Source organism: Shewanella phaeophyticola, from assembly GCF_025398315.1.
GTDB lineage: Bacteria > Pseudomonadota > Gammaproteobacteria > Enterobacterales > Shewanellaceae > Shewanella > Shewanella phaeophyticola.
Map to the genome: position 1 here is coordinate 1,499,457 of NZ_JAODOQ010000001.1, position 57,671 is coordinate 1,557,127.

Below are 57,671 nucleotides of genomic sequence, written 5' to 3' on the forward strand. Positions count from 1 at the left end.
GGTTAATATCTCTGCCCGTGGAATGCAAAGCAGTTTAGATCAGATCATTGGGTCTATTATGGCGTTTAACGGATCTATTACTGATTGTATGCCTAATAGTAATGGTTGGTTTATGTTAGAAATCGGCCGCAGAGTTGAACGCAGTATTCAAATTAACTCACTCACTGCGACGCTATTGTCTGAAGAAACCCTTGAGACAGAAGAACTTGCCATATTAGAAGCGGTATTGAGTTGTCAGGTGAGTTTGGTCACTCACAAACGCCGTTATCGCATGTACCAAAGTATTGGAACCGGTATCGAATTATTGATGTTAGATGCTGAATATCCGCGTTCATTATTATATCAATTAGAACAAATTGATTTACTTTGCCAAAATCTGCCGATTAAACGGCGCCCCGGGGTCATATCGGCACATGAAAAAGCCATTTTACTCTCTAAAACGACGTGTTATTTAACCGAGAAAGATTATTTACAACACAGTGTCGAGGGGCAGCGTAAGCAGTTAATGGAGTTTAGCCATAATATTCGAACCAATTTGAATACGTTTTGTGATGTATTGCTAGTGCAGTATTTCTCTCATACCCAAACGGCCAGTAAATTAAACTGGTCTAATATTGAGCAAATTCAGTCGTGAAATATAAAATTAAACACTCAACTACATATCAATATGCTGACTTTGTTAGTTTGTGTCAGAATCATGCTCGATTAACGCCAAAAACTATTCGTGGCCAAATTTGCCATAGCAGTCGGATTGAAATTACCCCTCCAGCGAGTTACATACAGCAATTTACCGATTACTTTGATAATACCGTCACAGTGTTTGAAATCACTCAGCAACATAATATGCTCACTGTAACCATGGTGAGTGAAGTCGAATTATTAGTCAGTAGCAATGACAATTTAAATAAAGTGGATATGCCTTGGACTAAGGCGCGCGATTTATTAAATAAACCGACAACACATGAATTGTTAAAAGCCTCCGAATTTGTCATGCCATCACAACATACGCCAATCGATGAGATGGTTAAAGCTTATGCATTGGTGTCATTTAAACCAGACGTCAGTTTACTTTCTGCTTGCAAAGATTTAATGGCACGAATTTTTCATGAGTTTTTATATGATCCTGGTTTTACAACCATAAGCACACCTTTAAGTGTTGTATTTGCACAAAAAAAGGGCGTTTGTCAGGATTTTGCCCACTTTGCGTTAGCGTGTTTACGTAGCATGGGGTTAGCAGGAAGGTATGTGAGTGGCTATATCGAAACATTGCCACCAGAAGGTGAAGAGAAGTTAGAAGGCGCTGATGCAACCCATGCCTGGTTTGCGGTGTTTGTCCCTAATTTTGGTTGGGTCGATTTTGATCCAACAAATAATGTATTACCTAAAGAACAACATATTACTTTAGCGTTCGGTCGTGATTTTTCTGATGTCACCCCTCTTAAAGGAGTGGTATTTGGTGGTGGTAATCAGCTACTTGGTGTAGCAGTGGATATGATTAGATTAGATTAGATTAATTTGCATCAATTCTATCACTTCATATTCGGTATGACTTAATGGTTTATAGGCGGAAGTGTATGAAAATTGATTGGAAAGCGTACAACACCAAAGGGTTTTTTGATGAATTAATTGACGGCCAAGGAAACGTCAGATTACACGGACAAAAATTAGCTCAATTTTTTGCTAATCTTTCAGCAGATGAATTAAAAAAAGCCAGATCCGTGGCAGATTTAGCCATTAAAGAAATGGGCATTACTTTCACTGTTTACAATGAAGGTAGCATGATAGATAGAGCGTGGCCTTTTGATATTATCCCTCGTACGATTGGCAAAAGTGAATGGCAAAAAGTCGAACTGGGTTTAAAGCAACGTGTTGAAGCGTTAAATCTGTTTATTGATGATTTGTATCATGATCAAAAGATCATTAAAGACGGTGTATTTCCAAGAGGCTTACTCGAAAAGTCGGTTAATTTTCGGCAACAGTGTGTCGGGATTAATCCGCCAAATAACATTTGGGCACACATATGTGGTTCTGATTTAGTCCGCGACGGTAAGGGCACTGTGTATGTATTAGAAGATAACTTACGCGTTCCTTCAGGTGTCTCTTATATGCTCGAAAACCGTTCAGTTATGAAGCGGGTTTTTCCCGAGTTATTTGAGCAAATGTCTATTTTGCCTATCGATGATTACCCCTCGCAATTGTTTGACATGTTAGCTGCCATGTCGCCTCGTCCACAGGACAAACCTGAAGTGGTTGTATTAACCCCTGGGGTATTTAATTCTGCTTATTTTGAACATTGTTATCTTGCTCAAGAAATGGGCTGTGAATTAGTAGAAGGTCGGGATCTTGTTGTTGAAAAAGATGATTGCGTCTATATGAGAACCATTACCGGTTTGCAACGAGTGGATGTGATTTATCGTCGTATTGATGACTTGTTTTTAGACCCAGAAGTTTTTTTACCCGATTCTCAATTAGGCGTACCCGGATTAATGCGAGCATGGTCTAAAGGGAATGTCGCGTTAGTTAATGCGCCTGGAGCAGGGGTGGCAGATGACAAGGTGGTTTACGCCTATGTGCCAGAAATTATTAAATATTACCTTGATGAAGCCCCTAAAATCGAAAACGTGCCAACGTATAAGTGCCTTGATGAAAAAGAATGCGATTATGTGATTAAGAACATTGATAAGTTAGTCGTTAAGCCTGCAAATGAATCGGGGGGATATGGTTTATTAATTGGGCCTAAATCCACTAAAAAAGAACAACAAATTTGTATTGAACAAATTAAAGCAGACCCTCGTAATTGGGTTGCTCAACCGACGTTAAGTTTATCTACCGTCCCAACTTTCGACGGCCTTGAACCTGATGGGCGGCATGTTGATTTAAGACCCTTTATTTTATCATCGGGTAAGGATGTTCAAATCACAACTGGCGGATTAACTCGAGTTGCGATGAATAAAGGCTCCTTAGTGGTGAACTCATCTCAGGGTGGCGGCAGTAAAGACACATGGATTGTTGACGAAGAGGTGGAATAATATGCTATCAAGAGTGGGTGAAACCTTATATTGGGTGTCTCGTTATATTGAACGTGCTGAAAATGTTGCGCGGGTCATTAATGTAAACAATATGTTGTTGCTGGATTTGCCAAAAGGTGTGTGTACTGGTTGGGAATCTTTAATAGATATTATTGGTGCACGACAAGCTTATTTAGAAAACAATGCCGACTTCTCGGAGGTAAAAGCACTCAAATACTTATTAATCGGTAAAGATAATCCCTCTTCAATCTTAAACTCTATTATATCAGCGCGAGAAAGTGCTCGAACCATTAGAGATGTCATACCAAGAGATGTTTGGGAAGAGATTAACTCGTTATATTATTATGTTAAAAATAATCAAAGCGAAGGTTTGAGTAAGCGTGGCCGTTTTGCTTATTTAAAAAAGATTATTGAGTCTGCACACCTTATATTTGGTACGTTAAACGCGACGATTAATCATGACAACGGTTATATTTTTATTCAATTTGGCTCAATCATTGAACGAGCTGATATGTCATCGCGAATTTTAGATATTCGCTCAGAAACACTGATTACTAATGAAGAAGCAAAACCTTATGAAAATATACAGTGGATCAGTTTATTGCGCTCACTAAGTGCATATCAAATGTACCGTCAAGAAATGGGAGTGAGAGTGCAACGTGCTGATGTCATTGAGTTTGTGATGCACAGTGAAGTGTTTCCGCGTTCAATTTTATTTTGCTTAAATGAAATGAAATCGTTAGTTGAGCCACTGGTTAATTCGACAGCTATTATTGCTATCATTGATAATGCGAGAGATGATCTAAAAAATAAAAATGTTAGGGAGCTTAAAAATGGCTTTTTGCATACTTACGTTGATGAAATACAAATAAAGTTAGCGGCAATTCATAACGCATTGGCTGAGTCATATTTTTTAAAATTACCTTCTCAAACACAATCTCAATCACAAGGTTAGTTAAGTTTGTTTAGCGCCAGTAAAACAATACTGGCGCTTGTATTTTGTGTTTGTCATGTCGCCTACTCCGAAAATCCTGATATCAGCCCCCGAATGCTTTTTACCCAGCGATGCCATCATTAATTTAATGTGCCGATAGCTCTACGTTAACAACTACTAAATACTGTAACTGTGTTTTACAACAGAACAAGGTAGTTAATTCGATCGCTTTGTGCTTTTTGTTAGCGCCGGTATGGGTCACCACAGTGCCTAAGATGCGTCACAACATAACTCAATACAACAGACTAAACGTTTGCATCAATCTTGATGGTATCAGGTCGGATCCTTTAGATTAATGCCCTTTCAACCATGCTAATCATCACAAGAAGGTAAGTAAGAATGAGCGATGTTCAGAATTATATTCGTGGTGGTTATGCATACTATAGATATAAAGGGTTTTCTCATTCGAGTTCGGTTTCCATGATTTTACTTTCATCATTAGATTTATTTTTACAATGTTACCCATGTTGTGTTGATTTTTTGCAAGCTTTTATGGGTATATTGTTATTTGTTGCTTTGCAAAAAATGTAAAAAATACGAGTTTGATTTTGTAAGCTATATAGATTCAAAGTACGTTAGGTTACATTGTTATGTCACATACCTTTTGATTGCGACATTCATTATTGTTCGATTGTTTATTTAAAGGGATTTATGAATAAGTTTATTGTGTGTTTATTTATTTTATTCTTGTCTGCCTGTGCCACTATTCCTAAACAACAAGTAGAGAAGGGGTTTAAGGTTGAGTTTGGTTACATCACTGACGTTGATGGGGCTTATGTCATCAGTCCTAATTTAAAAATAATATCAAAGGATGGCGTTCCTCTTAATCGGTTTGGGGTTAGAGTTGAAAACATCGATAAAGTAAGTTACTCATTGGGCTACTATATTTTTAAGTTTAACTCTGTCACTGAGAACTATGAAAAATTCGCAGTAGAGGGGTACTGGATAATTAAGCCGCCGATGAATTTAGAATATGAAGCTTTTTTATTTGAAGATAAAAAGCCGTTCTTCCCTGGTGCATATCAGTTTGTTGTTATAGTCGAAGAACAAATTTTGCAAGCCATAGCGTTTGAAGTGGTAGATAGCGACCTTTAGGCACATCTATCCATGTCACTACCTGTGGTTTTCTGATGATGAGCGGAGCCCGTTAGTTACTCAAGATAAACTAATCCAAATCAATAGGGGAGTCGTACCCGCGATATGGTGTAGAATAGGCCTTCATAATCAGTCGCAAGTGATGCACTTGGATCAGGTGTACTAGGATCATTTGTGTCATGCCGCTTTAAATTATTTACTGTAAACGAGATATCAATGTCAAACGTAACTTCCCTTGAACTTAATGACTTTATTCATCAATGCGTTAGCGCGTTAACTGACAACACCTTGCAACGTTTAGTGTTTTCAAAATACCGTGGCGAAGATAAAGAGCTAGCACGCATTGCAGTGCGCACTATTGAGCTTAAAGGTCAGCGACTTGCGTCTTGTTTATACGAATACCGTACTAATCATATTACCAAAAATATTGAACTCGTTGATGCTGGAACCCTTTGCCAGCAGTGGTTAGGGAAAGATTTTCAAAGCGCACATTTGATTACCAATGAGTGGGAAGTACAGTTGAGTATCAGTAAAAAGGGTAAAGTGTTAATCAATAAATACCGCAATAAGAATGCGCCTAAAACCAACGACAAGCAGGTTAGCAGCGATGACACTCTGTCACACAATCGAGCCAAAAAACGCTTTGTTGAACAACATCGTCCTTACTTACGCGAGCTCGGTATTACGGATGCAAAAGGCGAGATTATTCCGTCGATGTCACGAAAGTGGAAGCAAATCAATAAGTTTATTGAAGTGCTATCTCGTGCCATTGACAACACTGGCTTGGCTGAAAAAAATGAAGTGCATATTGCTGATTTTGGCTCGGGCAAGGCGTATTTAACTTTTGCCGTGCATGATTATTTTACTGATAAGCTACGCGTAAACACGCAAGTTACTGGGGTTGAACTTCGTCAGGGATTGGTTGATTTGTGCAACCAAACCGCGTCAAAGTTAGCGTTAAACGGAATTAAGTTTGAGCAAGGCGATGTACAGCACTTTAAAGCTCAGGGCATTAACATCATGATTGCTTTGCATGCGTGTGATATCGCTACCGATTATGCACTGCATATGGGGATCCAAACAGGTGCGGAAATTATTATGTGTTCGCCTTGTTGCCACAAGCAAATTCGTCCACAAATGAAAAGCCCTGCTATGTTAGCACCTTTGTTACAACATGGTATTCACATGGGGCAAGAAGCTGAAATGGTCACCGATGGCTTACGTGCATTATTGTTAGAAGCCCATGGCTATGATACCCAAGTTTTTGAATTTATTTCACTCGAGCACACCAGTAAAAACAAAATGATTTTAGCGCAAAAACGTAAGCAACCACGCGATAATAGCGCTATTTTAAAGCAAGTTGCTGACATTAAAGCGTTTTATGGCATTAAAGAACAATGCTTAGAAACCTTGTTAAGCTAAGTGGTTAATGTCTTTGATTGAGGGGGAGGTTGTCGCTATTATTAGTTGGGCGACCTTTTCAACATATTGAGCCAGGATGGTGCAATATTTTATGGTATAACACATGGATAAAAAGTAGTTTTTATCCATTATTTATAATGGTTTAGTGTGACTTTAACCACAGTTAGCCATAGGTGGTATAGGTATGCTTATAAAATAAGCTATGATTATTAAGCCATTTAATGATAGGGAACTTCAAATAAATAATGACTGTCATATTTACCAACATTGAATTTTTAGATGACACCACTGAAGAAGATGTTGTTGCATTGATAGCACAAACTGTCAGCAAAGGTGCGCAATACATTTTAGTGGTCATTGGCAGTCAGTCATCTATATGCATTGAATCAATGCCCGCGATAGCCGCATCTACTCCAGTTCCCTTAAATGCCTGCGTTATCCCAGGCGTGGTGTTTGACCGACACTACAGCTATAGCGGCATACTGATATTGGGGTTTAAAGGCGCCATTACCAGTCTGCTTATTCCTGATATTGGTGCCAGTCACGAAGTATTGTGTCAACAGTTACAACAGTTTGTGGTGACCAATGGTACTTATGGTTCTGCGGGTATTTTTGTAGATGGTTTAAGTCATGCTGTTGAACCATTTATTGCCACAGTATATGAAAATTTAGGCTGTGACAGAATTTTAATTGGCGCGGGTGTTGGCGATCTTAATCGCCCTTCCAATGTGTGCATTGCTAATAAGCACGGCTGTTATCGCAACGCGGCAATTATTTTTTGTTATTCTAATTCCTATAAACTGCAAGTTGAAGGTAAACACGATTTGCCTCAAGTCGCTGTAGCCATACTTAGTCACCGAAGCTAATGCCAACCTCATTCATAGCTTAAATTATCAACCTGCGGCGGCAGTGTTTAGTGATGCGATTTCAACCGTCAGTGGTTTTAAGATTCCTCAAAATGAAATAGATCAACATATAAACAGTTATCCTTTTGGTTTAAAACAATTAAATGAAGAGCATTTAGTTAGAGATATTATTGCAGTTAAAGGCAATAGCCTTGTGTGCGTGGGTAACGTTGCTGAAAATAGTTTGGTGTATATTCTCAATGCTACCAAGGATATTTTAATTTCAGCGGCAAGTGATGCAGGAAAGCAATTTTCACAAAAACTATTGCCGGCAACAGAAGCACAAATGGGCTTTGTGGTGTTAATTGACTGCATTTCGCGCGCGCTATACTTAGGTGATGATTATCAATTAGAGTTAGATGCCATTTGTGAGCAATTGCCACAGGGTAAAATTCTTGCAGGGGCATTATCCATTGGTGAAATTAAAAATACTCGCCAGGGTACTATTCAGTTTTTAAATAAAACCATAGTGCTGGGAGGCTTGTAAAGTGCCCAATTCACCCGTCAATTTAGCCACATTAGAGTTGGTTTCAATCCAGTATGAAATTACTCGTAGCCTCAATGCAAGTGATGACTTAAGGTCGCTGTGTCGTCGTTATATGGAAACCTGCATCCGCCGTTTGTCGGTAAAAGCGGCATATTTGTATATGCCAACACAGGTGGCAGGCGATATATTTAGCGACACCGAAGTCATTCATAGTGATTGGGGCCGGGTGAGTATGCCTAACATTGCAGCATGTTATCCAGAGCAAATTAGTGCCATTAACACTATTTTTAATCAAGTATTCGCTCAACCAGAATCAGAGAAAGTAGAGACTCAATTAATTGAGCATAGTGGCACTTTTTATCAGCTTTTTAGTTTATCAAAACAGGCTATTTTTATCCTTGAACGTAATGAAAGTCCATTGCCGCCTCAGGTTATTAACGCGATAACACCCGCCGTTAAAGATTTATTTCATGCATGCCGTGCTTCTTTGCAGCACTCGCTAGTGGTGAACGAAGTTGAAAAACGTAAACAAGCCGAACAGCAACTAACCTATATTGCATTTCATGATGAATTGACCGGTTTACCAAACCGCACGCGGTTAATTAATGTGCTTAATCAACAAATCCAATTATGTGGCCAGCATAATAACTCTGGTGCATTACTTTATATTGATTTAGACAACTTTCGAGATATTAATGATTCGCTTGGGCATCAAGTGGGTGATGACATACTTTGCTTACTGACACAGCGATTAAAGGATATTTGTAATCAAGGTGAAGTTTTAGGGCGTTTTTCAGGTAATGCATTTGTTATTGTGTGCCCTAATCAACTGATGGAGCAGCCATATCTTGATGCGCTGCTGCTTAATGTTCATCAGTGTTTTGATCAACATTATTTGATTGGTAATCGCAGTATTGATGTTAATGCCAGTATTGGCGTGACCTACTATTCTGCGAGCAGTAGCGATGCATATACTGTGTATATGCAAGGCGACCTGGCTATGTCAAAGGCGAAAGTGTCGACAGGGACTAGCTCGGTGTTTTACCAACAAGATATGGAAAAACAAATTCGGCGCCGTTATTTACTGGATGCCGATATGCGTACAGCCTTAGCTCAAAATGACTTTTTTATGGTAGCGCAGCCACAAGTTAATCAACATGGCGAGATTATTGGCGCCGAGTTACTTATCCGTTGGCAACATGCTGAGTTAGGTTTTATCCCGCCAGATGAATTTATTGCGATTGCTGAGAAGTCAGGTTTTATTATTCCGCTAGGCGAATGGATTTTTGAACAAGCGTGTAAATGCATTACAACGTTGCAACACAAACCATTGAAGAAACAAATCAAAGTGGCTATTAATGTCAGTGCTAAACAGTTTTATCAACCAGAGTTTATTCAGCGGGTCAGTGCGTTAATCAGCAAACATAAAATTAAGGTTAGCGACATTGAACTTGAGTTAACCGAAAGCGCCATGTTAGAAGATATTCAATTGGCAGTAACCAAAATTACCGCGCTAAAACAAATAGGTTTTGAGCTTTCTATTGATGACTTTGGTACCGGTTATTCATCGTTAAGTTACCTTAAACATTTGCCCGTTGATAAAATTAAAATTGATAAGAGCTTTGTGTCACTCATTGATAAGCGTGAGGATAGTCGCGCCATTGTTGAGGCTACCATGCTGATTGCCAGAACCTTTAAATTAGGTTTAATCGCTGAAGGGGTAGAAACCGCAGCAGAAGTGAACACCTTAAGCGAAATGGGCTGCAATGAGTTTCAAGGTTATTATTTCCATAAACCTATGGCGTTAAGTGACTTTATTGCATTGCTGAAAACGTAATGACCAACAAATAGCTGATTGATAAAATGAAAAAGCCATTGTTCTTCAATGGCTTTTTTGTTACTTACTCAATGGAGGTTATGATTTTTCATGCGCATCTTCTGAATCTTGTTTCGGGTGCTCTTTAGATGGTTGTGATTTTGATTCGTGATCCGCTGTCACTGCTGCAACTTTTTCACCTTCAGTTTCATCCGTTTCATCAGTTTCTTCATTGTAAAAATCAGATAACACTTCAGCTAAATGCTCTCGAGAGACTTGTCCTTGTAAGTCACCCTCAGCGTCAACTACTGGGATAGGGAAGTCTGATGCCATTGTGGCTGGGATAATGCCTTCAAGTAACGCATCTGGTGAAATTGGCGGTAGATCTTCTAGCTCAAAGTCATCCATCGATGTTTCTTTATCAAGTTTTACCGCATCTTCTAATGCGTCTTGACACACTACGCCCTGAAAACCGTCATCATTAACGTAATAGGCATAATTATCTGGAATTCGTTTCATTTGCTTAAGCGCATCGCCTATGGTGTCAGCCGTTAAACGATAAGCAGGTGGTTTCATTACGGTTTCAACGGTCAGAGCACGTGGTCGGTTAACATCTTTTACAAACGCTTCAACATAGTCGTCTGCCGGGTTAAGCAAAATATCTACCGGTTTACCTACTTGCACTAGGTTACCGTCTTTCAGGATCGCGATACGGTCACCAATACGTAGTGCCTCATCTAAATCATGGGTAATAAAAATAATGGTTTTATGCAGGTCTTTTTGTAGCTCAATGAGTTGCTCTTGCATTTCACTGCGGATCAATGGGTCTAAAGCCGAAAACGCTTCATCCATTAACAGAATTTCGGCATCAGTACACAATGCTCTTGCTAATCCGACTCGCTGTTGTTGGCCGCCCGAAAGTTGTAATGGGTATTGCGCTTCATAACCCGCTAAGCCAACGGTTTCTAACCATTTGGTGGCTTTGGCATTTCGAGTAGGTTTGTCGACGCCTTGTACGCTTAAACCATAGGCAACATTTTCGAGTACATTTTTATGGGGCATTAAACCAAAACGTTGAAATACCATGGCCATTTTGTTGCGGCGAAACTGTTCTAATTCTTTGATGTTGAGTTTCATTACATCAATGCCTTCAACCAGGATTTGCCCTTCGGTAGGCTCAATCAAGCGGTTAAAGTGGCGGATTAATGTGGATTTACCTGACCCAGACAACCCCATAATCACAAAGATTTCACCTTTGTCGATGTCAAGGTCAATAGCTTTAAGGCCAACGGTATGTCCGGTTTTTGCCAAAATGTCATCTTTAGACAAGCCTTCTTTAACCATCGGCATGACACTGGCTGGTTTTTTACCAAAGACCTTATACAGATCTTTAATTTGAATAAATGGTTGCGCTGTTGATCCGTTAGTCATGACTTTCACCCTGTATATGTTTCATCGAACGTTTAGCGTATGACTGTGAGACACGGTCAAAAATAATGGCGAGCGCAACAATGGCTAAACCGTTGAAAAGTCCGAGCGTGAAATATTGGTTAGTAATCGATTTCAATACGGGTTGACCTAAACCATTTACGCCAATCATCGAAGCGATAACCACCATACCTAGTGCCATCATAATGGTTTGGTTAATACCGGCCATAATGGTGGGTGAGGCGAGAGGTAATTGCACTCCTAGCAAGCGTTGCATTGGGTTTGCACCATAAGCTGTTGCTGCTTCAAGTACTTCTTTATCAACAAGGCGGATGCCTAAATTGGTTAAACGAATGACCGGCGGGATTGCATAAATCACTACTGCGATAACCCCTGGCACTTTACCAATACCGAGCAACATGACCACAGGGATTAAGTACACAAATGCAGGCATGGTTTGCATAATGTCGAGCACGGGGGTAACGATTGACTGAGTACGATTACTGCGAGCCATTAAAATACCTATGGGGATCCCAAGTACAATGGCTAAAATAGTACACACAGTGATAATACTGAGGGTGCGCATGGTGTCTTCCCACATGCCTAGGTAGCCTATGAGTAAAAACGATACCACAACACTTAACGATAACTTCCATGAGCGACTAACCGCATAAACGAGGCCTGTGATACACAGCAATACTGCCCACCATGGGGATTGAACTAACAGTTTTTCAAACCAAATAAGAAAATCGAGTAGAGGATCAAAAAAAGCTTCAATGCTGTCGCCATACTCACGCGAAAAGTCCAGAAAGGCATTGTCCAAATACTTGCGAATTTCTAGCAAAGTTGAGCGATCCAACTTCGGAAATTTGCTGAACCAAGAAAAGTCAGCCATTACTACCTCTGTTATTATTTTCGGGGTAAATCAAGAAAGGGATAAAAAGCGAGGTTTAAATGATTTATAAACCTCGCATGGTCACTGATTATAAGTTATCTACTGCGGACTGAATTTTTGCCGCTACATCTGCAGGCACCCATTGGTTCCAAATGTCTTTATGGTTAATCATAAATTCTTCTGCTGCTATCTGACCGTCTGCTTGGTTTTCTTCCATCCAGGCTAACAGTTGGTTCATTTGAGCGTTGGTAAATGAACGTTTGCCAAAATAACTAAATGCAAGCGTAGATTTTTTAGCAAAGTCTGCCGTTGTGACGGTTTGTACTAAAGCCGCTGGATACATGGTCGCTTTGGGTTCTGCGCAGTTTTCTTTTGAAATACAGTTACGGAAATGTTCGATATCACTTTCGTCAGCAAATTCGACTTTTACCATGTCATATTTACCCAAAATAGCCGTAGGAGCCCAGTAATAACCAAACCAAGGCTGTTGACGTTGATAAGCATGGGCGATAGAACCGGATAATCCAGCACCAGAACCAGGGTTAATTAAATCGAACCCTGCAGCATCTAGTTTTAATGCGCGATATTGGTTGGTGGCGGTGATTTGGCAACCCCATCCAGCAGGGCAACCGTAAAAGGCACTGCGCTCTGGATCTTCTGGGTTAGTAAACAGTGATGCATTAGCAATAATGCCTTCAATCGTTTTGAGGCTTGGGTCTTTATCGACCATGTATTTAGGGACTCAAAAACCTTCTTCGCCACCATTAGCCAATGAATGACCGGCAACGGCTAAGCGTTTTTCGCTGATTCCACGCTCCATCAACTCTTTTACATTATTCCACCAGATTTCTGGCGCAATGTCGGGTTGACCCTTTTCGACCATTGAGGTACTGGTTGGCATGGTATCACCTGGTGTGAGTCTGGCTTCGCAACCATATCCATGCTCTAAGATAAAGCGGTCAACATTGGCAATTAACGAAGCAGAGCTCCAGTTCATGTCTGCAATAGTGACGGTACCGCATTGTTCTTCTGCTGCGGCTTGAAAGGCGGTGCTACTGAGCAGTAATCCACCCATTAATAATATGTTTTTCATATAGAGCTCCGTACTCGAAGTTAGAATTATTGTTAAATTGTGCGATGCAGATTGTTAGAGTTCAAACTAGTTGATTTGTGGCTTTTCAAATCGACTATTTGCTATGTCAAAATTCAGCTTAAAAAACACACTAAAAAAGCAATTAAGATGTTTTAATCTAACATAATTAAAGCTTGATTAACAAATTTAGCGTTTTTTGTTGCTCGGCATATCTATCTGCTCTATATGATATTAGTTAGTGCTAAAGCTAATTTTTGCGGTTGTGAAATGGTAGCGATTGGATAATCGTATTTTTCAGCACAATAGTGCGTATAAAATGGTTCTGATAAATAGTGAGCAATGTGTGAAATTTTCATATAACGACGTTTGCCAACAATGAGCTTGAAGGTAGACGAAAAATATCATCATGAATGTGTTAAACGTTAAACGTTAAACAAGGTTAACGTTTATATGGCTATATGATAAATTTATGGCATCTTGACTGTAATGGTCATCGTGATAATGAAGGTTTGTTCTAAGGAGTTAACATGAGTCACGCGATTAAATATGTGTTATTGGCTGCATTAGTTTGCTTGGCTTTAGTTTGTTATTCCGTCGGCAGTGCGACAGGTGCTGTGGCATTTATTGTCATGGGCGTATTGCTTGAAATCGCGTTTTGGCTTGGCATTATTAAGTCGACTCGTTCGCGTAGGCAATCATCACATTAGCAAAATGCGGTTGATTAAACCGCATTTATACACTTCCTATTAGGTTTTGCTGATTGTACTTTGCTATAGCTCAGACTAAACCTGTAGAGAACATTTAGAAACTATATTGCGCACGCAATGAAAATGCATTGTCATAGCCATCTGTCACGCCATCGTCTTGGTATTTTGCTCGTATGTAGTTGGCTTTAAACATTAAGTCTTCATTAACTAAATAGTTTACCCCTACGGCAAATGTTTGAGCCTTACGGTTTTCTTGTTCTAATTCAAACTGACTCATCCGCCATGTTAGCTCCCAATCATGCTCAGCTTTTATTGTGCCTAGTTTACCGTTTTTATAGTGACGGTTTTTCCCCGACAAAGGGTAACTCATCTGGTAATATCCGCCTTGATAATGGTAGGTGCCGCGAGCAGGGTCGTCGATATCAGTTTCGATCCATTCAGCCATAGAGACAACCCCCTGGTATTGCCACATTAACTCTATACCGGCCAAAGACATATCTTCAGCGTCGAGGCGGGTGCCTTCCAATAACGAGTCGCTAGAATACACTTCTAAGGTCTCGTTAATTCTAAATTCATCACCTTCGAGTCTTCGCTCACTTAACGCCGAACCAAGATGGAAAAAGTTATCGTCATCATCAATTACAGCCCAAGTTAGCCTGCCTGTTACCCCGTAACTGTTTTGTGAGTTTGCTTCTTGAAAATAACCTAAATCCCAGGTGAAATCTCCAGGAGAACCACTGAGTTTTACCCCAATATTGCGTCCAGGTGCGAGGGCTTCAGTAACCATGCTGCGTTCAATCATAAAGGTGTCTCTGGAGCTGGTGAGCTTTTCCAGTCCAAAAGGCTCTTTTTGCTGCCCAAGTGTGATGTTTGCCCAGTCAAATCCTTTATATTGCACATAGGCATCTTTGATATCGATTTCGCCATCAGCAATGTCTACTTGAAACTTACTGCGCCAATCATCACTTAATTTAGCCTTGGCGCTTAATCTTGCACGGCGAATGTCGGTTCCATTATTTGAGTGTTGTTCATCTTCTAGAAAAATATCTGAAAACTGATCATGGTCGAGCATAATATAACCACCAAAGCTCAGTTCAGGATACTCCTCTGCTGTTGCATTTGCGGCTAAGACTAATAACGCAGGCGCAATATACATAACTACTGTTTTCATGAGTTTACTTCCACTTGATTATTGCCGTTAGTGGCTAACTCTTGCTTAGGTGATTCGGGAATGTAGTAAACGATGAGTTCGGCAGTGTCTCTTAGAAAGTCAATGTGTTCTATTTCTGCGTTGGTGACTTGTAAGCCTGTACGGTCACGTAAATCGGCCAATAATAACGCTTTGTTTTGCGGTTTAATATTGTCGATTCTTTCGTATGAAATACGTTGGATTTTGTGTTGTCCTTGAAAAAAGCGTGTATCGACTAAAAAAGCAATGAAACATAAAAATGCATTGATTAAAAAGAGCTCAAATGTCGGTAGTTTACTCACAGCACAAAGTAAAGCAATGGCTGTTACCATAAACAAATACGTCATTTCTTTAATCGAAATGGTATCGGTGCGATACCGCAACATACCAAATACGGCAAATAGCCCAAATGCAAACTCCATCGACATATCAACACCGTGGAGCAGGTAGGTAATTAAAAATATCCCTATTCCAAATAATACAAACGAACCGGCTACATTGGCATTTTTATTACTGCGAAAATAACAGCCGTAACACAACATGACTATCGAGATAAAGTTGACTAAAAATAATACAATAAAGTCTGAGGTAATTTCGGTCATATTAATGATTCCATAATGCAGTATGTTGGTTAGATTTGTTTAATGATGAAAGTTTCATCAGTGTGGGTTTAAAGCGATTGTATTTAATCGTTTGTTGCTGTAGCAATACACAGCCAATGCAATATTTACTGAACGACGTTGGCGAAAAATAATGTTGTGGCATTAACTGGTAAAATGGTGAGTTTTTTGAGTGTTTTTGTTGCTTTAATTCAACGATAAAAAAGCCGTTTAGATCAATACGGTCTTCTCCAGTCGATGATTGATACCAAAGATTAAAGTCAATCGTTATACGCTCAGGAATCGATTCATTTGCAAGAGCAATGCGTTGATAACCACCTTGTTGTGAAATCAATAGTGCAGTGAAGTCATAACCCAAATGTTGTTGAATAAATGAATGATTATTGTCATCTGACTGCAGATTATCATTGCAGCGAATACGGCTTTTTATGGTGCGTTTGTGATTATTTTTAAATTTAACTTCTAAGTATTGTGTTTGGGTGTCGAGGTAAGTGCGTTTACGCACTTTAAAGCGGTTTAATTTACCATTGTGATGGTCTTTATAAAAATGCATATCAGGGGTGTCAAAGTACTGATTAAAATAATTTGACGTACGTTTACCGTTAATTTCCAACACACTGTAATGCTCACGAGCGGCTTGCAGTAATGTAGGTAAATATGCCAAAGGTAAAATGAACTTAGAGTCCACTCTGTCTTGTAAGTTAGCATGTGTTAAGTCGTCTAAATTATGACTGTCGAAGTTTGATAGCAATTGTTCAATATTTTGGTTAATTATATTCATTTGAACCACTTATCATTATTAGTATGGTGTTTACTCAAGTTGGTGTCGCGATAGTAAATAGGCATAACTTTGCCACTAAAACTGGCAGATTTCTTAACAAGCTAGTATGTGTTTAATTTCTGTGTTGACCTTTGAATGTTGATGAATATTACAGTTATGTTAAGTGTACAAAGGGATTGTGCAGAAAATATGATGTAAGTGTGGAGAAAAGCTGAAGATATCAATCTAATCTAATTCGTTTAATCAGATAAATATTAATCATGTTGATGATGAACTATTTAATTCAGTGTGCATGACGACCCAATAATAATTGGCACTATTAGTCATTAAATAAGTTGTGGGTACAGAGTAAAGTCGCTCATAAAATGAATACTTTGTATCTAAAAAAATAATATGAAAAATAATCATTATTTATACCAATTCCACTAATTATCTGGTCATTCAGCGGGAATTCTGTACCTTCTAAGCAAGTAATAGGATTGTAGGCATAGTTGCTCTCGGCAACTGCTCCTGCGTTGCTCTACCTCCTGCATCCATGCAGTCGTACGTCAAAATACTATTAAGCAGCATAGAAGGTACAGAAACCCGCCTTGCAGGAGACGCTCAGACAGTCCATTTCTTTGTTGCATTGCCTTAGAAGGGAATAACCATTATTTCAACAATGCGCCTCAAACTGAACAGTCTGAGCGACTCTGATTGGTCACATAATTAATGGAAATGGTATTATATTTGTGGCGCTAACAATTAACGTTTAATAAACGATGATCGGTTGGGGTAATACATGGCTAAATCGATGAAATATCTGTTATTAGCCGCAGTGGTTTGCTTGGTTTTAGTGTATTTGTTTATCGGGTGTGTGCTGGGCGCTGTGGTATTTATTACTATGGAGCTCCTGTTAGAAAGTGCCTTTTGGCTTGGTATCTCACTTCGGTGCAAAAACGCAAACCAACTCAATATTGATGTGGTTTATGCCTACTTGAGTGATACTGATGCGAGCTATCATTGTCGTAATAATTGTTTAATGGCCTTAGGGATATATTCCAGTAAATCACTGGCGAGAACTGAATATTCGCTTAACTCTTTGGCCGCTAAGTCACCTGTTAACCCGTGCAAATATACACCAAGGCAAGCAGCATTTAACGGGCTCACTCCCTGGGCACCAAATCCACTGATAATACCGGTTAATACATCTCCACTGCCTGCTTTTGCTAGGGCGTTATTGCCGGTGGGGTTAATAAATGCGTATTCACCATCGCTTATCACCGTGTTGTAACCTTTTAGAACCACAATGGTGTTTAATTGCTTGGCTGCCTCTGTGGCATAGTGAACGCGATCTGCTTGGATTGCTTCAACGTCAATATTAAGTAGGCGTGCCAGCTCTTTAGGATGAGGGGTAATAATACTGTTTTTAGGTAAGCGCAATGGTGTTTGTGGTTTACTTGGGGAATGATGTAAAAAATGGCTAATAAAATTGAGCGCATCAGCGTCAAATACCATAGTTTGACTGCAAGTTTGCAGGGCGCCAAGTAAGGCCAAGAAAAAACCATGGTTCCCCTCAGCAATTGCCATGCTGCTTAAAGGGGCTGTTGAGTCGTTGAATTCATCTTTACTTTGACCAATACTCAGGCCACTGCCCACGGTGATAACCGATGCTTTCTCTATTAAATCATCCAACTGTATTACCGCTTTTTCATCTATTGACTCAGTATCGATAGATTGTAATTCGATACACACAGAGTCGGTCATTTGCGGACTTAATTCGGCGTAAATAACCGGTCGCGTCGGTAACGGCCGCATGACAATGTTAGGTGTTAATGCGCTTACACTTTGACAAACACCTGGACTGCTGGCCAGTGTGACGTAACCAGCGCCGGTTCTCAGTGCCGATAAACTCGATAAATACGCTGCACCTCGATAATGAATAGAGCCAGCAATATTGAGTACATGGCCAAAGGTCGCTTTATGGCTATTATCAGGGCGCAATGGTAACAATGAAGTGATGTATTCTTTGGTGAGAGTTTGCATATTAGCGCCCTAAAATGAATATCTAACATTAACCATAACATAAGTGTGGTCAATTTTTGTGCGCCAACGCATAAAATGACAACAAGTTAAGCTATTGTCATTTATGCATATTAAGCTTTAATTTGGGGAGCTCGTATCACGTTGGTACACCGACTTACCTGCAACGTAGGTTTCATAGATGTTACGGTCATCACCAAGCATGATAAGCGCAAACAGTTTGTCTTCAATGCCACTTGAGTAGCTAAAGCGCAGCTTTTGTAAATCGGTAGCGGCCAAGTCTAACACCACAAAATCAGCTTCTTTACCGGGAATAAAGTTACCCACTTTGTCGTCGATGCTTAATGATGTTGCTCCGCCTAAAGTGGCCATGTACAACCCTTTAAATGGCGACAGTTTTTTACCCTGTAATTGCATGACTTTATACGCTTCGTTTAAGGTCTGCAGTGGTGAAAAACTGGTGCCTGCGCCAACATCTGTGCCTAAACCAACACGAACCCGTTTACTGTCTGCGGTGGTTAAATCAAATAAGCCACTGCCTAAAAACAAGTTAGAGGTCGGGCAAAAAGCGATGACTGAATCAGTTTGTTGAAAGCTGTCCCATTCTTTGTCGGTTAAATGGATCGCATGGGCAAAAATGGATTTTTTACCGGTTAAGCCATAATGATCATACACATCAAAGTAGCCTTCACGCTCGGGGAATAATGATTTAACCCAGGCTATTTCGTCTTTGTTTTCAGATAAATGAGTGTGTATGTATACATCAGGGTATTGGGCTTTTAACTGACCCGCGAGTTGTAATTGTGCAGGGGTAGATGTAGGCGCAAAACGCGGGGTGATAGCGTATTGTAAACGGCCTTTATTGTGCCATTGTTCAATGAGTTTTTTTGAGTCATGGTAGCTTGACTCTGGCGTGTCGAGTAATTCCGTTGGAGCATTGCGATTCATCATGACTTTACCGGCAATAAGGCGCATATTTTTTTCTAGTGCCGTTTCAAATAACGCATCGACAGATTGCGGATGAACCGTGCCAAAAACCAGCGCAGAAGTGGTGCCATTTTTGAGCAATTGGTGGATAAAAAACTGCGAAATTTTACGCGCATGTTCAATGTCGTTAAATTGTGCTTCAGTAGGAAAAGTATAGGTATTAAGCCAGGTCAATAATTGTTCGCCGTATGCAGCAATCATTTGGGTTTGAGCGTAATGGGTGTGAGTGTCGATAAACCCCGGAATAATTAATTTACCCCGTTTGTCGATAACCGAAGGGTATTGCTGCGCTGTTTGAGCGTCAAACGCCGTTAATGTTTTAATGTGACCATTTTCAATCACTAATAAGCCATCTTCAAGGTATTGGTACGTGTTGTTAATATTGTCTGCTTGCGCGGGGTCTTGTAGAAAATGAATAAAACTAGAACGAATGACAGTTGTGTCAGCCATTGCTGAAGACGATAAAATCGCAGCACTTAACAGCGCCGCAGATGCGGTGTTTTTGGACATAAATACTCCATTTAATTGACAGATATAAATGGTTTTTGACTTGAGTATTCAAGCCCTTGTCAACAGAGTATTCCAACCGAAAACCATTAAAAGCATCCAGACTAAAGCTAAAACTGTGCCAAGGTGTCATCGGGTCGATTTTGATGATGTTATAAGGTTAAACGTGGTTTGCGTGTCGTTGTTTCTCACCAAAAGAGGATGTTTTGCACCAAAGTGATTCAATAGTATAAAACTTTGGTATGTCATCAACATCGTTTATTACTGGCTGAATTGGCACAGATAAACTCCTTAACCGGTTAATGTCATCGCCATGCTAATGACGATGACATAGGATTATTTTGATCGTTAAGCCGTTTGCGAATCGAGGTGAGAACCGCGTTGTTTTATCACCAATACTATCGCGACTAGGGCGGCTAATAACATGCTGGTATAAAAACTTGCTGCGGCTCCCCCGGGAATAAACTCAACAAACGAGGTGATAAACTGCCCGCCAAACACAGCCATGGTAAAATAGGATAAATTTTTACCTCTGACATTGGCTGCACTTTTCTCTACTGTCATATGATTAAGTAAAGGAATGCTAAAACCAAAACCAACACCCGCAAAAACAGAACCCACTAATAACATCGGCAAGCCATTGGCGTTTGCAAATACAAAATGGGCGAGGGCATAGGCTACAAATGCAATCGCGAGTAAATAGGTTGTGCTCATGTATCTGGCTACTTTTGGCATAAAGTGCGCTGCAACAACGGCAACTAATGAAATAAATGCTAAAACATTACCCACTATTTCCTCGTTAAACCCTTGTTGTGCCATGCTATTTGGTAGCTCAACTATTGCGGTAAAAAACACCACCATTGCTAATGCTGCAAATAGGAACACTTGCTTTAGCGACACCCCTTGTTGGCTCTGGGTGCTATTGCTTTGTGTATCAGCGCTGAGAGCTGGGGATTTACGTGGCACAAACAGCAACAACATCAGTAAAAATAACCAAGCGACCAAGTATAAACTTAATGGATAAGCCCAATATAAGCTGGCCAGTTTTCCGCCCAAAAACAAAAATAATACCCCGCCAAGTTCAATCGCCATGCCTTGTTTAGCAATCATGTTGAGGCGTTCATTACCAACATACCACTGCGAAATCAACACGGTACTGCTTGCCATCACCACAGCCGTAATGCCGCCTAATAAAATACGATTAAACAATACAAACCAGGGACCTTGTAGCCAATATACGGCAAATCCTAAAGCGCCATACAATAGCAAACCGATGATAAGTGAGCGATAAGCGCCAAATTTATCAATTGATTTACCTGCAATGGGTGCAAATAACACTGCGCCTAAGGCAGGAAATGTCACCAACCATACAGCATATTCATTGATGTCTAAGGCATTAGATATACTGATTAACCCTGGCGCAACTAGGGCGCCAACCATAATGGTGAGGCTAGCGATACACAGCAGCGTATAACTGCCCAATTTAGATAAATGAGTCATGGGTATTACCTGTGAAATAGTCGAACAATGGTCCATTCAATCAATGGTTAGATAGAAACGACCTCGCGAATGAATGTCTTGTGCAAGATCGTTTGATTAAGACAGGGTGTTAAGTTAATGCTTTTAGTGCCTCGATAATGTCGTTAGGTTCGGCACGGGTACGGTAATCAACATCGACAAAACGCCAAACAACTTTGCCTGCACGGTCAACCACAAATGTTGCAGGGATAGGTAATATTGTGCCGTTACCATTGTTAATAGCGTCTAAATCGAGCTTGCGATCCACGCGCATATGTTCACTTAAAAACGCTGGGACTTGCCACGCCACACCAAATTGCGCCGCAACTTTTGCATCTTGATCAGACAATACCTCAAAATCCATATTACTGATTTCATCTTGGGTCATTGTGCCGTCGGGAATTTGTGGGCTAATAGCAACAAGTTGGGCATCGAGTGCATTAATATCACTTAAGCGTGCTTGCAATGCCCGCAGTTGTATATTGCAATATGGGCACCAACTGCCTCGGTAAAATGTCACCACCACCGAGCCTTTTCGCAGTAAATTAGCCAATGAAATTGCTTGTCCATTTGCATTGGGCAGTGAAAAGTGTGGGGCAGTTTGCCCAAGTTTTAACGCGTCGTGACCTTGTTGAAACGATTTTGATTGAGCAATTATTTCGTCAACTTTTTGCATAAACACAGGATTTTTTTGTCTTCCTTCTGCGATTTTCGCATCGGTTTGCAGTTGTAAGCTTTGCATTGTGTTTTTCCTATCTTTATACCACTTCCATTAATTATGTGACCAATCAGAGTCACTCAGACTGTCCAGTTTGAGGCGCATTGTTGAAATAATGGTTATTCCCTTCTAAGACAATGCAACAAAGAAATGGACAGTCTGAGCGTCTCCTGCAAGGCGGGTTTCTGTGTCTTCTATACTGCTTAATAGAATTTTGACGTAGAACAACTATGCCTACAATCCTATTACTTGCCTAGAAGACACAGAACTCCCGCTGAATGACCAGATAATTAGTGGAATTGGTATTACGCTGTTTTACAGCCTGTAATCTTATTGGTTGTAGAATAAACACAAACAAGCTATAACAAAAATATTATTATTTTATAGAATCTATACAAAATTTGTATTTGAGGTGGTTGTGGACATTAAAATATTGAAAAGTTTTATGAGCGTTGCTGCACATCAGAGTTTTTCTGCTGCGGCACGCGAACTAAACACGGTTCAGCCTGCCATTAGTCGTCATATTGCCATGCTTGAAGACGAGCTTGGGGTAGCGCTGTTTATTCGCAACTCGCGCGAAGTGGCAATTACCAGTGCTGGTGAGCAATTACTGCATGATGCCAAACAGATCATTGCCTTAGCTGATAAGGCCAAAGACCAGGTAAAGCGCGCGCAGCAAGGGCAGGTGGGCGAGTTAAACATTGCTTATTTAAGTTCAGCTTGTTTAAGTTTTATGGCTGATCTTATTCGAAGTTATTCGCAGTTATATCCGGATGTGCATGTGAGTTTATTTGAGATGACCGCTAGCGAACAAATAACAGCATTTAATCAAAATCGCATTGATGTTGGGTTTTCTCGGCCATTACCTGCAGGTATTCAAGATGAATTTATCAGTACAGACATTTATATTGACAAGCTTGTTGCCGTTGTGGGAGCACATCACCCTTTAGCACAACACACTCAGATCGCATTGTAGCCAGTTACAGCAACAAAAATTAATTATATTTCATCGAGATGAAGCCGTCGGGTTATTTGATGACACGATAATGATGTGTAAACAGGCCGGTTTTTCAGCCAATATCGTGAGTCAGCCGCGGCACATGCAAACTTTACTAACCGAGGTGGCAGCAGGCTTAGGTGTCGCCATTGCGCCGTATTGTATTAGTAAATTATACAGTCAAGGTTGTCATTTTTTGCCAATCAACGATGCACATAAATCGATACCCACTCAGTTACATGTTAATCGCGCTAATTACAGTGCAACAGTCGATGCCTTTTTGGCGCTAGTCATCGCTAATCAACCAAGCATTGCAAAAAGTATGGCCTAATAAAAGTCGGGGTTTGTTACCGTATGTGATTCATGCCCTAAAATAGCCTTATTGCCGATGGTTATCGGCATATTATCACGGCACTAATTACACGAATAAGCCAGAGGAAGGCATTAATGATGAATGAGGTTTCACCCCAACGTAAACGCTATTCTGAGCTTGATTGGTTACGGGTTATATTAATATTTGCTGTTTTTTTACATCATGCTTTTATGCCATTTAATGGTGATGGTTGGCATGTCATGAATAATGAGTCTAGCAAAGTGCTTGACGACATTATGGTTTACTTTGAACAGCTTAGGCTACAAGCTTTATTTTTTATTGCCGGTGCTGGTAGTTTATTGTTACTGCAAAAGAAATCTGCAAAGTCATTTATGCTTAGTAAATTCTATCGGTTATTTATACCATTATTGGTGGGGATGATATTGATTGTTCCGCCGCAAAATTTTATCGAAAATATCGCAGATTATGACTCATTATTATCAGCCTACGATCAACTTATGTGGTCGTTTGATACCAATCACTTATGGTTTATCGAGTTTTTGCTAATATTTATGTTACTGGCTATCCCGTTTAAGCGCTTTTTAGATGGCGCAACGGGGATTGTGTGGCTTAAATGGCTTGAACGTCTGAGTCAGTCGCAATATGGGTTACTGTCGTTAGGGCTCGTGTTGGTCATAATGAGAGGCTTGGTAAAATTCCTGATGCCCGATGACAGTCATCATATTGAAAACCTGTCTCTGAGTGTGTTTTATCTGTTTTTCTTTTTTGCAGGCATGAGTTTTATACACAGTGCGCGAGTTTGGCAAACATTGGCTTTGCATCGTCGCACCTATTTAACCTGTCTTTTCATTAGCACGTTACTGTTTTATGCCTACTATTACTCGCCAGATTTAAGCCCGTATTTGTCATTAACCACTCGGTGGCAGATTTGGTGGTGGGTGTGTACCATGGTGTCGTGGTCGGGGTTATTAACCATGGTTGGTTTTGCCAGTGCACATATTCGTAAAACCCCAGGGTGGTTAATGCAAACGAATGAACTCATTTACCCGTTTTATATTTTGCATCAAACCGTCATTGTGGTGTTGGCGTTTTATATCGTGCAATGGCCAGTGGGGATAATGGTAAAGTCGGTCTGTTTACTTGTTAGCGCTTTTATTATTTGTGCATCACTATGCTATTGGCTGATAAAACCCTTTAACCTGACGCGCTATTTATTTGGCCTAAAAAAGGTCAGTCGTTGAGTCTTTATACCCCAGAAAATCCTAACCCTCGTGGGTCAGAAACTCGATTATTTGTTCCATATTGAGATTGTAATCGTCAGCTCGAACGCATTTGACAATTAAATCGTCGGTGACAGTCGCTAGGTCAATCTTTTGGCTCACCTCAAAGTGATCCGGCTTTAAATGATAAAACGGTTTCACTAATGGGCGGATGGGATCTTTAGGATTATGACCTTGTACAATGGCCAGTCTATTGGATTCTAACTGCACCACAGAGCCGACAGGGTAAACCCCCATACAGCGAATAAATTCGTCGACTAAATCTTTGTCGAGTTCATTTTTGTCTCCCAAAGCCCGTAATATGCTAAAGGCTTTAACTTGGGCATAACCTTGTTTATAGCAACGGTGTGATGTCAGCGCATCGAAAATGTCGCAAATACTGATCATTCTGCCATATAAGGTAATTTTTTCAGCAGGGACGCCAAAGGGATAGCCTTCACCATTGAGTTTTTCGTGGTGTAGGCTGGCAACCTCCAGGCTTAATGGGCTAATTCCCGGGGTGCTTTTCATGATCTCAATTGAATAGCTGGCATGAGTTTTCATAATATGAAACTCATCTTCAGTGAGGCGATCGGGTTTATTTAAAATCCGGTCAGGGATCATGATTTTACCCACGTCATGTAAAAATGCGCCAACCGCTAATTGATTAACGATGTCCTTGTCGATTTTTTTATAAACCGCGAGACATGGTCATCAATACTGACACTGATACCGAATGTTCCAATAAATACTCATCTTTATTACGAATATTTATCACGCACGAAAGGGCGTTGGGATTGTTAAAAATAAGATCGGTTGATTCAGTGGTAATTTTTTGTACCGGATCCATGTCTAATGGCAAACCATGCTGCGCATTATGAAACAGCTTTTTTTGGATGTCTTTTGATTCGTTAAACACCTGGCGCGCTCTGACGATTTCTTGATTAAAGAAATTAGGCTTGGTGATAGGGCGTGCGGGTGGTACTTGCTTTGGTGGCTTAATCGTTGGCCGGCTCACTTCTGGCTGAGTTTGCTCGTCAATGATTTCAGTTTTACTTGTATCAATTAATAATTTAGTAACCGATTTACGCTTTAACGCCTCAATAACACGTTCACTTTTAAGCACACCCGGCTTGGTCAGTGTAAATGTATCTTTAGGCTCGGTGATTTCGACCACATACATCCCAACTCGTACGTCAGTAATGTCATGTTCAATCAGCATAGATCGGTTCCTTGAGGCTATTCATCAACATCAAATATATCAACGACTTTCTCTCTATATGTGTACGCTATGTTACAAGATAACTCATTTGATAAAGTAATATAAGCGAAATATACGAGGTAACATGAGCTTTTAGATAAAACTCAAAAAAGGCATTATTTAGTGATGTGAATCAATGGTATTTAGCAACATATATTCTGAGTTTATGCTGATTTACACACGAGATCCATTAGCATTGTAAAATTGTAACTTGTTTGTAGTATTTTTGTTCAGTAAAGTCATTTTGTATCATTAATACAATTATTTAATGTTATTGATACTGTCTCAATATCGAGGATATTATCGAGTTGATGTTATCGAGTCGATATATTCTAATTGCTTAAGAAAATGAATAAGCATCAAGCGCTAATAATCCATACTCAACTTCTTGGTTAATTTGTTAGCTTGAGTATTGCCAATTGCACCGAGTACCGACATTAAGGGTAAAAATGCTCCTGAGTTGGGTGGTTAAATTGAACATGCGGAGCATGTTGTTGATAGTACAATAGCGACTCAATATTATTATTGACCAGCTTGTCTTCAAACTAATGCCTAAATTGGTTCATCATGTCGACCCCATTAAGTGTTTTAATGCGCTTAAATACCTCTGATAAATGGTGGTTTATTCCGCCAGAACCTATATCCCCAAGCAACCTGAAGATGCTCGATTTCAGCAAGAATTTACACGCGTTTAGGCAAGGCATTGATTGCGGGTAATGGTTATTCCCTTTCCAAGATCAATAACGCAGCATAAACGCGTGTAAAACTCTGAAACACGTATCTTCAAGTTGATTGGGTAAAGCTCATCTGGAAAATGATAAAAATCGTGAATAGTCTCAGGCTAATACCATCATTGGCGATCCGTGAGATATAAAGAGTGGTTTTTGCTGTGCCATATCATGAGTCTCATGTTGTTTTGCCTAAACGGCGAGTTTATTCTGTACTGTTATCTATATTGTTAACTTATATAAAGATAAATATGTTAAAAAGAGAAAATAATCAACATTGTTTTGTTAATCAGTGGGTAAACTCGACACCATGTGGGCTTTTTTGACCGTAGTTTTTGATCGAAGTGCAACAAAGGGCATTTACTCAAGCGGCCAACACGTTAGCCGTTTCTCAGCAATTAGTAAGTAATACATTTAGGTTAACAGCTTTTATTTTTAGGAAATTATTATGTCTTTGACTAATCAACTTGGGTTATTTGTTGATGTTGTACAACAAGGCTCGTTTGCCAAGGCGGCGTTGTTGCACGACATGGATAATTCGTCATTATCTAAACAAATTAAAAAGCTCGAGTCGACATTAGGCGTGCAATTGCTTAATCGCTCTACACGTTCGTTTGCGTTAACCTCAGCAGGAGAAGATATTCTCACCCAAGCACATATTTTACTGAACACCTTAGACGATATTCAAAATATCGCTGACTCGTACCAATCTGAACCTAAAGGGATTATTCGGATAACCTCGTCCATCTTTTTTGGTCAACATTATTTGCAGCCAGTGATTAGCCAGTTTATGAAACGTTATCCTCACGTCAAAGTGACGCTGTCATTAGATGACCGTAAAGCCGACATTATTTCCGATCATTTTGATGTGGCTTTTAGAGTGGGGCGCTTAGCGGAGTCGAATTTAATTGCAAAAAAGATTGCCAAAACTCACTTTGCAATAGTGGCCTCCAAAGATTTTATTGAGCGTTATGGTATGCCAACCACGCCAGAACAACTGATAACCCTGCCTGCGGTCATTTATAGTAATGGTGAATCATCGTTAGATGTGATGCGATTAAGTATGCATCCTCATGGCGAGCAGTTTAAAAACTATAAGATGCAAGGTAATTTAAAAGTCAGTGATGTCAGCTCGATGATTGCTGCAGTAGCAGATGGTTTGGGCTATACCGTGATTGATTTATTTAATTTAGAAAAGCCGATTGCGGAATTTAATTTAGTGCCGTTGTTAACTGATTATAGTTTGTCGACAATGGATACCGGCATTTACGCCGTGTATCCTCATCGCAAACAAACATTACTGGTTAGCGAATTTATTAAAGCGGTGCAAGAGTATATTGGCACTCCGCCATTTTGGTTAGCGCATATACCTAATTATCAGCAGCTTTACAAAGGTTCAAGTAATGGATAAATATTACTATTACTGCGCTAAACCGTCGACAATATATTGATTAATATTATCCGTAGCGGCTAAACGAATAGCTTTAGCGGGGGCGTATTCAGGGTCGTCTAACCATGCCTTTGCAGCTTGAGAATTTGGAAATTGGATGATCACTTTTATTTGGCCTTGTTGACCGATAATATCAACTTCAGAGTCGCTTGCGGCAAGAATGGTACCACCATGTTTAGCAACAGTACCTGCTGTAATTGCATTTGAACCTGGATTGTATTTTGCGTACAAGTTCTGATCTACAACATCATAATTAATGATAAAAAAAGCACTCATTAAATATCTCCTATTATTCGGTTATTTCGCTGACAAAATTCATGTATTGTTGCATATCACCTACAACGGCTTGTTCCATTATTGCCCCAGTAATTTTGGCGTAAGGTTGATTGAAATGAATATCCCATACGTCAGATTCTTTACGCCAATGCTCATAAACCACTAAGGTGTTGTCATCATCTTTAACGGTATAAAGGTCAAATAATAAATTACCATTTTCTTGACGAGTGTGTTGAATATGCTCTTCAAACTGTGTCAAAAGAGGTTGGCGAAATTCAGAATGAATTGGGAAAATAAAGAAAATTGAAAATATATCATCTTCAGGATTCGGTGGTGTCATCGCAACTGGGTAAGGCTTGGTGTCGTTTACTTTATACACTTGTGGGGCAGTGGCTAATGTGTCACCTAATAACGTAATAAAATCTTGGGTATAAGGTTGGTTTTTATGAAACTCAAATGCGGTCGTATCTTGCCAACGTTCATAAGCAAAGAACATATTCGGGTTGGTGTTATCCACAAAAATAGTCATATCTGTATTACCCTTTTCTTTACGGGTGCCATTCTTGTTGGTGATTAATGCATCTTTAAAGCTCTGTTGATATTGTGGCTTTACGGTAAATTTAATTATTTGCGTGAACATGCAATGCTCCAAATTTATTATATAGTTGCTGAATCAAGTGTTGATATAGATAAGCACTTTAGAGATCGTAACGATGATAAAAAGTGCTTCAAAGGAGTCTGGCTCCAATTATTTTTTCAGATAAACTCGTTCGTCATCATTAAAATCCCGCTAAAACAATTTTACCTTTAGCTTGCTGGGTCTCTAAACGTTGGTGGGCACGACGTAAATTTTCGGCATTAATCACACCATAATGTTCGCCAACCGTGGTTTTGATTTGGCCGTTATCAATTAATGTCGCAACATCGTTTAGCAGCTGATGCTGTGCTTGCATGTCATCAGTTTTAAACAGAGAACGAGTGAACATCAGCTCCCAGTGAATTGAAATACTCTTCATTTTAAATGGCACTATGTTTAAGGTTTCTGGGTCATCAATTAACGCAAATTGACCTTGAGGCTTAAGGACTTTTTCAATTTCTTCAATGTGTTCAGAGGTGTTATTTAAGCTCACAACATAATCTACCAGTGGCAGTTGTTGCTCGGTTAATTGTTCACTGAGCTTATGGCGATGGTTAATAATATGGTCAGCGCCTAAATCTTCTAGCCATGACACGGTTTCAGGGCGGGATGCCGTGGCAATAATGTTCAGCTTGGTCAGCTTTTTAAGTAGCTGAACCATAATAGAGCCAACGCCACCGGCAGCACCAATCACTAAAATATTTTTGTTGGCATTGTCTTTATCCACGTTTAGGCGGTCAAACAATAACTCCCACGCGGTAATGGCGGTTAACGGCAATGCAGCGGCTTCATCAAAAGACAGTGTTTTGGGCATGTGACTCCACAATGCGCTCATCCACTAACTGATATTCTGCATTACTGCCTGCTCGGCTTATATCGCCGGCATACCATACTTTGTCACCAGGCTTGAATAAACTCACATTGTCACCAACAGACTTAACAATACCTGTCGCGTCAAAACCTAAAACTTTCCATTCACGTTCTGGTGGTGGCATCATTTGACGGACTTTAAAATCGGCAGGGTTAACGGATATTGCTTTCACCTCAACTAAAATGTCGTGGCCTGTTGCAACGGGGATGTCTAATTGAATGTCTTGAAGTGATAATGGGTCTTGAATCGGTAAGTTTTGTTGATATGCAATGGCTTTCATAATGGGATCTCTTACTGATGGAAATAATAAAAGGCAACAAGCTTGCTTATCGCCGTTGATGGCACCATTATCCAAATTTAGCGGGTTGCAAACAGAGTCATCAGAACCAATTATTATGGATAAAAATGTCCACAATAATTGTCGGTTTATGTTTATTGTTAGTTTTTGGGGATGTTATCGAGAATTGATAATGCGTAAAATAACCCATCTAAACGTCGTTTAATTGAAATGTTGAGTGTTGTATGACCATTCCTAATATTGGTTTTAATCACGATAAAACCAATCAGGCAGAATTTGAGATTATTGAGCTGTCTAATTTGTATACTCGCTCTATGATAGGGCATGATCCTCAAGACCCACATCGCGTGTCATTTTTTATGCTGATTTATATTGAGCAAGGTGAGGCCAGCATATGGTCGATTTTAACCGTTATCGCTTTGAAGCCAGGCTCATTGATTTTTGTGCAGCGCGAACAAGTGCATAGCTTTGACTTTTCAGGGCAACCTCAAGGTAAATTATTACTGTTTACCCAGGCTTTTTTAGATAAAGTACATGCCAATATGCGCTTGCCAAACTACACACCAACGCATTTAAATCAGCAACATAACCCTATATTGCAACTCGACACGACTCATCATGCTCGCAGTCATATTTTAATTGATCAAATTCAAGCTGAAATAAACACGCCGGCCTCAGAGCCGCTTATTATTATGTATTTATTTTCGGCATTAGCCTTGTTATTGCACCGGTTACGTCCGGCATTAAGCCACGACAACTTATCTGTTGAGCAGAGCAGCAAGCTAGCACGTTTTTTTAGTTTAATGCAGCAGCATGTACAACAAGTGCGCGATGCAAATTGGTATGCAGGCAAAATCCATACAACCTATAAAACCCTCAATCAAATTTGTAAACTGGCAACAGGTTTAACCGCCAAACAGATGATAGATGCCTACACCATTATTGAAATAAAGCGTCGCCTTGTGGTGAGCAAAACCACGACTCAACAATTAGCCAATGATTTTGGCTTTGAAGACAGCAGTAACTTTGTTAAATACTTTAAAAAGCAAACTGAATTGACCCCAAGCCAATTTATGAAACAAAACCTGTCTTAAGTGGTTCAACTTTTACCATTTTAATGCTCATTTACACTCTACTGACAAACTGGTGAGCCATATAAACTGTCCTCATTGAAACCAGAGGACTTAATCATGAATACCATTACTCACAACATTATTGCAGTTAACAGCACATCAGCAGCGCGTAAATCTATTATCAGTGCACTTATTACGAGTGCGTTATTGGGTGGAGCCTTAGTGTCTGGCAACAGCGTTGCCGCAACCGAAAAATCACAAGGTCAAGTCAGCTACAAGCAACAAGCGGTTGAGTTAGTCAGCAGCATTGAAACCGGCGACCCTGCGCCCATTGGCTACATCAACCCTAACAAATACATTCAACATAACTTAGCCGTTGCCGACGGTTTAGCCGGTTTTGGTGCGGTCATGCAGCAGTTACCTAAAGGCAGCGCAAAAGCGCAGGTTAAACGTGCATTTCAAGACGGTAATTATGTGGTTACGCACACCGAATATAACTTTTTCTACTCCAAAAGCAGGCTTTGATATTTTCCGCTTTGAAGACGGTAAAATTGTTGAGCATTGGGATAACCTACAAACCATCGCTGCGGTAAACTCAAGTGGTCATAGTCAGTTTGATGGTGCAATTGCAGTGACGGATTTAGACAAAACAGAACAAAATAAATCCTTAGTGGCCGATTTTGTAAACACCATCTTGATCAAAGGTGATATGGCCAAAATAGGTCAATTTATTGGTAGTGAAGATACTGATTATATTCAGCATAACCCTAATATTGGCGACGGCTTAAGTGGCCTAGGCAAAGCCTTAGGTGAGCTCGCTAAAATGGGCATGCCAATGGTTGTAAAAACCCATCATAAAGTGCTTGGCGAAGGAAACTTTGTATTGTCGATTAGCGAAGGCACATTTATGCAACAACATGTGGCGTTTTATGACTTGTTCCGTGTTGAAAATAACATGATTGTGGAACATTGGGACACCATTGAAACCATTCCGGCTCAAACTGACTGGAAAAACAGTAACGGTAAATTTGGTTTTTAATCGCCAATGAGTTGTGTACTAAATTTTATAAAACACAGGCCGCTTTTAGCTGTCTGTGTTTTTTTACGTATATGCACACTTTTTATGGCGTCAGCAATTGCCTTAACGAATGCCTAAATTGCTTAAACATTGGCTCAAGGCTGTATCGGTGATGCTGGATAACATCGACATTGGCATGCCAACCCATATCGTTAAACTCGCTGGGCAATAATACCAATTGGCCATTGTTAACATATTCATTGGCAATATGATTGGGCAGTAAACACCAACCATTGCCCTGTAATGTCAGCTCAAGTAACACATAATAGTTGTCTGCGTACCAAATGTCTGGGCTCAAGGCGAGCTGAAAGTCACTCGATTTGTTATTACGCGAGCGCATTAGCAATTGCCTATGTAGCTTAAGGTTGGCCAGATTATTAACTGGTTGTTGAGCTAGCGGGTGAGCGCTCGCAACATAAATATCAAACTTAATCGAACCAATGGATTCATAATCAATGTGAGAAGGCAGTGACAAGTCACTAAAAATAATCCCTGTCACCGCTTTGTCGGTGTCAATCATGTCGACAATATCGATGCTCGATGCGGTAAAAATTTCCAACGTGGTATTGGGAAAGTCGCTTTCGAGTTGATTAATCATACTGGAGAGTTTTTGGAAGGGAATGCCTTCATCTAAACCAATGGTGAGCTCTGAAATAAACGGTTTATCAAGATGTTGAGCGCAAGAGCGTAAACGTTGATGCTGCGCTAACAACACTTGCGCGTGTGATAACAACGTATGTCCTGCCTGGGTAAGTTGTGGGTAACGGCCGCTGCGGTCAAATAACGCAGCATTACAGTCTATTTCAAGGTTGATGACATGTTGGCTCACCACAGATTGCGCTTTTTTGAGCGAACGCGCCGCAGATGAAAAAGAACCTGTTTTAGCCGTTGCAACAAACGCCTCGAGTTGATCAATGCTATACATATCGTTTTTCCAGATACAATCTAACTATTTTGTATCCTTATATTGGATGATAATGAGCTAAACGTCACCAATAAATGAGTTCATCATGCAAAGAAAAGAACGGATATTTCACGCAGTGTCTTTTGAAGTATTAGCAGCCGCTATTATTGTCCCTGTGAGCGCAATATTAATGCAGAAAAGCACGACAGATATGTTGGTGGTCAGTATTGGTTTGTCATTTCTTGCTGTGATGTGGAACTACGTCTACAACATTTGGTTCGACAAGTTGTTGGGTAGCGACCGAATTAATCGTACATTAGCAATGCGTATCGTTCATGCTACGGGTTTTGAAGGCGGCTTGTTAGTTGTAACTCTTCCAATGGTATCTTGGTATTTAAGTTTAAACCTCATCGATACCATGATGCTTGAAGGTGGCGTGTTATTGTTTTTCTTTGTTTACACTGGCGTATTCAATTGTAGCCTACGATATTTATCAACCCTATCAGCGTTGGTTTGGTAAAACCATTGGCGTACGATAAACCGATTATTTGTTAAGTCATTACCGCCAAAAAATTAGCCGTTTTATATTACTGTCATGGTTACTATGGCATCATAACGGGGTTTTTAATCTTGCAGGAAGCCAAGCGTAATGCATTATCGTCTGAGTGTATTGTTATTTTCTGTGCTCGTCTTGATGCTCCCAATTCACTTTGCGCGCGCTAATACGCTAGTGCCGTTTACCAGCGACGGTTGCAGTGTATTTCCTGATGGCACCTTTGAACAGGGTGAATTATGGCTTGGTTGCTGTCAAAAACACGACTTTGATTACTGGAAAGGTGGCACTTTTGATGAGCGACTAGCTTCAGATAAAGCGTTGCGAGTCTGTGTTGCTAAAGTCGGCCAGCCACAAATTGCCTTGTTGATGTTAGCTGGGGTGAGGGTTGGCGGTACACCGTACTTGCCTACTCAATTTAGGTGGGGCTATGGCTGGCCTTATCCCAGAGATTATGGCGCATTAACTGCCGATGAACTCAAACAAGTCGAGTTATTATCGACAAACACATTAATCCGCACGATCTCACAAAAATAGATTAAAAACTATAAATCTAATAGCTTTTTAGGTTTAAAATGATCTCATTATCGTTATATTAGATTATTTTCATGAATGTTTAGATAATATTGTACAAAGACGACAAAGATCACACTTTGTTTGGTGTTTTGTATTGTATTGTTTGTTCAATTATCAAAAGTAGGAGTTAACATGACAGAGATCGATATTGGTATCAAAAAAGATGACCGTCTTAAAATCGCAGAAGGCTTAAAAAGTTTATTGGCCGACTCGTATACCCTTTATTTGCAAACTCATAACTTCCATTGGAACGTTACCGGTGTTCAGTTCCGCGAATTACACCTGATGTTTGAAGAGCATTACACAGAGCTAGCCACAGCAGTAGATGATATCGCAGAGCGTATTCGTACCCTTGATGTTGCCGCGCCAGGAACTTATAAAGAATTTGCTCGTTTGAGTTCAATTAAAGAGGTTGAAGGCGTACCGTCTTCAATCGAAATGGTTGAGTTACTGATAAAAGGTCACGAGCAAGTGGTCAGAACCTCGCGTGAAGTACTTAAGCTAGCTCAAGAGGCTGATGATGAATCTACAGCATCATTAGTATCTGACCGTATGGGAATACACGAAAAAACGGCCTGGATGTTACGCGCAACCCGCAAGTAAGCGCATTTTAATAACATACATGTTTATAAACCGCTGGCATTAGCCAGCGGTTTTTTTCCGCTAGAAAAAGCCAACCAAACCCGTTAATGTATGATTTTTATTTTATGATGATACTATCGTGACCGAAACCACACACCTAACTCAACTCGCTAAACACTTATTTGCGCAACGAAATCACGTCAATCCAAACTCAGATTTTGCTGTTAGTATACAAAGCATTGAGCAAGCGATACGTGTTCAACAAAAAATGGCTGAGTTAAATGGCCATGTTACTGGTTGGAAATGCCTCGTGCCGCAAGCAAACGATCAACTTATTGTGGCACCCATTTTACAAGCCGCTGAACGGGGTCAACTGTGTAGCATTATCCCGGCGATAAAAGATGAACAGGCTTTAGCATTAATAGAGCCAGAAATTGCCTTTATACTAGGCCAAGATATTGAGCCGTATCGCCACTATAGTCATGATGAGATTGATGCCGCAATCAGCGCGACTCATATGGCATTAGAGTTAATTCAAAATCGCTTTAGCCGTGACAGTCAACCAAGCTATTTACAAAAATTGGCTGACGGATTAAGTAACCAGGGTGTGTATATTGTACCCGCAAATACCTAAGTCGGTTGCTTATCAAGCAAGCCATGTTGATGTTGTGGTAACCGCAAATAACCAACAGCAGGTATTTAACGGTAAACATCCGTGTGAATTGCCGCAATTACCCATTTACTGGATGATTAACTATTTGGCTGAGCAGGGGATTAAACTCTGTGCCGGGCAGGCGATTATTACTGGTTCTTATTGCGGGGTGGTAAAAGTGCCGATGACTGTAGAGGTTACGATTGAGTATAAAGACATTGGCCAGTTTACCGTGAGCTTTGTAAATGCATTAGCTTAATCATAACCGCTTCGGTCAAGATGAAAAAAGCGCCCCAGGCGCTTTTTTTATTGTGCTTCTAATTGAGTAAAAAACTCTTCAAGTTGTTGGCTTACCGTGTCGGTATCGCCAGTGGCTTTTAAGTACGAACGTAAGCCAATAATGTGAACCTGGAGTTTTTTAGCAATTTTTTGTTTATCAAACTCTGCAGACAAATCACCCTGTTGTTGCGCTTGTTCAACAATATTCGCAAAACGGTTTTCAACTTGGGTGAGTAAATCTTTTGCGATATCAAGCGTTTCTTGATGCGATTCATCAAGCTCTGCAAGCGTTCGCATCACCATACATAACTCACTGGGTACTTGCGCGCTACACGGCACAATTAAGCCGCGAAGATACTGCTTTAACCCATCCCAGGCGTGATCATGTTGGGCTAATTGCTCATTAAGTACATGCGCTGATGTTTGAGCATAATGAATTAACGTTTGATGAAACAAATCTGCTTTGCTACCGAATGCGGCATAAATACTACCAGGTCGCATGTCCATGGTAGTTTGAATTTCACGCGTAGACGTAGCCAAAAAACCTTTTTGCCAAAATAGATTTTTTGCTTTTTCAAGTACATCGTCGCGGTCAAATTTTGAAATATTAGCCATGAGCCCCTCTTTAGTTATGACTTCATTTTACGATATCGCATAGAGGTAAGGCCAGTTTATTATATTAATTTTTAATCACAAATGAGTATATTCAATTATTTTTTAATAATAAATACCACATTAGCTTGGTTAAACGTGATGATTAAGGATCTAGCCATTTTGATCCTAGTCCAAAGCTATATCACGAATTCAATTCCTCATTATTAAGTTAATCAAAATCATAGGCTTTTGTTTACTTTACTATCAACAAACTTCATTCCGCTTATTTACATTGCTAACAACAAATTAAATCAACAGACCTTAGCAATCTAAGCAACTCTTTATTCGCAAAGAGTCATTCAACAAAGAGTAAAACGTTTTTAGCCGAACCCTTCGGGCAGCGTTTGTTGGCCATTTTTACTGCGTTATCGACTTTTTATGTAGAATAACTATACCTCAAAGTCTCTGCCGCGCAGTTATATATGTGAGTAAAGACCAACAATTCGCTGCAAAAATAACCTTGAAAGATCAACAGACCCTAGATAAAAACAGTTACTAATCATGTTGTTATGCATCAATTTAATTATGTTAGACAAAATACACGATTTATTATCAAATTTAATTTGATAATAAATCGTGTATTTACGTGTTTATTGCGACGCAATTGGCAACTAAGATACATCCCATCAACATTGAGCAGATTATCGAGCTGCAGTTTAAGCAGCTAAGCGTCATTTGAAAGGCATGAAATAGCCAAGGCTGGTTATTTTTTACGATTAAATTCAGATTATCACGAGGTTTACAATGAAAAAGATGACAACACTATTGGCTGTAGCAACGGCACTATTATTTAACACTGCACAAGCCGCTGAGCTCGAGGTGGTAGCAAAATTTGACGGAACACGCCCAGGCAATGTGACCGTAACCGAACAGGGACGTACATTTCTTTCAATGCAACCGCTTGATGGCTACCTGAGTTTCGTGTTGTTGAATTATTAAAAGATGGCTCAACAGTGCCGTTTCCTACTGTGGATTGGGCTGATGGCCAGCAAAAGGTGAGGTGGGTTTATCATCTGTGATTGGTATTGATAGCACTGCAGACGGTGTTGTGTGGATCCTTGATATGGGCAGTGCGGATGCTGCGGCGCAAATTGTTGCCTGGGATACGGTTAACAACAAACTTTTTAAGCGTATCGAAATCAGTAAAAATGCCATGGTCGCGAACTCATTTTTACAAGATTTCGTTATCGACACTCAACGCCAGCAAATTTATATTGCCGATACCAGTTTAGGTAATTTATACGGTGAACCTGCACCAGCCTTTGTTGTAGTTGATTTAGCAAGCGGCAAAGCACGCCGCGTTTTACAGTCAAATAAGGCATTAATATCACCAAAGCATGATGTCATTATTGACGATTCACTGTTAGCAGCAAAACGTGAAGATGGCAGTGTTGATGCGCTTTATCTTAATTTAAACCCAATCACAATCGATGCTCAACAACAATGGGTCTATTTTGGTACCGTGAATGGCAGTGCTGTTTATCGTATTGCCGCAGCGGCGTTAGCCAATGACAAATTAACCGATAAAGAACTTGCCAACATGATTGAGTTTTATAGTGAAAAACGCCCAAGTGATGGCATGATCATTGATAAAAACAACAACATTTATGTGGGCGATGTTGAACGTAATGCCATTGGTATTATTGGTCAAGATGGTTACAAGGTATTTGCACAAGATGACACATTATTGTCTTGGGCTGATGGTTTCTCTATTCAAGGTGGATATTTGTACGTGACTCAAAACTCACTGCATTTAAATCCTGCGCTTAACGCAGGTGAAGAAGGGGCTGCTAAACCATTTCACTTGTTACGCATCAAGCTAGATTAAGAGTGGTTATCCGAGCAGTGTTAATTGAGCTTTATTGTGTTTAACCACAAAAAAACCGTAATGGCATAACCATTACGGTTTTTTTTATTCACTCACGTTAAAAAAACGCGGTGATAACTCAGCCTTATTAGCTTACGACCACACACCGTCTTCGGTTTTACCTTGAATTTTCACATCGGCCAGTTTGAATTCAGGTTTGTTAGTGGCTTTAAGCTTAACTTGATAGTCGCGGGTTAAATTAACAATGGTGGGGGTTAATAGCATTAAGGCACTGATATTCACCACCGTCATTAAGCCCAAAGCCATGTCGGCCATGTTCCACACTTCTTTTAAGCTGGCATTGGCGCCCCAATACACCATGCTTAAATACAGCAAAGTATACACCGTACGGCCATAAATGTTATCTAGTTTAAACAGGTGTAAGTTACTCTCAGCATAGGCGTAATTGGCTACCACAGAAGTAAAAGAGAACAGGGTAATAATAATGGCGACAAACATATCGCCGCTCATGCCCATATGGTGAGTCATGGCATTTTGCGTGATACGAATGCCTTCCATTTCGCTGCCAATATTACCTTGCGCCAGTAAAATCACAATGGCGGTACAGCTACACAACACCATAGTGTCAATAAACACCCCAAGCATTTGCACGTAACCCTGCGCAACCGGATGGTTAGGCACAGGCGTTGCACCTGCCGCCGCATGCGGTACGCTACCGGCACCGGCTTCGTTAGAATAAAGACCCCGTTGAATACCATTTTTGATTGCCGCGCCTAATGCGCCAGCGCCAGCTTCGGTTAAGCCAAAGGCCGAGTTAAAGATATCCATTAATACTGCAGGCACTTGCTGAATATTGATTAAGGTCACCGCCACGGCTGCCAAAATAAAGGCGAGGCTCATAAACGGCACAATTAATTCAGCAAAGCGGGCGATACTGCGCAGGCCACCCATCACAATAATACCGGCAATAAATGTGATAACGGCACCAGAATATACGCTAGAAATGTCAAAGGTATGATTAAGAGCATCGGTGATGGTGTTAGCTTGCATGGCACTAAAACTAATGCCGTAACCTAAAAATAAGCACAGGGCAAACAACACGGCTAGCCAGGGTTTATTTAACCCCGCGCGAATGTAGTAGGCGGGTCCTCCGCGATATTCTTTATGATCGTCTCTGACTTTATACAGCTGACCTAAAATACTCTCGGCAAACCCGGTGGCCATACCAAGCAGCGCAATCACCCACATCCAAAACACGGCGCCACTGCCGCCAAGGGATATCGCCATGGCGACGCCTGCTAAGTTACCCGTACCTACACGGGCTGACAACCCGGTACACAAAGCCTGGTAAGAGCTGATCCCTGATTTATCGCCCTGGGTACTGCCTTTCATGACTTTGAACATGTAAGCAAAGTGGCGCAGTTGAATAAAGCGTAACCTCAATGAAAACCACACTCCAGCCAATACTAATATATAAATCAGTACTTGGTATTCGCCCCATAACACGTTGTTGGCGAACGAGACAATTTCATTAATCATTGAGAAAATTCCTTTTTAAATCTTTTTATTGTTTTAAGAGATCTTTATCAGGCTTTGTTTGGGGCAATAGGGTCATCTTTTCGATAAATGGATCCCTGCTAACATACACCTAACAGAACCTCCGGCCATTTCGATGGCCGATACATTTAATGGTAACAGAGTCACACTTTGATTTAATAACGCAATCTGCTCATGTGTCAATGCTTCAAAAGCACGTTGCGATAATGCTAAAAAACGACCTTGTTTCGACTGTAACTCTAATGCATTACCACAAAAATGACGAATTTGATCTTCGGTTAAGTTAATAATCAATCGGCCACTGTCTTCAAATCGTTGAATAATTTGCTGACGACGTTGAGTGTCCTTAATCATATCGAACCCAGCCATGACAAAATCGCTGCCAATACACATTAATACGTTGGTATGGTACACAGGCACACCGGCTTCATCTTCAGCGTCAAACACCATAGGTTCAAAATTAAATTGAGTGCAGAAACGCTCTAACACCAATGAATCTGTACGTTTTGATCTGACTGCATAAGCGACTCGCTCAATGTGGTCGAGCACCATGGCTCCAGTGCCTTCAAGATATATGTTGTCGTATTCAAGGCCTGAATAGTCAATCACATCTTGCACTCGGTACTGAGCTTTAAGCATATCAATAATGTCGCTGCGACGCTCTTTACGACGGTTTTTGGCATACATAGGGTAAATGGCCACATGGCCGCCTAAGTGAGTCGAAAACCAATTGTTTGGAAATACTGAATCCGGGGTGTCGGTGCCTGTGTCTTCAAACACATGCACGTTAATGCCCGCAGCTTGTAACTGTTGTTGCGCCTGGCTCACTTGTTCATAAGCCTGTGTTGCAAGCAAAGCCTGGTCTTGGCTGACATCTCTGCTTTGGTAGCTATTGTCTGGCAGGGTTTCAGGGTTTGGACTGAAGTGATGAGGGCGGATCATCACAACGGCTGATGGAGCTTGTGGATTAATGGCCATTATGCACCTACTACTAAGCGAGTCGCTTGTGTTGCTGGCGTTAATAAGCCAAATAAATCACGTGGATTAGCTTGGTTTGTGAGTAGTTCAAGTTGCTGGTGGCTCGATTGTTGTTTAATTAAATCATGTACATAACGTAGAGCAGAAAAATCTTCAATCGCAAAACCCACCCCATCAAAAATGGTTAATTGCGCAGCAAAGCTACGGCCTTTACGATCGCCACGGATAACCTTATACATTTCGGTCACCACAAATGATGAGTCAAGTTGCTGAATGTCACCCTCGATACGGGTTTGTGGCTCATATTCAACAAATACGTCAGCGCGTAAAAGCAGTGCTGCTTCAAGTTCTGTTTTACCAGGGCAGTCGCCGCCAATCGCATTAATATGCACGCCATCTTGCACCATGTCACTGGTTAAAATAGTGGCATTACGTTTATCTGCAGTACAGGTAGTAATGATCTCAGCGCCTTTTACAACCTCATGTGCACTGTCACATAAGATAATGTCGAGCCCTTGGTTGGCTAAATTTTGCTGGCACTTTAGCATTGCAGTGCGGTCGATATCGTAAATACGCACCTGGTTAATGCCGAGTATTACTTTAAAGGCCAAAATTTGAAATTCAGACTGTGCACCACAGCCAATCATCGCCATGGTTTTCGCCTCTTTTGGCGCCAGATATTTGGCCATCATGGCCGAGGTCGCAGCGGTGCGAAGCGCGGTGAGTATGGTCATTTCAGACAGCATTAATGGATAACCACTCTGTACATCAGCTAGTACACCAAAGGCGGTGACCGTTTGTAAACCAATGCGGGTGTTTTTAGGGTGGCCATTAACATATTTAAAGCTAAATTGTTGTTGGTCACTGGTCGGCATTAATTCAATCACACCATCGGTTGAATGGCTGGCAAAACGGGGTGATTTATCAAACAGTTCCCAGCGCAAATAATCTTGCTCCAGATATTCTACTAGGCCCAGTAAAAAGGCCTCAGTGCCAATGTGTTGTAATAGCGAAAGCATATCGCTAACGCTAACAAAGCCGACATTGTTTAAGTTGGTGTTATTGACTGTGTGCATATTGCTCATTCCTATTGACTGTAACTCAGGGTGATTCATTTAATAAGATGATAGTCATTGGTAGGGTTAAACAAAATGGCAATTTTTTGTAATAAATGTACTATTATTTGTCATTATGCTAGGTTTCGTTAGGCATTTTGCTAAGTTTGATTGACGGTTTAAGGTGGTACACATGTATTCTTCTGCTCATCCCTATTTGTACGACGATCTCGATAGGCAATTGATTTCAATTTTGCGAAAAGACGGCAGAGCATCCATTTCTAAATTGGCGCAGCTGCTGGATGTGTCCCGCGGGATCATACAAAATCGCTTAGATCGTCTTGTCAGTAGCGGGGCTATTTTAGGTTTTACTATTCGTGCTCACGAACAAATAGAGTCAAATGTGGTGCGGGCGATAATGCTCATAGAGGTGGTTGGACGCTCAACAACCCAAGTGATTAATAAACTTCGGGGGATCCCGCAGTTAGAAAAATTGCACACGACTAATGGAGCCTGGGATTTAGTTGCAGATATTCGTGCCACCAGCTTAGAAGAATTTGATAAAGTATTACGTGAAGTGCGCTCAATTGAAGGGGTGCTAAACAGCGAAACCAGTATTTTATTAAGTACGGTTTAACACTGAGGCTAAATAATATGGCAAATCTGAATCTGCCTTTTAGTGCAAATCAGCAGCAACTCGCGCTATTACGGTTGGTTAATTGGGGCTTGAAAATTGGCCTTATTTTATTTGCTACCGACTTATTTGGGTTAACAACACCGCCCATTACCTTGAGTTACGTATTGATTATTGAAGCCTGTTATGTGGGCTTTAGTTATCGTTTTCATCGCCTGAGCATTAATAACCAAGGCTTGTTGTTTTTAACCTTATTGCTCGACACCTTATTTTGAGGCCACCTGGTTGTATTTCACCGGTGGGGCGACCAATGCGTTTGTTTCATTATTACTATTGCCGATAGCCATTTCAGCCATTACTTTACCTCGGTGGGCGCCCTGGTCGTTAACGGCATTGTCGACTGCAGTTTATAGTTTGATGATTATCAATATTCCAGAGCATAGCAGTGATGATACTGCAAACACTGCAGCTGATATGCATGCGAGCCATGATATGAGCCAAATGGCAATGGACATGCCTGCCAATCCCAATATGAGTCACAGCATGAATATGAGCATGGACATGGGCTCGCATTATTTAGGCATGTGGTTCAATTTTGTTATTTCAGCGTTAGTGTTAACCATTACCGTGGGCTTTATCGCTAAACGTATTCGGCAAAAAAATGTTGAGTTACGTTATTTACGTGAAGCGCAATTAAGGCAAGAAAAGATCCTTGCCTTAGGTACCGCATCAGCGCAAATGGCGCACCAACTCGCCACGCCATTGGCAACGTTACGCTTATTAGTGGATGAAATATCAGACACTGCCCATAATCCCGAGCAAACTGAATTACTGGCTGATATGCAGCAAGCACTCAATCGTTGTGAAGTGACCTTAAGCGACTTACGCTTAGCGACTGAGTCTATTCGCGAGCAAAAACTGTTGCAACAATCGGTTGCTAAGCTGATGGCGCTGTTGTCGGAGCAGGTCAGCTTATTAATGCCCGAAACACAATTACGTCTGCATATTCCTCCCGAAGCAGAAACCGCTATTTTGCATACCGACATGAGTTTACTGCCGGCGTTATTGGCGCTCATTCAAAATGGCGCCCAGGCTAGTGAAGACAATCAACAAGGTGCCAAAGTCGACATTGATATCAGCATATCGCAATCGCCATCTCGTTCGTCATCTGTTTCGCCATTTACTCAGATAATGCCTCAAGAGATCAGCATTATTATTCGCGACTATGGCGTGGGTATTGCGACACATTTATTATCCACATTAGGCAGTAATATGGTTAGCAGTCCTAAAGGCTTGGGGATTGCGGTATTATTAAGTCACACAAGCTTTGAGCGTTTAGGCGGTAAGTTATACCTTAAAGCGCATTCCCAAGGTGGTACAGAAGCCATCGTGACATTACCATTAGAGGCTAACATTGATCACTCTGAGGTTTGACGGTTATCGAAAGGGCACATGAGACGTAGATGAATAAATTACTCATAATTGAAGATGATACCGCGTTAGCCGCGATTTTATCTCGGCGTTTAGCACGACATGGTTTTGAATGTAAAACCTGTGACAATGCCAGCGACAGTCTACTTATAGCTCGACAATTTGCTCCTACGCATATTATTCTCGACATGAAGCTGGCACAAAGTAATGGTTTGTCGTTAATTAAACCGTTAAAGCTGCAATTGCCCCATGTGTATATGGTATTGCTTACCGGCTTTGCCAGTATCGCCACCGCGGTAGAGGCGATACGTTTAGGCGCAGATAACTACCTTGCTAAACCTGTGGACACCCAAACCTTGCTCAATGCGCTTCATTCACCCAGCACCACTTTGCGTGTAGATTCCGATGAATTTGAAGCCATCACTGAACAGCCTCTCAACCCCAAACGTCTTGAGTGGGAGCACATTCAACAAGTGCTCGCCAATAATAATGGCAATGTATCAGAAACCGCTCGCCAACTCGGCATGCACCGCCGTACTTTGCAGCGCAAACTATTGAAAAAGCCAACGGCGGATAACAGATAGGTTTTTATTTTTGGTTATTGGCCAGGTAATAACCTCGTTTATGATGTTATTGCTTACTGTATTTGCGGTTATTGTGTTACCGAAACCTTAACGGATCTTGGCCAAAAGTTGTTGTCTCACAATTTCGGCACCGGCATGTAAGGCATTGAGTTTTGCATTTGCTACCTGATGCGATAAGGGCGCCATGCCGCAGTTGGTGCAAGGGTAGAGCTTGTCGGCATCAACAAATTGCAGGGCTTTTAGTAGGGTATCGGCCACTTCCTGAGGTGTTTCTATGGTGTTGCTTGCTACATCAATGGCGCCAACCATGACTTTTTTACCGCGTATCAATTCAAGCAGTTCCAATGGCACATGAGAGTTGTGGCATTCGAGTGAGATGATATCAATGTTCGACTGTTGCAGTTTAGGAAAGGCTTGTTCGTATTGACGCCACTCTGAGCCTAAGGTTTTTTTCCAGTCGGTATTGGCTTTAATGCCATATCCATAACAGATATGCACTGCGGTTTCGCAGGTAAGCCCTTCAATGGCTCTTTCTAGGCAGGCAATACCCCAATCATTAACCTCATCAAAAAACACATTAAATGCTGGCTCGTCAAATTGAATAATATCGACTCCCGCCGCTTCTAATTCTTTGGCTTCTTGGTTGAGTATTTTGGCAAATTCCCAGGCGAGCTTTTCGCGGCTTTTGTAATGATCATCAAACAGTGTATCTATCATGGTCATGAGGCCAGGAAGTGCCCATTTTATCGGCTTCGTAGTTTGTTGGCGTAAAAACTTGGCGTCTTCAACAAACACTGACTTTTGCCGACTGACCGGTGCCAACAACGGTGGGAACACTGGCCTCATAACGGTCACGAATTTTAACGGTTTTACGTTTATTAAAATCAACGCCGTTGAGGTGCTCAATAAAGGTGGTGACAAAATGCTGCCGCGTTTGCTCGCCATCGCTAACGATATCAATCCCTGCTTGCCGTTGATTATGCAGTGATAAGCGCAGCGCATCTTGCTTGCCTGCAATTAATTCATCCCCCTGTAATTTCCAGGGTGACCAGAGCGTTTCAGGCTCGGCTAGCCATAAGGGTTTAGGTAAACTGCCCGCAGTCGATGTGGGTAACAGTGTCTTATTAAGCAATGTGTTCATAGTATGAATGCCATAAATTGGGTTAAACATGTAAAGTAGCGATTAAACAGAGTGGTTTTTCAAGCCTAGCGATTACGCATAACTAGCAGACCATTTCTCAAGCACTGTTTGGTATGGTTTGATAAAGTGCTCAGCAGCAAATTTACCTTGTTCATGGGCGAGTTGGCTGCGCTCTGCACGGTCATAGACAATTTTTGTGAGCGAGTGATTCAGGTTATTCAAATTGGGTTGATAGCATTTACCGGCCACGGCATTGGCATTATAAATTTCAGGGCGGTAGATTTTTTGAAAAGTGCCCATTGTGCTGATCGTGCTGATCAGCTCAAGGTGGGTGTAATCATTGAGTAAATCTCCAACAAAATAAAAAGCCAGTGGCGCCACGCTGTTGGGCGGCATAAAGTAACGTACCTGTAAGCCCATTTTTTGGAAATATTGCTCTGTTAATGACGATTCATTTGGCTGGTATTCAACCCCTAGTACAGGGTGTTGATTCTCTGTGCGGTAATAGGTTTTGTTGTCGGACACACTGAGACAAATAACCGGCGGCTTTGTAAAGTGCTGTTTGTAGCTGTCTGAGTTAATAAAGCATTTAAACAGTTTGCCGTGTAGCTCGCCAAAGTCAGCTGGTACCGTAAATGTCGGCTTGTTTTTGTTATATTCTGGCAGTAAAACGCTAAAGTCATAATCACGCAAATAGGATGAAAAATTATTGCCGACAATGCCTTCTATACGTTTATTGGTCTTGCTATCAACAATATTGGTTTTCAAAATCTCAATCGAAGGAAAGGCTTGGCCACTGCCTTCGATATCCATGTTGACCGAAACGATTTCAAGTTCGACAGTATACCGATCGCCATTAGGGTTATCCCAATGTGCTAAGGCATTAAAACTATTGTCAATCATCTTTAATGCGTTGCGTAAGTTGGCTTGACGATAGTTTCCTCTAGCTAAATTGGCAAAGTTGGTGGTGATGCGGGTTTTGTCAGAGGGATGATAGTTTTCATCAAGACAAATGCTATTAATTGTAAAAGTAAAATGTTTATTCATGATGTTCTGGTTCCCATTTGTCTAATTCCAAACCCTGTAGCGGTATAGTTCTGATGGTTAAATCAGTCGATATCAGCGCCTGGATTGTCGTATTTTAGTCATCACCAGCAGCTTAATATCGTGGTTAAATAAGCGTTTCTGGTAAGCCTTGGGATATTTATACGTGGTTTGGAACATGAACAAAAACGGGTTTATTTCACCTGCAACGTGAGTGAAATTCACGATTAATTATCATCATGATGGACATGAGTTGAAATGAATATGGTCACCTATTTCAAATTCAGATTAGGTCAGAGCCATTGCAAGCAATCACTGTGATTTACACTCTCTAAAACCGAAATAACTGAATAAAGGGCGTTTTCACAACTAGCGGTTTACGAGGAGCATCTAAAAAAGTATTCAAAATGGTTTGAGTCTTACCTTAACCGCTTCTTAACCTTATATAGTGTATTCTTAATTCCAATAGATGTTGAGCTTGCTGCTAGCCGTACCTAATAGCGAACTTGATTTGTCTGATCGTTGAACAAGCGTACAGTATAGATATTCACAGCTTTAGGCTTTTGCCTCTCACCAGTTTGTAAAAAAGGGATAGAAGATGTCAAAAATGAACACAAAAAACAAAGTAGTACTTTCTGTTTTGTCTTTAACTATCATGGCTATTCTTGGGTGTAGCGGCGCAAATACACAGCCCGAGCCACTGAGTAAGGTTAATGGTGTTGGCGCTGCAGCGCCAAAGGTTAACTTTGTTGTTATTGATACTCAGCAAGATGCTTGTTTTGATAATGACGGTACAGTTATGACTTGTCCGTTGGAAGGGCATGCATTGTATGGGCAAGATGCCCAGTATAAGGGAATTGCAGCATCATATACTGATAATGGCGATAAAACGGTGACAGATAATAATACCGGGATGATGTGGCAAAAAACGCCCGATTATAAGCATTATTCTCACGGTGAAGCTATCGGCTATTGTAAAACTCTAAACGTTGCAAACTATGATGATTGGCGACTTCCTTCGATAAAAGAACTCTATTCTTTAGCCGATTTTAGAGGTGAGATTGTTAACCCTCGAGTTGAAAGTGCCAACACGCCTTATATTGATACCGACTATTTTGATTTTCAATATGACAAAAGAATGGCTTATATCGGTCAATATTGGTCAAGCACAAAATACACCCTTGAGCCTGTTCATAATACCCAAAATGTTGATGCGGCATTTGGCTTTAACTTTGCTGATGGCCATATAAAAGCCTATGAGACAGGTTACGAGTTTGGTACCGATAAGCAAAATATTCATGCCCCCGGCAACTTTGTTCGGTGTGTGCGTGGTGAAGAAAATGTCTATGGCGTAAATGATTTTGTGAAAAACCCAGATGGCACGGTCACCGACAACGCAACTGGGTTGATGTGGCAAAGTGCTGACGATAGCGTTCGTAGAAACTGGCAAGACAGTTTAGCGTATGCTGAAAGTGCAGCGTTAGCGGGATATACCGATTGGCGTATGCCTAACATTAAAGAGCTACAAAGCATCGTTAAATACGGTGGGGAAGTGGGCTCATGGCCAGCAATTGATACCCAGTTTTTTACCCTATCGGGTGACAATACCATTAACGATCCTAGTTGGGTGTGGAGTAGTACGACTCAAGGCGATTTTAAATATACCGCCACCTATATTTCATTTAGTAAGGCGTTCAGTAAAAAAACATCTTCAGCGACTGAATATTTTGACTGGCATGGCGCGGGAGCACAAAGAAGTGACCCTAAATCGGGCGTACCAGCTGATTATGATATGGCTTCCGAAAATGCCACAGATCTAGTTATGACCAAAAACTACACATTGCTCGTGCGCGATATTAAATAACCATCACATTAGGTTAAGTCATTAATCGTTCTATTAATCAATGCTAAAGCAATGGTTTTGGTGGATTATCTTTTAGTTAACCGCGACAAATATTAGCAATCAAACAGATATGCTAATCAGCACTGCTCATTAACAAGCTAATAACTCTAGCTAAGGTCTGTTGATCTTTGCTGTTTGAATTTTGTTCGAGTTAAAAACGTTTTAATCGAGGCGAATGAATTGATGCCTAGTCATATAAGCAAAATCCATTCAACAAAGAGTAAAGCGTTTTTAGCCGAACCTTTCAGGCAGCGTTTGTTGGCCATTTTTACTGCGTTATCGACTTTTTATGTAGAATAACTACACCTCAAAGTCTCTGCCTTGTATAAAAGACCAACAATTTCGCTGCAAAAACAATCTTGAAAGATCAACAGACCCGAGTGACTTGTTATCACAGTAAATTGAGGATTTATGAGTATTAAAAACACTGCTGATAATTACGGCACAATTGCAAAATGGTTACATGTAGCCACAGCTGCACTGTTTTTAGGCGCTTATGGGAGTTTTTATTATTCACATTGGTTTACTGAGCCTAAAACGCCAGAAAGTTTTAGTGCACTGCAAATTCATTTATCTATTGGTGCCACGATTGCTGTTGTTGTGTTTCTACGTATATTGTGGCGTTTAACAAACCCAGTACCCAATAACGAGCCAGGCTCAGCCCTAGCTCATCTGGCTGCTCATGTGGGACATTATGCGCTTTATGCGGTAATGATTATTATGCCCATCACAGGCTATATGGGAACCGGCGGGGATATAAACTATTTTTTCTTATTTGATATCCCAAAATTTGAAAGTACTTATTTATTCGATTTATTAGTTAACAATGGGCTTGGATTGACGTTTAAAGAGTTCGAAAAGCCAATGGATTTTATTCATAAAGATCTGTTGGGAGCATGGGTGCTTTGGTTATTGATATTGTAGTCACGTGCTTGCTGCCCTTTATCACCATTTTGGTAAGCACGACCGCACGTTGAAAAAGATGACATCAGGTAAATAATTAGGTTTTGAATGTCTTGTTTGAATGTATGTGTTGATGTGTTAATCAACCCATGCTCGCCATTTTTAAGGAGCTCTTATGGCCTGCAGCCACTAACGTCGTGGCGTTTCGCTCACACCAGAACATGAGTAGTCAACGAAAGTAGGGCACTATTTTGAATGCTATCTAACTCAAACAAAACTAGGGTGTGAGATTGGTACTCAATGAAATCACTTCTATGACACGCGGTAAACCCATCCCTGGGCGCTCTACGAAAACATCCCTGTTTTCGAAGGTCATAGCCGTGATTACATCCGCCGTATGGGTATCTTCGATTTAACCTTGTTTGTAATTGAACGATCTAAGGTATTTTTTACAAAGCTTGGTAGCTACATTCACGTCGCCCCAACTCACACGTCGTCCCGGTAATGCTTTTGAGCCGGACCCAGGTGTTTTGCTTTGAATTTTTGAGCAGAATTTACTGTGTAGTTTTATTTTACCAGTAGGCAACGATACTCGATGAAATCACTTCTATGACACGCGGTAAACCCATCCCTGGGCGCTCTACGAAAACATCCATGTTTTCGAAGGTCATAACCGCGATTACATCCGCCGTATGGGTATCTTCGATTCAACCTTGTTTGTTATTCAAAGATTTAACGCATTTCTGGATAGGGATGTTTTATAACATTTAACTCAAAGAAACTAAGGTGTTAGGTATCGATACTCAATGAAATCACTTCTATGACACGCGGTAAACCCATCCCTGGGCGCTCTACGAAAACATCCATGTTTTCGAAGGTCATAGCCGCGATTACATCCGCCTTATGGGTATCTTCGATTTAACGCATTTCTGGAGCTAAATTAGCTTTAGGGACAAGTAATTAAGTGTTTTTATAAACGTTTACCCTGACCCTGAGGGATCCCCACGAATTTAATAGCATGCTTGTGGGTCCTTGATTAAACTTTGTAACGTCTTTATTCCTGCTAGCCAGTGAGACTTCAACAACCTCAAATACTTATCTCTGTAAGCTCTTAATCCTATAAATTGGCTTGATAAAACATTACGATGTTTGATTGAATTCGCTTGGTATTGTCTATGCTTATCCGCTGCTTTAACTGCCAAACCTAGCAGGTTCAACATAAATTGAGATAGACAGGCAATGAGCAGTAGAACGCTTAATTTATCCTTAATTCTACTGCCACTATCATTCATTTTTAGACCCGTTTTAACATCTCTAAAGCTTTCTTCTATCTGCATTCTAGTCGCATAAATTTTTACGACTCGTTTGGCTGTAGCACTTGAATGACAAAGTGATGTAGCAAGTAACCAAGGCTCTTTTTCACGCTCTGCACTTGACCGAGATTGTTTGCTCCGTCTGGTTCTATCACCCGTTGCAGTTCTATCTTTTCTTCCTTTATCTGTACGTTTGAAGATCACTAAGCGTGAACAGAAAGACGCCTGCTCACCTAAAATATACCCCAAGATTCTTAGCTCTTGCACTTGCTTGTATGTATAGCCTTTTGACTGGATACCAATGATGAACAATCGTTTTTCTACAATGTGTTCTGTTTCTGAATCGCCCCACATAATCCCAATCAAGTGACAGTATTTGTTTAAACCATGGTATTCGAAATCCAGCATCAGTCACGATGATAGGCTTGCAGTCATTAGGTAGCATCGCCTTAAGTTTGGTCAAAAAGGATAGATGAGTTTTAGGCTTCTCTTTTTTGTTTAGCGGATGTATTTCTTCATAAAGTGTCAATGAGCGCCCTTGAGCCGCCAAAGATGCTCGAATGAGAAAATGCTGCTTACGGTCATCAAGATCTGACCAATCGATATGAATAATGGGTTGCTTCATTTTCCCGACGAGCAAGCAGGTCATACGGGTATAAATGAACTCAATATCACGATGAAGATAAGGATTACTACAAAGCCTATCAACCCGCTTAATCTTATGTTTTTCCTTGGCTTTACTTTCAATATCACGGCCAAGCCCTGTGATTGATAATGCTCCACCATTCATTGAGCTTTCAATTGCAGAGAACAGACTTTGTCGGCGAGTTTTGTGCATTAACGGGGTGACAAGTGAGAGGCATTTTGATAAAACTTGTTTTGCATTCATGGCATTTACTCGTGGTAATTTTTGTTTGGCGATAAATTTGATCACCAAATGCCATGAATGTTCCTCATTTTTTAACCTATCTCATTATTTTTATTCATTCTTTTGTGGGGATTCGTCAGACCCTGCCCCCACTAAATTACTGACCCCACTAAATCCACTATGACCCCACTAAATCCACTAATTTCTGAATTTACTTCGAAAGGACATCTTCTGTTAGATATTTAATTTGTGCAATAACCATAAGCGTTTTTCCTAGAATGTCTCGGAAGTCAAAATATGATGATTCTTTAGAAATTATACTCTTAGTCCAAGCCATAAATTTCTCACGATGTTCCGTGTTATTTGTATGAGCAAGGTCGCCATAAAGAAAACCTTGGTAAATATCCCAGTTGGTCATCCTTTCACCATCGTAAATAAGTGATGAATCAGAGTCTGACGAATCCCCACAAAAGAATGAATAAAAATAATGAGATAGGTTAAAAAATGAGGAACATTCATGGCATTTGGTGATCAAATTTATCGCCAAACAAAAATTACCACGAGTAAATGCCATGAATGCAAAACAAGTTTTATCAAAATGCCTCTCACTTGTCACCCCGTTAATGCACAAAACTCGCCGACAAAGTCTGTTCTCTGCAATTGAAAGCTCAATGAATGGTGGAGCATTATCAATCACAGGGCTTGGCCGTGATATTGAAAGTAAAGCCAAGGAAAAACATAAGATTAAGCGGGTTGATAGGCTTTGTAGTAATCCTTATCTTCATCGTGATATTGAGTTCATTTATACCCGTATGACCTGCTTGCTCGTCGGGAAAATGAAGCAACCCATTATTCATATCGATTGGTCAGATCTTGATGACCGTAAGCAGCATTTTCTCATTCGAGCATCTTTGGCGGCTCAAGGGCGCTCATTGACACTTTATGAAGAAATACATCCGCTAAACAAAAAAGAGAAGCCTAAAACTCATCTATCCTTTTTGACCAAACTTAAGGCGATGCTACCTAATGACTGCAAGCCTATCATCGTGACTGATGCTGGATTTCGAATACCATGGTTTAAACAAATACTGTCACTTGATTGGGATTATGTGGGGCGATTCAGAAACAGAACACATTGTAGAAAAACGATTGTTCATCATTGGTATCCAGTCAAAAGGCTATACATACAAGCAAGTGCAAGAGCTAAGAATCTTGGGGTATATTTTTTAGGTGAGCAGGCGTCTTTCTGTTCACGCTTAGTGATCTTCAAACGTACAGATAAAGGAAGAAAAGATAGAACTGCAACGGGTGATAGAACCAGACGGAGCAAACAATCTCGGTCAAGTGCAGAGCGTGAAAAAGAGCCTTGGTTACTTGCTACATCACTTTGTCATTCAAGTGCTACAGCCAAACGAGTCGTAAAAATTTATGCGACTAGAATGCAGATAGAAGAAAGCTTTAGAGATGTTAAAACGGGTCTAAAAATGAATGATAGTGGCAGTAGAATTAAGGATAAATTAAGCGTTCTACTGCTCATTGCCTGTCTATCTCAATTTATGTTGAACCTGCTAGGTTTGGCAGTTAAAGCAGCGGATAAGCATAGACAATACCAAGCGAATTCAATCAAACATCGTAATGTTTTATCAAGCCAATTTATAGGATTAAGAGCTTACAGAGATAAGTATTTGAGGTTGTTGAAGTCTCACTGGCTAGCAGGAATAAAGACGTTACAAAGTTTAATCAACGACCTACAAGCATGCTATTAAATTCGTGGGGATCCCTCAGAATCAGAGTCCCAATACTTTTTAATCCAAGCCTGCATCTCTATTAAGGCTTCTAACTTATTACCATCCGCTTTAAGTTCTTTGAAATGAGAATGTAAATTATTGACACGGAAGTGTTCGTTTCTTTGAAAGAACAATCTATGCGTCAAAAGAAATGCATCAAGTTCTTCGTCAGTTGGTACCTACGTAATTTATTACTGCTGATCCAATTGTGACTTTATGCTCCTTTTGCATTTGCCTCGAAAATGAGCTGGCAATAAGTTTGTCTGCTTTGGCAACGAATAACTCAAGTACTTCTTTAGAATGCATAGCTAACCCTAGATTCATATAGCGAGGCTGTAGAATTACTCTAACAGTCAAATTCAATTAAAAAAATGAGCTCCTCAAATCAATCCTAAGCGTTTTTAATGCACTAGGTAGTGCATTTGGAACACTAAAAAATTCTATTTTTCAATAAAAATAGAAATTCTACAGCCTCAACGCCCTAAAAAGGGGCAAAAATTGTTGGCTAAAATGCTAAGGGACGAAAACAGCTAACTATTTTTATCCTTATTTATTAGCTTGTTATGTGGCTGTGCTTCGAGAGCTTACAATTGCAAACCAGAAAAAACCAATACCTACAAGTACAACACCTAAAGCTGACCGCTCTATTTGAATACTACTAACATAAATAAATGGTAATGCGCCCATAGCAATTGAAACCAATAGATATAAGCCTCGTTGCTTGCCGTTTGATAAATAAATTCGTTTCCGCCACTTATTCAAGGCAAGCGTGCCAATGGGCAAATAAGCTAACATAAAGATTTCAAAAATACCCATATCTCCAAGCCACGAAATGGCTGATGTAAAATGTACTTGTTACTTGTTACTTGTTACATGTTAGTGAGCGATGAGTCATGCCATACATCCTCATAATCATCAGCTATTAAAAATCTATACCCTGGGGGTAATGCTAAATATTGTTCTATTTCTGGTAAGTATTCTTTTATATGGCTCACGAGTAGCGGTTTAAAAAATTCAGTTTCTTGGCTCATTTCTTCACCGCACCAAATATACCAGCCGCACGTTCCATTCTCTGATTTATGACGTAATCCATTAATTGGGAGTTTGCCTAGCGTCTCGATAGCAAGCCCAAGCTTCTCTGCTTCAGAACAAGGTATAAAGTTGGCTTTGTATTTTTCGCATACTTTCTTTTGACTAGCCACGATATTCCTTAAGACATGTAACGCTAACAGCAAGCGCCGCTTTTAGGCGTCGCTTTGGCTGTTCTTGTGTACGCCCAGCATGGGCATGAACTAATGAGGTGAAAGTCCTCTGTAGGAAGATCACCGTTACTCTTTCTAAAAGAGAATAACATACTGTTATTAAACGTTAACTACTAGCGAATGGCAAGGGCTTAATCGCAAGGTTTTGTCTGGAGGAAGCCGCTAGCCTTCTTATGATAAAGAATGCGGGCTGATGAACAAGAACATCATATGAGGCGTAGGTTAGGGATGAACTGGCAGCGTTTGCCCCGCGAAGTGTTTTGGATATCACAAGTAAAGGCTCTGGGACACAGAAAATATTGAGTAATGCCAAGCTCGAATAAACAAGCTCGAATAAATAGTGAAGAAAGCAGGATTATAGTCACTAAAAGATGGATGGATCGCAGTTCAATATTGTAATAACTAGCTAACCAGAAAGTGAGTTAGGTCATTTTTTAAAAAGAGTAAATGAATCGCCCTCGGCAACATGCTCCTGCGTTGCTCTACCTCCTGAATCTGACCGCCATGGATTGCGGGAATGCCATGTTGATGCTTGGAGCATCATTGGCCATTCAGTCGTGTGCGGAGCCGCATGCAGGGTTGTGTGGGGGCTGGAGGCTAGATACCTCCGGCTAGCCGACTAGTTTTAAAATAACTTATCAAGCATGGTTAATTGTTACAACCATATTGAAATCTCTTTTCAGGGGAAAATCGATTTCTTTTATAACGAAATTCACACTTTAGTCCTGCTACATTCCATTTCCAGGTGTAATCACCTTCATTAAACCTATTCTCAGGGAGCCAAAGCCTCTACTTGATAATATGCTAATAATCTTGCTATCACTTAGATCCAAAAAAGGATGTGAATTAGCATCATCGTTATATACTGCTTTCTTCACAAAAAATAATTTATAGTCTTTGGATACAGAAAATAGATATTCTAAGCTCTCATCCGTTAATAATACTTTTTCCAAATTAACATCAGGTTCATTAACTAATTTTTTGATATCAATTCCATGAAAACTACTTTTTTGAACCCCAGAAAGAACCTGACTAAATTTATCAAATTTTAATGATTCTAAGTAGTGCTCGATGCTTTTGGAATCATAACCTTGAAGTGGTTTTATTTTTTTATTAACAGAAGCTAAATTAGAAACATCATTAGATTGAGGCTCCCTTTTATTTAATTTCTCTTCCGTGCCTGAATCAGTCAAGCAAGGCATATCACTATATGTGACTTTACCGCTTGAATCTTTACATTTAAAAATATCTGACGCTGTCCCTAAAAATGAAATAGAACATAGCCCAATTATTAGCATTTTTCTCATACGTATCCTTTAAAACTAGCGCTCGCTTAAGGGGCGCAAAACGTAGCGGCTATTTGGTTAAACTTGGGCGAAGCACCAAAACAAATTGCCGTGTAGTTTTGGTGTCCCAGTGAGCTTGCGAGCGACTTGATGCGCTTGTATACGCCCAGCATGGGCATGAACTAATGAGGTGAAAGTCCTCTGTAGGAAGGTCACCGTTACTCTTATTAATTGGAGAATAACATACTGTTATTAAACGTTAACTACTAGCGAATGGCAAGGGCTTAATCGCGATGTTTGATCTGGAGGAAGCCGCTAGCCTTTTTATGATAAAGAATGCGAGCCGATGAACAAGAACATCATATGAGGCTTAGGCTAGAGATCAGTTAGCAAGGGCTGCCCCGCAGAACATGGGTACAAGACGACGAAACAAAAAACCATGACACCCATTTTTAAGCAGCTGTTGCTTGTGGAAAGGCCTACCTCACGAAGTGTTTTGGGTATCACAAGTAAAGACCCTTGGCGTAGCTCGACTCTTGTTTTCAGTGATGATTATGGACACTGAAAAATATTGAGTAATACCAAGCTCGAATAAACAAGCTCGAGTAAATAGTGAAGAAAGCAGGATTATATTCACTAAGAGATGGATGGATCGCAGTTCATTATTGTAATAAATAGCGAACCACAAAGTGGTTAAGTCATTTCTTTAAAGAGAGTAAATGAACCGCCATGGACGGAGGGAATGCCATGTTGATGCCTGGAGCATCATTGGCCATTCAGTCGTGTGCGGAGCCGCATGCAGGGTTGTGTGGGGGCTGGAGGCTAGAAACCTTCGGCTAGCCGATTAGGCTCGCATTTACTCGCAGGTATTCATTGGCCAACAGGTGGTTGCCATAATTCTACCTTGTTTCCCTCTGGATCTATTACCCATGCAAACTTTCCGTATTCGGAGTCATCAACCTTATCAAGGACATTGCAACCTTCTTCTTTAAGTACTTTAATTAACGAAAGAAGGTCATCTACACGGTAATTGATCATAAACGAAGAGTTGCTTGGAGCAAACTGTTCTCCTTGATCTGAACCAATTGACCAAATGGTGGTACCTCCAGTGGGTTTGCCATCCGAATCTGTCCAGTTAAAAGAAGTACCGCCCCATTCTTGAACATCGATGCCGAGGTGACGCTTGTACCAAGCATGCAGTACCGTCGCATCTTTTGCCTTGAAAAATATTCCTCCAATACCAGTAACTCGTTTCATGTGAACCTCCAATGATGATTGCCTTGCGGCCAAACCAGTCTGTAGAATTACTCGTTTTTAAATTTATTTTGATTAATGAATAAACAATATCTGAGTTTATATTTTGATTCAATTATTTAGTGGTGTTTAGATTATTATTTAACATGCAGTTTTGTTGATTTTTTA

Annotated in this window: 53 protein-coding genes and 5 pseudogenes (1 of these 58 only partly in view); 31 read left to right on the forward strand and 27 right to left on the reverse strand. The window is 40.5% G+C overall.

Annotation, left to right across the window (positions count from 1 at the left end; translation table 11 throughout):
• The 9 genes from N4T56_RS07085 to N4T56_RS07125 all read left to right on the forward strand — a co-directional run.
• Positions 1-634, forward strand: the 3' portion of a protein-coding gene (locus tag N4T56_RS07085; RefSeq protein WP_261734767.1) for an alpha-E domain-containing protein. It extends 320 nt beyond the left edge of the window; the window shows 634 of its 954 coding nt (coding positions 321-954); its start codon lies beyond the left edge, outside the window; the stop codon is at positions 632-634.
• A complete protein-coding gene (locus N4T56_RS07090; RefSeq protein ID WP_261732721.1) occupies positions 631-1,509 on the forward strand; it encodes a transglutaminase family protein in 879 nt (292 codons plus the stop codon). Before N4T56_RS07085 ends, N4T56_RS07090 begins: the two co-directional genes overlap by 4 nt.
• Before the next feature lie 65 nt (positions 1,510-1,574).
• Positions 1,575-3,029 carry a circularly permuted type 2 ATP-grasp protein gene (locus N4T56_RS07095; RefSeq protein WP_261732722.1) on the forward strand — a complete coding sequence of 485 codons (1,455 nt, stop codon included), beginning with the start codon at positions 1,575-1,577 and terminating at the stop codon, positions 3,027-3,029.
• 1 nt (position 3,030) lies between these two features.
• A complete protein-coding gene (locus N4T56_RS07100) occupies positions 3,031-3,984 on the forward strand; it encodes an alpha-E domain-containing protein (protein WP_261732723.1) in 954 nt (317 codons plus the stop codon).
• Positions 3,985-4,674: 690 nt separating this feature from the next.
• Complete coding sequence (locus N4T56_RS07105; RefSeq protein WP_261732724.1) at positions 4,675-5,118, forward strand: DUF3859 domain-containing protein; 444 nt, start codon at positions 4,675-4,677, stop codon at positions 5,116-5,118.
• A gap of 216 nt (positions 5,119-5,334) precedes the next feature.
• Positions 5,335-6,540: a class I SAM-dependent methyltransferase gene (locus N4T56_RS07110; protein ID WP_261732725.1), complete on the forward strand. Its 1,206-nt coding sequence runs from the start codon at positions 5,335-5,337 to the stop codon at positions 6,538-6,540.
• A gap of 245 nt (positions 6,541-6,785) precedes the next feature.
• Positions 6,786-7,406 carry an FIST N-terminal domain-containing protein gene (locus N4T56_RS07115; protein ID WP_261732726.1) on the forward strand — a complete coding sequence of 207 codons (621 nt, stop codon included), beginning with the start codon at positions 6,786-6,788 and terminating at the stop codon, positions 7,404-7,406.
• Between the two features lie 43 nt (positions 7,407-7,449).
• A complete protein-coding gene (locus N4T56_RS07120) occupies positions 7,450-7,932 on the forward strand; it encodes an FIST C-terminal domain-containing protein (protein ID WP_261732727.1) in 483 nt (160 codons plus the stop codon).
• A 1-nt stretch (position 7,933) separates the two neighbouring features.
• Positions 7,934-9,769 carry a putative bifunctional diguanylate cyclase/phosphodiesterase gene (locus tag N4T56_RS07125; protein ID WP_261732728.1) on the forward strand — a complete coding sequence of 612 codons (1,836 nt, stop codon included), beginning with the start codon at positions 7,934-7,936 and terminating at the stop codon, positions 9,767-9,769.
• A gap of 78 nt (positions 9,770-9,847) precedes the next feature.
• On the opposite strand, the gene N4T56_RS07130 is transcribed toward N4T56_RS07125, so the two are convergent.
• The 3 genes and pseudogenes from N4T56_RS07130 to N4T56_RS07140 form a co-directional block, all read right to left on the reverse strand.
• Entirely contained in the window at positions 9,848-11,179 is a 1,332-nt protein-coding gene (locus N4T56_RS07130) for a quaternary amine ABC transporter ATP-binding protein (RefSeq protein ID WP_261732729.1), read from the reverse strand.
• Complete coding sequence (locus N4T56_RS07135; RefSeq protein ID WP_261732730.1) at positions 11,172-12,071, reverse strand: ABC transporter permease; 900 nt, start codon at positions 12,069-12,071, stop codon at positions 11,172-11,174. Before N4T56_RS07135 ends, N4T56_RS07130 begins: the two co-directional genes overlap by 8 nt.
• Positions 12,072-12,159: 88 nt before the next feature.
• Positions 12,160-13,164: pseudogene (locus tag N4T56_RS07140) on the reverse strand (ABC transporter substrate-binding protein).
• Between the two features lie 527 nt (positions 13,165-13,691).
• On the opposite strand from N4T56_RS07140, the gene N4T56_RS07145 reads away from it, so the two are divergent.
• Entirely contained in the window at positions 13,692-13,871 is a 180-nt protein-coding gene (locus N4T56_RS07145; RefSeq protein ID WP_261732731.1) for a hypothetical protein, read from the forward strand.
• A gap of 94 nt (positions 13,872-13,965) precedes the next feature.
• Here N4T56_RS07145 and N4T56_RS07150 read toward each other — a convergent pair whose 3' ends face one another.
• The 7 genes from N4T56_RS07150 to N4T56_RS07180 form a co-directional block, all read right to left on the reverse strand.
• The gene (locus N4T56_RS07150; protein ID WP_261732732.1) at positions 13,966-15,042 is read right to left on the reverse strand and encodes an OprO/OprP family phosphate-selective porin; all 1,077 of its coding nucleotides are present in this window, start codon (positions 15,040-15,042) and stop codon (positions 13,966-13,968) included.
• Entirely contained in the window at positions 15,039-15,662 is a 624-nt protein-coding gene (locus tag N4T56_RS07155; protein ID WP_261732733.1) for a DUF4956 domain-containing protein, read from the reverse strand. The genes N4T56_RS07150 and N4T56_RS07155 overlap by 4 nt, the downstream gene beginning before the upstream one ends.
• Before the next feature lies 1 nt (position 15,663).
• Positions 15,664-16,461, reverse strand: coding sequence for a polyphosphate polymerase domain-containing protein (locus tag N4T56_RS07160; RefSeq protein WP_261732734.1), 798 nt, complete (start codon positions 16,459-16,461; stop codon positions 15,664-15,666).
• A 999-nt stretch (positions 16,462-17,460) separates the two neighbouring features.
• Positions 17,461-18,486 (reverse strand): NAD(P)H-hydrate dehydratase, encoded by a 1,026-nt coding sequence (locus N4T56_RS07165; RefSeq protein WP_261732735.1) that lies wholly within the window; start codon positions 18,484-18,486, stop codon positions 17,461-17,463.
• Positions 18,487-18,603: 117 nt separating this feature from the next.
• On the reverse strand, positions 18,604-19,920 hold the full coding sequence (gene guaD, locus N4T56_RS07170) for a guanine deaminase (protein ID WP_261734768.1): 1,317 nt from the start codon (positions 19,918-19,920) through the stop codon (positions 18,604-18,606).
• Between the two features lie 405 nt (positions 19,921-20,325).
• Positions 20,326-21,477, reverse strand: coding sequence for an MFS transporter (locus tag N4T56_RS07175; RefSeq protein ID WP_261732736.1), 1,152 nt, complete (start codon positions 21,475-21,477; stop codon positions 20,326-20,328).
• Positions 21,478-21,586: 109 nt separating this feature from the next.
• Positions 21,587-22,237: a peroxiredoxin-like family protein gene (locus N4T56_RS07180; protein ID WP_261732737.1), complete on the reverse strand. Its 651-nt coding sequence runs from the start codon at positions 22,235-22,237 to the stop codon at positions 21,587-21,589.
• A 421-nt stretch (positions 22,238-22,658) separates the two neighbouring features.
• Here N4T56_RS07180 and N4T56_RS07185 point away from each other — a divergent pair, with 421 nt between their 5' ends.
• From N4T56_RS07185 to N4T56_RS07195, 3 genes are all read left to right on the forward strand, one after another.
• Positions 22,659-23,189: a LysR family transcriptional regulator gene (locus N4T56_RS07185; protein WP_261732738.1), complete on the forward strand. Its 531-nt coding sequence runs from the start codon at positions 22,659-22,661 to the stop codon at positions 23,187-23,189.
• A 25-nt stretch (positions 23,190-23,214) separates the two neighbouring features.
• Positions 23,215-23,541, forward strand: coding sequence for a LysR substrate-binding domain-containing protein (locus N4T56_RS07190; protein ID WP_261734769.1), 327 nt, complete (start codon positions 23,215-23,217; stop codon positions 23,539-23,541).
• Positions 23,542-23,657: 116 nt separating this feature from the next.
• Entirely contained in the window at positions 23,658-24,785 is a 1,128-nt protein-coding gene (locus tag N4T56_RS07195; protein WP_261732739.1) for an acyltransferase family protein, read from the forward strand.
• Positions 24,786-24,806: 21 nt separating this feature from the next.
• Here the strand turns inward: N4T56_RS07195 and N4T56_RS22705 are convergent.
• Positions 24,807-26,025: pseudogene (locus N4T56_RS22705) on the reverse strand (HD-GYP domain-containing protein).
• 1,215 nt (positions 26,026-27,240) lie between these two features.
• On the opposite strand from N4T56_RS22705, the gene N4T56_RS07205 reads away from it, so the two are divergent.
• A complete protein-coding gene (locus N4T56_RS07205) occupies positions 27,241-28,203 on the forward strand; it encodes a LysR family transcriptional regulator (protein WP_261732740.1) in 963 nt (320 codons plus the stop codon).
• A gap of 9 nt (positions 28,204-28,212) precedes the next feature.
• Here N4T56_RS07205 and N4T56_RS07210 read toward each other — a convergent pair whose 3' ends face one another.
• From N4T56_RS07210 to N4T56_RS07220, 3 genes and pseudogenes are all read right to left on the reverse strand, one after another.
• A complete protein-coding gene (locus tag N4T56_RS07210) occupies positions 28,213-28,518 on the reverse strand; it encodes a DUF1330 domain-containing protein (protein WP_188953340.1) in 306 nt (101 codons plus the stop codon).
• 13 nt (positions 28,519-28,531) lie between these two features.
• On the reverse strand, positions 28,532-29,158 hold the full coding sequence (locus N4T56_RS07215) for a putative quinol monooxygenase (protein ID WP_261732741.1): 627 nt from the start codon (positions 29,156-29,158) through the stop codon (positions 28,532-28,534).
• Positions 29,159-29,297: 139 nt separating this feature from the next.
• Positions 29,298-30,306: pseudogene (locus N4T56_RS07220) on the reverse strand (zinc-binding alcohol dehydrogenase family protein).
• Positions 30,307-30,548: 242 nt separating this feature from the next.
• Here N4T56_RS07220 and N4T56_RS07225 point away from each other — a divergent pair.
• The 3 genes from N4T56_RS07225 to N4T56_RS22425 all read left to right on the forward strand — a co-directional run bounded on the left by N4T56_RS07225 (position 30,549) and on the right by N4T56_RS22425 (position 32,436).
• Complete coding sequence (locus N4T56_RS07225) at positions 30,549-31,418, forward strand: AraC family transcriptional regulator (protein ID WP_261732742.1); 870 nt, start codon at positions 30,549-30,551, stop codon at positions 31,416-31,418.
• 96 nt (positions 31,419-31,514) lie between these two features.
• The gene (locus N4T56_RS22420; RefSeq protein ID WP_315903017.1) at positions 31,515-31,922 is read left to right on the forward strand and encodes a hypothetical protein; all 408 of its coding nucleotides are present in this window, start codon (positions 31,515-31,517) and stop codon (positions 31,920-31,922) included.
• On the forward strand, positions 31,870-32,436 hold the full coding sequence (locus N4T56_RS22425) for a hypothetical protein (protein WP_315903018.1): 567 nt from the start codon (positions 31,870-31,872) through the stop codon (positions 32,434-32,436). The genes N4T56_RS22420 and N4T56_RS22425 overlap by 53 nt, the downstream gene beginning before the upstream one ends.
• An 82-nt stretch (positions 32,437-32,518) precedes the next feature.
• On the opposite strand, the gene N4T56_RS07235 is transcribed toward N4T56_RS22425, so the two are convergent.
• Positions 32,519-33,400: a LysR family transcriptional regulator gene (locus N4T56_RS07235; protein ID WP_261732743.1), complete on the reverse strand. Its 882-nt coding sequence runs from the start codon at positions 33,398-33,400 to the stop codon at positions 32,519-32,521.
• An 85-nt stretch (positions 33,401-33,485) separates the two neighbouring features.
• On the opposite strand from N4T56_RS07235, the gene N4T56_RS07240 reads away from it, so the two are divergent.
• The 5 genes from N4T56_RS07240 to N4T56_RS07260 all read left to right on the forward strand — a co-directional run bounded on the left by N4T56_RS07240 (position 33,486) and on the right by N4T56_RS07260 (position 36,001).
• Positions 33,486-33,899, forward strand: coding sequence for a PACE efflux transporter (locus tag N4T56_RS07240; RefSeq protein ID WP_261732744.1), 414 nt, complete (start codon positions 33,486-33,488; stop codon positions 33,897-33,899).
• A 129-nt stretch (positions 33,900-34,028) separates the two neighbouring features.
• Positions 34,029-34,469 carry a hypothetical protein gene (locus N4T56_RS07245; protein WP_390904022.1) on the forward strand — a complete coding sequence of 147 codons (441 nt, stop codon included), beginning with the start codon at positions 34,029-34,031 and terminating at the stop codon, positions 34,467-34,469.
• Positions 34,470-34,640: 171 nt separating this feature from the next.
• Positions 34,641-35,111, forward strand: coding sequence for a Dps family protein (locus N4T56_RS07250; protein ID WP_261732745.1), 471 nt, complete (start codon positions 34,641-34,643; stop codon positions 35,109-35,111).
• A 118-nt stretch (positions 35,112-35,229) separates the two neighbouring features.
• Positions 35,230-35,724: a hypothetical protein gene (locus N4T56_RS07255; RefSeq protein ID WP_261732746.1), complete on the forward strand. Its 495-nt coding sequence runs from the start codon at positions 35,230-35,232 to the stop codon at positions 35,722-35,724.
• On the forward strand, positions 35,705-36,001 hold the full coding sequence (locus N4T56_RS07260) for a hypothetical protein (protein WP_261732747.1): 297 nt from the start codon (positions 35,705-35,707) through the stop codon (positions 35,999-36,001). Before N4T56_RS07255 ends, N4T56_RS07260 begins: the two co-directional genes overlap by 20 nt.
• Before the next feature lie 47 nt (positions 36,002-36,048).
• Here the strand turns inward: N4T56_RS07260 and N4T56_RS07265 are convergent, their stop codons facing one another.
• Positions 36,049-36,636 (reverse strand): TetR/AcrR family transcriptional regulator, encoded by a 588-nt coding sequence (locus N4T56_RS07265; RefSeq protein ID WP_261732748.1) that lies wholly within the window; start codon positions 36,634-36,636, stop codon positions 36,049-36,051.
• Between the two features lie 783 nt (positions 36,637-37,419).
• Here N4T56_RS07265 and N4T56_RS07275 point away from each other — a divergent pair.
• Together N4T56_RS07275 and N4T56_RS07280 are read left to right on the forward strand one after the other, a co-directional pair.
• Positions 37,420-37,614 carry a hypothetical protein gene (locus tag N4T56_RS07275; RefSeq protein WP_261732749.1) on the forward strand — a complete coding sequence of 65 codons (195 nt, stop codon included), beginning with the start codon at positions 37,420-37,422 and terminating at the stop codon, positions 37,612-37,614.
• Positions 37,615-37,675: 61 nt separating this feature from the next.
• Positions 37,676-38,503 carry a major royal jelly family protein gene (locus N4T56_RS07280; RefSeq protein ID WP_261732750.1) on the forward strand — a complete coding sequence of 276 codons (828 nt, stop codon included), beginning with the start codon at positions 37,676-37,678 and terminating at the stop codon, positions 38,501-38,503.
• Between the two features lie 132 nt (positions 38,504-38,635).
• On the opposite strand, the gene N4T56_RS07285 is transcribed toward N4T56_RS07280, so the two are convergent.
• From N4T56_RS07285 to N4T56_RS07295, 3 genes are all read right to left on the reverse strand, one after another.
• Complete coding sequence (locus tag N4T56_RS07285; RefSeq protein WP_261732751.1) at positions 38,636-40,042, reverse strand: alanine/glycine:cation symporter family protein; 1,407 nt, start codon at positions 40,040-40,042, stop codon at positions 38,636-38,638.
• Between the two features lie 72 nt (positions 40,043-40,114).
• Positions 40,115-41,038, reverse strand: coding sequence for a citrulline utilization hydrolase CtlX (gene ctlX / locus N4T56_RS07290; protein ID WP_261732752.1), 924 nt, complete (start codon positions 41,036-41,038; stop codon positions 40,115-40,117).
• Positions 41,038-42,114 carry an ornithine cyclodeaminase gene (locus tag N4T56_RS07295; protein WP_188740155.1) on the reverse strand — a complete coding sequence of 359 codons (1,077 nt, stop codon included), beginning with the start codon at positions 42,112-42,114 and terminating at the stop codon, positions 41,038-41,040. The genes ctlX and N4T56_RS07295 overlap by 1 nt, the downstream gene beginning before the upstream one ends.
• Positions 42,115-42,286: 172 nt before the next feature.
• Between N4T56_RS07295 and N4T56_RS07300 the strand changes: the two genes are divergently transcribed.
• From N4T56_RS07300 to N4T56_RS07310, 4 genes are read left to right on the forward strand one after another with little or no spacing between them, the layout of a single operon-like run.
• The gene (locus tag N4T56_RS07300; protein WP_261732753.1) at positions 42,287-42,730 is read left to right on the forward strand and encodes an Lrp/AsnC family transcriptional regulator; all 444 of its coding nucleotides are present in this window, start codon (positions 42,287-42,289) and stop codon (positions 42,728-42,730) included.
• A 17-nt stretch (positions 42,731-42,747) separates the two neighbouring features.
• Positions 42,748-43,002 (forward strand): hypothetical protein, encoded by a 255-nt coding sequence (locus N4T56_RS22430; RefSeq protein ID WP_315903019.1) that lies wholly within the window; start codon positions 42,748-42,750, stop codon positions 43,000-43,002.
• A gap of 10 nt (positions 43,003-43,012) precedes the next feature.
• Positions 43,013-44,161, forward strand: a complete 1,149-nt coding sequence (locus N4T56_RS07305) for a sensor histidine kinase (RefSeq protein ID WP_315903020.1) — start codon at positions 43,013-43,015, stop codon at positions 44,159-44,161.
• 29 nt (positions 44,162-44,190) lie between these two features.
• Positions 44,191-44,742 (forward strand): response regulator transcription factor, encoded by a 552-nt coding sequence (locus N4T56_RS07310; protein ID WP_261732754.1) that lies wholly within the window; start codon positions 44,191-44,193, stop codon positions 44,740-44,742.
• 87 nt (positions 44,743-44,829) lie between these two features.
• Here N4T56_RS07310 and N4T56_RS07315 read toward each other — a convergent pair.
• A pseudogene (locus tag N4T56_RS07315) lies at positions 44,830-45,883 on the reverse strand (methionine synthase).
• Positions 45,884-45,955: 72 nt separating this feature from the next.
• On the reverse strand, positions 45,956-46,930 hold the full coding sequence (locus tag N4T56_RS07320) for a DUF1852 domain-containing protein (RefSeq protein ID WP_261732755.1): 975 nt from the start codon (positions 46,928-46,930) through the stop codon (positions 45,956-45,958).
• A gap of 604 nt (positions 46,931-47,534) precedes the next feature.
• Here N4T56_RS07320 and N4T56_RS07325 point away from each other — a divergent pair.
• Both N4T56_RS07325 and N4T56_RS07330 read left to right on the forward strand, forming a co-directional pair.
• Positions 47,535-48,791, forward strand: a complete 1,257-nt coding sequence (locus N4T56_RS07325; protein ID WP_261732756.1) for an Lcl C-terminal domain-containing protein — start codon at positions 47,535-47,537, stop codon at positions 48,789-48,791.
• 450 nt (positions 48,792-49,241) lie between these two features.
• Positions 49,242-49,754, forward strand: coding sequence for a cytochrome b (locus N4T56_RS07330; protein WP_261732757.1), 513 nt, complete (start codon positions 49,242-49,244; stop codon positions 49,752-49,754).
• A gap of 989 nt (positions 49,755-50,743) precedes the next feature.
• Here the strand turns inward: N4T56_RS07330 and N4T56_RS07335 are convergent.
• Both N4T56_RS07335 and N4T56_RS07340 read right to left on the reverse strand, forming a co-directional pair.
• Positions 50,744-51,935: pseudogene (locus N4T56_RS07335) on the reverse strand (IS4-like element ISShfr1 family transposase).
• A gap of 190 nt (positions 51,936-52,125) precedes the next feature.
• Positions 52,126-52,332 carry a hypothetical protein gene (locus N4T56_RS07340; RefSeq protein WP_261732758.1) on the reverse strand — a complete coding sequence of 69 codons (207 nt, stop codon included), beginning with the start codon at positions 52,330-52,332 and terminating at the stop codon, positions 52,126-52,128.
• A gap of 154 nt (positions 52,333-52,486) precedes the next feature.
• Here N4T56_RS07340 and N4T56_RS07345 point away from each other — a divergent pair, with 154 nt between their 5' ends.
• Positions 52,487-53,680 (forward strand): IS4-like element ISShfr1 family transposase, encoded by a 1,194-nt coding sequence (locus N4T56_RS07345; protein WP_261734771.1) that lies wholly within the window; start codon positions 52,487-52,489, stop codon positions 53,678-53,680.
• Between the two features lie 582 nt (positions 53,681-54,262).
• On the opposite strand, the gene N4T56_RS07350 is transcribed toward N4T56_RS07345, so the two are convergent.
• The 4 genes from N4T56_RS07350 to N4T56_RS07365 all read right to left on the reverse strand — a co-directional run bounded on the left by N4T56_RS07350 (position 54,263) and on the right by N4T56_RS07365 (position 57,506).
• Entirely contained in the window at positions 54,263-54,517 is a 255-nt protein-coding gene (locus tag N4T56_RS07350; protein ID WP_261732759.1) for a hypothetical protein, read from the reverse strand.
• Between the two features lie 53 nt (positions 54,518-54,570).
• Positions 54,571-54,903 (reverse strand): immunity protein Imm33 domain-containing protein, encoded by a 333-nt coding sequence (locus tag N4T56_RS07355; RefSeq protein ID WP_261732760.1) that lies wholly within the window; start codon positions 54,901-54,903, stop codon positions 54,571-54,573.
• A 788-nt stretch (positions 54,904-55,691) separates the two neighbouring features.
• Positions 55,692-56,270: a DUF4124 domain-containing protein gene (locus N4T56_RS07360; protein WP_261732761.1), complete on the reverse strand. Its 579-nt coding sequence runs from the start codon at positions 56,268-56,270 to the stop codon at positions 55,692-55,694.
• Positions 56,271-57,119: 849 nt separating this feature from the next.
• The gene (locus N4T56_RS07365; protein ID WP_261732762.1) at positions 57,120-57,506 is read right to left on the reverse strand and encodes a VOC family protein; all 387 of its coding nucleotides are present in this window, start codon (positions 57,504-57,506) and stop codon (positions 57,120-57,122) included.
• Positions 57,507-57,671 lie beyond the last annotated feature (165 nt).

What these genes read in the sequence shown, in the direction of transcription:
- N4T56_RS07135 (WP_261732730.1), bottom strand. Translation starts at nt 12,071, where the DNA reads ATGGCTGACTTTTCTTGGTTCAGCAAATTTCCGAAGTTGGATCGCTCA.
- N4T56_RS07345 (WP_261734771.1), top strand. Translation starts at nt 52,487, where the DNA reads ATGAATGCAAAACAAGTTTTATCAAAATGCCTCTCACTTGTCACCCCG.
- N4T56_RS07210 (WP_188953340.1), bottom strand. Translation starts at nt 28,518, where the DNA reads ATGAGTGCTTTTTTTATCATTAATTATGATGTTGTAGATCAGAACTTG.
- N4T56_RS07245 (WP_390904022.1), top strand. Translation starts at nt 34,029, where the DNA reads ATGCATTATCGTCTGAGTGTATTGTTATTTTCTGTGCTCGTCTTGATG.
- N4T56_RS07150 (WP_261732732.1), bottom strand. Translation starts at nt 15,042, where the DNA reads ATGAAAACAGTAGTTATGTATATTGCGCCTGCGTTATTAGTCTTAGCC.
- N4T56_RS07160 (WP_261732734.1), bottom strand. Translation starts at nt 16,461, where the DNA reads ATGAATATAATTAACCAAAATATTGAACAATTGCTATCAAACTTCGAC.
- N4T56_RS07130 (WP_261732729.1), bottom strand. Translation starts at nt 11,179, where the DNA reads ATGACTAACGGATCAACAGCGCAACCATTTATTCAAATTAAAGATCTG.
- N4T56_RS07295 (WP_188740155.1), bottom strand. Translation starts at nt 42,114, where the DNA reads ATGCACACAGTCAATAACACCAACTTAAACAATGTCGGCTTTGTTAGC.
- N4T56_RS07105 (WP_261732724.1), top strand. Translation starts at nt 4,675, where the DNA reads ATGAATAAGTTTATTGTGTGTTTATTTATTTTATTCTTGTCTGCCTGT.
- N4T56_RS07175 (WP_261732736.1), bottom strand. Translation starts at nt 21,477, where the DNA reads ATGACTCATTTATCTAAATTGGGCAGTTATACGCTGCTGTGTATCGCT.
- N4T56_RS07110 (WP_261732725.1), top strand. Translation starts at nt 5,335, where the DNA reads ATGTCAAACGTAACTTCCCTTGAACTTAATGACTTTATTCATCAATGC.
- N4T56_RS07195 (WP_261732739.1), top strand. Translation starts at nt 23,658, where the DNA reads ATGATGAATGAGGTTTCACCCCAACGTAAACGCTATTCTGAGCTTGAT.
- N4T56_RS07100 (WP_261732723.1), top strand. Translation starts at nt 3,031, where the DNA reads ATGCTATCAAGAGTGGGTGAAACCTTATATTGGGTGTCTCGTTATATT.
- N4T56_RS07265 (WP_261732748.1), bottom strand. Translation starts at nt 36,636, where the DNA reads ATGGCTAATATTTCAAAATTTGACCGCGACGATGTACTTGAAAAAGCA.
- N4T56_RS07325 (WP_261732756.1), top strand. Translation starts at nt 47,535, where the DNA reads ATGAACACAAAAAACAAAGTAGTACTTTCTGTTTTGTCTTTAACTATC.
- N4T56_RS07250 (WP_261732745.1), top strand. Translation starts at nt 34,641, where the DNA reads ATGACAGAGATCGATATTGGTATCAAAAAAGATGACCGTCTTAAAATC.
- N4T56_RS07320 (WP_261732755.1), bottom strand. Translation starts at nt 46,930, where the DNA reads ATGAATAAACATTTTACTTTTACAATTAATAGCATTTGTCTTGATGAA.
- N4T56_RS22430 (WP_315903019.1), top strand. Translation starts at nt 42,748, where the DNA reads ATGGCAAATCTGAATCTGCCTTTTAGTGCAAATCAGCAGCAACTCGCG.
- N4T56_RS07180 (WP_261732737.1), bottom strand. Translation starts at nt 22,237, where the DNA reads ATGCAAAGCTTACAACTGCAAACCGATGCGAAAATCGCAGAAGGAAGA.
- N4T56_RS07310 (WP_261732754.1), top strand. Translation starts at nt 44,191, where the DNA reads ATGAATAAATTACTCATAATTGAAGATGATACCGCGTTAGCCGCGATT.
- N4T56_RS07330 (WP_261732757.1), top strand. Translation starts at nt 49,242, where the DNA reads ATGAGTATTAAAAACACTGCTGATAATTACGGCACAATTGCAAAATGG.
- N4T56_RS22425 (WP_315903018.1), top strand. Translation starts at nt 31,870, where the DNA reads ATGTGGTTACGCACACCGAATATAACTTTTTCTACTCCAAAAGCAGGC.
- guaD (WP_261734768.1), bottom strand. Translation starts at nt 19,920, where the DNA reads ATGGCTGACACAACTGTCATTCGTTCTAGTTTTATTCATTTTCTACAA.
- N4T56_RS07235 (WP_261732743.1), bottom strand. Translation starts at nt 33,400, where the DNA reads ATGTATAGCATTGATCAACTCGAGGCGTTTGTTGCAACGGCTAAAACA.
- N4T56_RS07095 (WP_261732722.1), top strand. Translation starts at nt 1,575, where the DNA reads ATGAAAATTGATTGGAAAGCGTACAACACCAAAGGGTTTTTTGATGAA.
- N4T56_RS07185 (WP_261732738.1), top strand. Translation starts at nt 22,659, where the DNA reads ATGAGCGTTGCTGCACATCAGAGTTTTTCTGCTGCGGCACGCGAACTA.
- N4T56_RS07215 (WP_261732741.1), bottom strand. Translation starts at nt 29,158, where the DNA reads ATGTTCACGCAAATAATTAAATTTACCGTAAAGCCACAATATCAACAG.
- ctlX (WP_261732752.1), bottom strand. Translation starts at nt 41,038, where the DNA reads ATGGCCATTAATCCACAAGCTCCATCAGCCGTTGTGATGATCCGCCCT.
- N4T56_RS07300 (WP_261732753.1), top strand. Translation starts at nt 42,287, where the DNA reads ATGTATTCTTCTGCTCATCCCTATTTGTACGACGATCTCGATAGGCAA.
- N4T56_RS07165 (WP_261732735.1), bottom strand. Translation starts at nt 18,486, where the DNA reads ATGCAAACTCTCACCAAAGAATACATCACTTCATTGTTACCATTGCGC.
- N4T56_RS07360 (WP_261732761.1), bottom strand. Translation starts at nt 56,270, where the DNA reads ATGAGAAAAATGCTAATAATTGGGCTATGTTCTATTTCATTTTTAGGG.
- N4T56_RS07155 (WP_261732733.1), bottom strand. Translation starts at nt 15,662, where the DNA reads ATGACCGAAATTACCTCAGACTTTATTGTATTATTTTTAGTCAACTTT.
- N4T56_RS07115 (WP_261732726.1), top strand. Translation starts at nt 6,786, where the DNA reads ATGACTGTCATATTTACCAACATTGAATTTTTAGATGACACCACTGAA.
- N4T56_RS22420 (WP_315903017.1), top strand. Translation starts at nt 31,515, where the DNA reads ATGAATACCATTACTCACAACATTATTGCAGTTAACAGCACATCAGCA.
- N4T56_RS07240 (WP_261732744.1), top strand. Translation starts at nt 33,486, where the DNA reads ATGCAAAGAAAAGAACGGATATTTCACGCAGTGTCTTTTGAAGTATTA.
- N4T56_RS07225 (WP_261732742.1), top strand. Translation starts at nt 30,549, where the DNA reads ATGACCATTCCTAATATTGGTTTTAATCACGATAAAACCAATCAGGCA.
- N4T56_RS07275 (WP_261732749.1), top strand. Translation starts at nt 37,420, where the DNA reads ATGAAAAAGATGACAACACTATTGGCTGTAGCAACGGCACTATTATTT.
- N4T56_RS07340 (WP_261732758.1), bottom strand. Translation starts at nt 52,332, where the DNA reads ATGACCAACTGGGATATTTACCAAGGTTTTCTTTATGGCGACCTTGCT.
- N4T56_RS07285 (WP_261732751.1), bottom strand. Translation starts at nt 40,042, where the DNA reads ATGATTAATGAAATTGTCTCGTTCGCCAACAACGTGTTATGGGGCGAA.
- N4T56_RS07145 (WP_261732731.1), top strand. Translation starts at nt 13,692, where the DNA reads ATGAGTCACGCGATTAAATATGTGTTATTGGCTGCATTAGTTTGCTTG.
- N4T56_RS07365 (WP_261732762.1), bottom strand. Translation starts at nt 57,506, where the DNA reads ATGAAACGAGTTACTGGTATTGGAGGAATATTTTTCAAGGCAAAAGAT.
- N4T56_RS07205 (WP_261732740.1), top strand. Translation starts at nt 27,241, where the DNA reads ATGTCTTTGACTAATCAACTTGGGTTATTTGTTGATGTTGTACAACAA.
- N4T56_RS07350 (WP_261732759.1), bottom strand. Translation starts at nt 54,517, where the DNA reads ATGGGTATTTTTGAAATCTTTATGTTAGCTTATTTGCCCATTGGCACG.